A 55,596-nucleotide genomic window follows, 5' to 3' on the forward strand; every position below is an offset into this window, starting at 1 on the left:
TTTGGTTCCTTTTTGATCCTTCAAAAAGGGACCCGCCGTAAGGGCGGAAAGGTGAATAAGCGTCGACATCAAAAATGAATGCGCATACAACTTTCAAAACCAAAACCAAAACTACAACCCCTGGATCAAAGCCCCCCACCGCCCCGCCAAAAACAAATAATCAACCCAGAACACCTGATGCACCAGAACAATCCCCCAACACACAACCTGATAGGAAACCTTCCGAGTCTTGTGCCGAAACACCTGCTGCGCCAGCAAAGCCCCCGGCCAGCCCCCCAGCAGCTCGCTGGCATGCAGCACCTTTTCCGGCGTACGCCAAGCCTGAGTCCGCGCCTGCTGCTTGTCCTGCCAGTACAACAACAGGCTAACCAGACTCACCACCGGATACATCGCCAACGGCAACCAACTCCCGCCACTCAACCCCATCCGCAAGCCGCCGAGTACCGGCAACAGGCACAGCACCACAAGTACCAGCCCCTTCAGACGCGCATTGCGTACACCTTCCTCGCGTCGGGGCGCACGCTGCGTACGAGCCCTCTCAACCATGCGCCGTCGACCAATCGACCCAGCCAAACTCCCAGGTCGCCAGGATCAGCAGGCCAAAGGCGATGCGATACCAGGCAAACACCGCATAGCTGTGGTTGGCGATGAACTTGAGCAGCCCGCGCACGGCAATCATGGCAAAGATGAACGACACCACGAAACCGATGGCGAACACCGGCAAATCGCCCGGCTGGAACAGATCACGGTACTTGTACCCCGAGTACACCGCCGCACCGACCATGGTGGGCATGGCCAGGAAGAACGAAAACTCGGTCGCCGCCTTGCGCGAGAGGCCGAACAGCAAGCCACCGATAATGGTCGAGCCCGAGCGCGAAGTGCCCGGAATCATCGCCAGGCACTGCACCAGGCCAATCTTCAGCGCATGAGTCCAGCGCATGTCGTCGACATGGTCGACCTCCACCCGGTGCTGACGACGCTCGGCCCACAGCATGATCACCCCACCCACCACCAGCGCGGCGGCAACGGTAATGGGGTTGAACAGGTACTCATGGATCAGGTCGGCGAACAGCACGCCCAGGATCACCGCGGGAATGAAGGCGATCAGCAGGTTGGCGGTAAAGTGCCGTGCCGGCACTTGCGTGGGCAAGCCCAATACCACGTCGAAGATCTTGCGCCGGAACTCCCACACCACCGCAAGGATGGCACCCAGCTGGATGATGATGTTGAACGCCATGGCGCGTTCGCCGCCGAAGTTGATCAGGTCGGCGACGATGATCTGGTGCCCGGTGCTCGAAATGGGCAGGAACTCCGTCAGCCCCTCGATCACGCCCAGAATGATCGCCTGCAAGGCACTCCACAAATCCATCTTTCCCCCAAGTGCGACGCTGCGCGTGGCAGGCCGCTTGTTTTGATTGACACAATTGATACCGCACGCGGCGCGTGCTTTTTACAGCGACAAGGGCCCCCAAAGCCAGCTGAAAAGGCCAGCCGCCTAAAGGTTTCATCTGGCGCGGCCGAAATCCTAGCAGAGCCTATGTTTCAAGGCTTGCGTTACCTGCAACTGAGGATGTCAAGAACGACGCATTAGCCGTTGGTCGAGTGGGGGCCCGCGACAAAGCATGCTTGGATGCCCTGGATAAAAAGAACAAGACTGGAGTAACGCATCATGAAGACCCTGAGGTCGATGTCGATCAGCCGCCGCCTGTGGCTGATCCTGCTGGTGGCCGTGGCCATGCTGCTGGTGCTGGGCCTGCTGATGCTGCGCCAGATCCATGACGGCCTGTACCAGGCCAAGGCCGAGAAAACCCGCCACGTGGTGCAGACCGCCGCCGGCGTGCTGGCCCATTACCAAGGCCTGGAGGCCGCCGGCACGCTGACCCGCGAGGCCGCACAGCAGCAAGCCCTGCAAGTGGTGCGCGGGCTGCGCTACGACCAGAACGACTATTTCTGGATCAACGACCTGCAACCGAAGATGGTCATGCACCCGGCCAACCCCAAGCTCGATGGCCAGGACCTCTCCACCATCCGAGACCCCGACGGCTTCGCCGTGTTCAACGAGATGGTCGCCCTGGCCCGCAGCCAGGGCGCGGGGCCCGTCGACTATCGCTGGCCCAAGCCCGGCGCCAGCGAGCCGGTGGCGAAAACCTCGTACATCCAGCTGTTCAAGCCCTGGGGCTGGATCATCGGCTCGGGCGTCTACATCGACGACGTGCAGGCCGAGTTCGCCAGACAGTTGCGCGATGCCTCGCTGCTGGGCCTAGGCATTGCCCTGCTGATGGCCCTGCTGGTGATGCTGATCGCCCGCAGCATCGCCCGGCCACTGCAGGAGGCCGTGCAGGCCATGGGTAACATCGCCAGTGGCGAAAGCGACCTGACCCGGCGCCTGGACACCCACGGCCGCGACGAGATCACCCAGCTCGGTGAACACTTCAACCGCTTCAACGGCAAGTTGCAGGGCGTGATCGGCCAATTGCAGGGGGCAGCCCATGCCCTGGCCGAGTCGGCCGGCCATGTGGGTGACAACGCCGGCTCCGCCCAGGCCCGCAGCGCCCAGCAATCGCTGCAGATGGATCAGGTGGCCACCGCCATCAACGAGGTTTCCTACGCGGTGCACGACGTGGCCAAGCACGCCGAGCAGGCCTCCAGCGAAATGCGCAACGCCCAGACGCAGGTTGGCCACGGCCAACAGGCGATCCACGGCAGCCTGCAACAGATCGACCGGCTCTCGGCGACCATCGACCAGGCAGTACAGGTGATCCGCGAACTGGCCAGCCACAGTACGAAGATCGGCGGCGTGCTCGAGGTGATCCGTTCAATTGCCGAGCAGACCAACCTGCTTGCCCTCAATGCCGCCATCGAGGCCGCCCGCGCCGGTGAGCAGGGGCGCGGCTTCGCCGTGGTCGCCGACGAAGTGCGCCTGCTGGCACAGCGCTCGGCGCAGTCGACCGCCGAGATCCAGACCATGATCGAGCACCTGCAGGGGCAGTCCGAAGCCGCGGTGCGGGCCATCGACACCAGCAGCGAAGCCTCGCGCCAGACCGTCGAACAGGCCCGCGAGGCCGGTAGCAGCCTGGACGCCATCAACCAGGCACTGGGCAACCTGGGTGCGCTGAATGCCTCGATCGCCAGCGCCACCTTGCAGCAGTCGCATGTGGTCGAGGAAATCAACCGCAACGTCACCGAAACCGCCGACTTGTCGCAACAGACCGCCGAAGCCGCGCGGCAGTCCAGCGACGCTGGGGTGGCGCTTGCCCGCTTGAGCGATGAACTGGAGCAGCTGTTACGCCAGTTCCGCGTGTAGGCACCGCACTGGCATTTCTGCCAGTAGACCGGCAGACCAGCTGCTCGCATGGTGACGACTTCTTTCAAGCAAGGAACTCACCATGCGACAACCCTATCTGGCGCTCGCGCTACTGCTGGGCCTGCCGGCAGCCCAGGCCGCGCCAACTATCAAGGCAGCCTACGATCCTCAGCAGACCGCCGCGCGCCTGAACCGCAATTACAACGATACCACCCACGCCTGCAAGGAACCCGATACCGGGGCGCCGCGCGGCCACTACTATTGCAGCGGCGTGACCGTCCGCATGGTCGATGACGGACCGTTCAACCCGTGGGACTACAGCCCCTATGCGGTCGATACCGGCGCCACTTCGTTCAGCTGGATTCGCAGCGACCTGAGCACCAACCGGCTGATCCGTCCGGCCGGGTTCGTGCTGCGCACGCCCATGGATGCCAGGGCGCTGGGTGCACCGGTGATGGAGACCGGCTTCACCTGCATCTACAGCTTCGACGGTTTTACCGGCCCGGAGCGCAAATGGTATGGCTGCGGCGTGTTCGGCAAAGAAAACCTGCCGGCCAATCACCAGGCCAACTCTGCCACCGTGCCAGCTAACCGCAACGCTGCCCTGGCCTGGGGTTCGTGCGATAGCCTGGACGTGAATGATGCCAAGGGGTGGCGCAAGAACTGGTCGGGCGTCAGGCCCACCCTGCTCAATCAGATGAACCGTATCCAGGTCCGTCAGTGCTCATGGAACGCCGAACAGCCAGGCGACTGGCAGGCGATGATCGACGTCCACCAGAACCCCGGCACCCAATTCAAGGACAACTTCGCCCGCAAGGAGCTGCTCAACGAGCTCCTGCTGCGCAATGCCACCGACACCAGCGACGGCAGCCCCCGCCTGCCCTACATCGATGCCTTCGTCTGGGACCCCAACAGCACCTATGTCGCCAACACCCGCGGTGATACCCGGCAGGCTCGCCCCACGGTAGGGCTCAAGCCTGCACAATCGTTCCAGGCCAAGCTCTACGCGCAAGGTTATGCCGTGCCGATTCTGCGCATGGACTTCAAGAAGCCCGCGGCCGAGCGTTTCAGCTACGTTGCCGAAGACCAGGTGATCCCGCTGCCGCAGGCCAAGCCTCAAACCAGCCCAGTGGCCCAGGATATCGACAGCATTGTCTCGGCCAGCTGGGAGAAGCGGCTCGACCCTGGCATGCAACGCGACGAGTTGACGCTCAGGGTGGAGCTCAGGCCAGGGCTCAAGGTCGACAACAGCAATGTGCAGGCGGTCTACCAGGCGCTGGAAAACCGTTATGGCGACGATGAGCGGTGGATTCGCAACGAGATCTACCCGGGCAGCATGCGCGCGCAGGTCCAATGCCTGGTGAGCAACTACCCGGGCAAGCACGAGTGGAACCTGGAGCCATTCCGGCCGACCGCTAACGCTGCCGGGATGAAAAACGCCAGATGCAACCCCTACAGCAGGCTGATCGACAAGACCGAGTGGTCGGCGCTAACCGACAGCAAGACCGGTAAAGCCTTCAACGGCCTGCAGGTCATCCCGACCGATGCCGGGCGAGCCGCCGCCCCGGAACTGCTCTATGCCGAACTCTACCGCCAGCAGGGCTATGATGAACGCTGGGAGGAAGGGGCGCCGGAAAGCATGCGTCGGCAGTTGGCCTGCCTGCATAAAAACTACAACCAGAAAAAGGACTGGAACCTCGAACCCTTCCGCAAGGCTGCCTCGCAAGCTCAGACAGAAGCGGCAAAGTGCAATCCTTGACGCCACTGTTGACCAGCAGAAATGAAAACGGCCCGCCTGTAACCGTAGGCCGATTTCATTGCGCGAGATGCTGCATGCCCCTCAATAGGGATTGCACTCCATTTTCTCGGCTGTCTCATGGTCGACATAAGGACGCGCCGGCTCCAGGTTCCACTCAGGTTTGTAGCGTACTGGCTTTTTATGGCCCTCCTTGTCCTTGACCACCAGAGTCAAGTGACAGACCATTTGTCGGCGCATGGAGCCGCCATTTTCGCTGTATTGGCGCCACTGCTCGTCATCTTTGTGCTTATTGTACAACTCGGCCCACATTCGATCAGTCTGGTCTTCTCGAATACCTCGGCCGCAGTCGGTAGGCACCACTTGCAGCGACCAGGTGTCCTTACCTAGTTTTGGGTCGTTGCGGTGGAACCACGTGCTGGACTCAATGTACGTGTCGCAATACTTGACAACGGGAGGTGTCGGGCTCATGCATGAAAACCTGGCCTTGGCGTTTGGGGTTTTGGGGAAGTCAATCTTGACGATATTGCGATCCTTCCCCGTCTTTGCCTTGTAGTCCGCAGCGTTTTTCTTCGCGTCTTCCAGGCCACGTGGCTCGCTGTAGAAAAAGGCCAGTATCGGCAACTTATCGGTTTCCGGATTGCCGAGCCGCAACTCGGTCTGTGTCTGAAACTCACGACTGTTGATGGCCTGCCGAGCCTTGATGAACTGCTTGAACGCATCGGTGCGCATCTTATTGTCCTTGTCCTTGTCCTTGGAGCTGACCCTCATGTTGAAGCCGCATTGCCGCTGGTCCTGTTTACGGTCGCCCTGATACTTTTTAAACAACGCCACCCAAGCTTCGGCGTTTTTCACGGGTGGCAGCATGTCTTGGCAGACCGGTTCGCTTGTCGATTTGGTCAGTTTGTTGTCGCCACAGCCTTTGTCATCACGAGTGTCGGTCCAGGCATCGTTGGGAAAAGCGCAATACACGTGGACGGGAGTCTCCGGCTTCTCGACCTTGCCGAACGGCGCAATCAGATAACCATTGTTGGTTTTCAGTCCAGGGCCCTCATAACTGATTCCGTCGGCGCGCATCCACGAGGCGGCGAAGGTGCCTTTTTCCACGGCTTTAGGGCTGGGATTCCAGACATCGTACTTGCCGTCTGGCGAGCGATGGGTGCCCCTGATCAGCAGTCCCGAACAGTTTGACGCCGGCCCCAAGCCGCAGCTGTCGACGGTGTTGTTATATAGCGACTCGACTGTTTTCAAGGTCTCAGCGCACGACTCGGCACTGGCGGCCACCGGTTGCAACAGCACTGGAAGCACCAGGCACGGTAGCAGTTTATCGAATGTTGTTTTCATCACCCCTCCATCGAATCCATGATTGAGCGTACGGCACGCATGCGCCACGGTACGGCTTAGCCATACCTACAGGGCGAGCCTGCCAGCTCTCATCGGCAGGCGAAACTGACAAGAATGCCAGGTCGAAGGTAGGCACAAGTTGAGTGGCACACCACGTGCTAAGCGGTACAATCCCCACCTTTCCCCTACCCGTCCAAGGATCGCCGATGTCCGGCCTCGAACTCTTCGCCGCCGCGCTCGGCGTCATCGCCGTCTGGCTCACCGTCAAGCAGAACCCCTGGTGCTGGCCGATCGGGCTGGTGATGGTGGTGCTGTACAGCTGGATCTTCTACGAGGTGAAGCTGTACTCGGACATGCTCCTGCAACTGGTCTATGCCGTGCTGCAACTGTACGGCTGGTGGCAATGGACCCGCCCGGACCGGGTCGAGGACGCCCGCCAGGTGACCAGCCTGGCACCCGTGACGATGCTCAAGGGCCTGGCGATCGGCCTGCTGGCCAGCCTGCTGCTGGGCGCCGCCATGGCCCACTGGACCGACGCCGCCCAGCCCTGGCTCGACGCCGCGCTTACCGGCTTCAGCCTGGTGGCCCAGCTATGGATGGCCCAGAAGCGCCTGCAGTGCTGGGCGCTGTGGGTGGTGGTGGATGTGGTCTTCGTCGGGCTGTTCCTCTACAAAGGCCTCTACCTCACCGCCGCGTTGTATGCCCTGTTCACCCTGATCGCCGTGCGCGGCTGGCTGGAGTGGCGCCGCGACCCGGCGCTGGCCAGCGCATGAAGGTCCTGGTGCTGTGCGGCCCGGAATCCAGTGGCAAGAGCTGGCTGAGCGGCGAGATCCAGGCGCATTTCGGTGGCGTGCTGGTCGGTGAGTACGTCCGCCACTTCATGGAGCGCGAGCAGCGCGATACCTGCTACGCCGATATCCCTACCATTGCCCGTGGCCAACTCGCCTGGGAAGACCAGGGCCGGGCGCAGGCACCGGAATTGCTGATCCTCGACACCCACCTGCTGAGCAATATCCTGTGGAGCCGGGCACTGTTCGGCGATTGCCCCGAGTGGCTGGAACAGGCCATCCAGGCGCGCCATTACGACCTGCACCTGCTGCTGCGCCCCGAGGGCGTCGAATGGGTCGGGGACGGGCTGCGCTGCCAGCCACGGCTGGAAGAGCGCCAGGTGTTCTTCGACGACAGCCTGGCCTGGTTGCAACGCCACCGACAGAACGTGCAGGTGATCGATGGCGACTGGTCGCAACGCAGCGCCAAGGTGTTGAGCGTTGTACAGCGCCTGCTGGACGGCAAATCCCCCACCTGCCCCACCGAATGTTAAGCCGCTGATACACCCTGTGGGGCCATGGCCCCCGGATTTGCGCGTATTGCGCCAGATCCGGGGGTAGTGTCACACCCGTGAAACACCCTCGACGAAAACCTGACAGCGCCCGCCGTCATGGGGTCCAGCAGCCGTTGCCCCGGCACTCTGTCTCAGCGCTGATACAACGATCCTTTGACGCGCCGGCACTAGCCCCACAACTACCTGATTCGAAAGCAATAACAAAAACCGGCACAGCTTCTGCTCTCCTTCTGGCAACGCGGCCCAGGCCCAACACGCCGAAGAAGGAATTGCCATCGTGGGGAAACTTGATAAAGGCAACGTCTGTCGTCTCCTGCTGATCGGATGCGCACTGGGTTCCAGCTTCAGCCTGCCCACCTGGGCTGACAACGGCATCGTCGTCATCACCCGCGACGTGCAGACCCGCAGCGCCATACGAGCGCCGATCATCCCTGATCCTAGTCCGGTCACCGTCAATACCAACCCGTCCGCCCACATCCTCAGGCAGACCAGTGAGCTTAGCGATGGTGACTTCGCCAACATCACCAGCGGCGCCGGCATCAACTCGCTGATTACCCAGCAGACCAACACCATCGGCAGCAACATCGGCAACCAGACACAGTTGCCCAATATCGCAGGTGGCCGTGGCTCGGGTTCGGGCGGCAATGGCATAGCCAACATGGTCAACTCGAACGTCCAGCAAGGCCTGGGCGCGCTGAAGATCCTCAGTGGAGGCCAGTGACATGAGGCATACGCTGCTGCTCCTGGCCACGTTGTGCAGTGCGCCGACCTTTGCCCAATCCCCCGTGATCAACAACGCCACCATTGACAGCTCGGGGGCGCAATACCAGGGCAACCTGGGCGTCAACCAGGCGGCCGGCGATCAACAGCAACAGGTCAATGCCCGCGCCATCGCCATCGGCCATGACGCCAACGCCAGCACCCAGATCCACCAGCGGCTGCGCACCGGGTCCGACCCGGCGATCGATGCCCAGGCCAATATCCAGGGCACAGCCTTCAGCCACGGCAACGGCATCCTGGGGGTCAACCAGAGCGCCGGCGCGAGCAACCAGCAAGCCAACGCACTGCGCATCAGTGTCAGTGCACAACCGCAAAGCATCGACGACAGCGTCCTTCTGCAACAGAACGTGGCGCTGGTCAACAACTCGGATTCAACTGCCCAGACACCCGGCCATCGCCAGGTCAGCACCAGCGACCAGGCATTCACCGGTAGCCGTGGCGTGGTTCAGTTGAATCAGAGTGCAGGGGTGGGAAACCGCACGGCCAACACCCTGAGCATCCGGGTCGCGAACTGACCCAAACAGGTAACAACACTTAACCTAAAACAAAGTACGGAGAACCACCATGAAACCCTCGATGGCACTCAAGCCTCTGGTTTTCGCAATTGCTGCGATCATGGCTGTGGCTGTACAAGCTGGGCAGAATGATCCACGTGGCGGCCACAACAATGGCCATAACAACGGCCACAACAACGGTCATCACACCCCTCCTCCTACCAAGATCCCGGTATATGCAACCGCCAATGCCTGGGACAAGCAAAGCAGCACCAACAACCGTATCAGCAATGAAGGCACCGTGAACGAAGCCGAAATGAGCAGCTCGGCCTCTGGCACCAGCGGCAACGTCGGTGTCAACGTCGCGGCAGGCGCCGGCAACCAGCAGGACAACGCCGCCGCCATCGCCAACGCCGGCGCCGATTCGAGCCTGGACAACAGCTTCGTGTTCGGCTCCGCCTCGGCCACCGCCGACGTACGTCAGTACAGCAACAACAACAAGGTCAACAACTACGGCACCACCAACTCCGGCATCATGAGCGGCTCGGGCAACAACGGCAGCGGCAACATGGGCATCAACATTGCCGGTGGCGACCTGAACCAGCAGAAAAACACCATGGCCATTGCCAACTCCAATGCACCACTGGGTAATGCCACCGCCACCGCCTCTGCCGACCAGAATGGCCCTGGCCTGGTAGTGAACAACAGCGCCGACCGCACCTATCGGGTCGATACGCTGACCTTCACCACCACGAAAAGTGGCAGTGCTTCGTACGACAAGGACTCCAGCTATAGCAAAGACAGCAGCGCCTCGTCGAGCTGGGACGCCGCCGGCTCCAACAGCTGGAACGCCAGTGGCTCCAACAGCTCCAGCGCCAGTGGTTCGCGTAGCCATGATTCGAGCTCCTCGGCAAGCGGTTCTCTGAACGCTTCGCTGGATGCCTCGGCAAGCGGCAGTGTGACCCAGACCCAGGACTTCGGCCGCCACGAGCGCAGCCGCACCGACTCGTTCGATGCATCGCTGACCGCCTCGATCGACGCGTCGTATGACAAATCGCATGAGAAGTCTTCCAGCTCCTCGTACGAGAAAGCACGCGACTCTGCGTTCGAGAAAGCCTACGACTCCTCCTATGAGAAGTCGGGCAGCGCCTCCAACGAATCGTCGAAGTCCGGCTCGAAGAGCTACAGCGAGTCCAGCTCGTACGACCTGAGCAACACCGTGTCGTTCCAGGTGCTGACCCCTACCGGTTGGGCCAACCCTGTGACCAACACCGCAACCCTGAGTGGCTCGGTGAACGGTGGCAGCGGCAACCTCGGCGTCAACGTCGCCGCCGGTGTGGGCAACCAGCAGAGCAACTCGCTGGCCATCTCCAACACCTCGTTCTGAGCGCTGTAACCGTAAGGCCCCCTTCGGGGGGCCTTTCTTCAACAGGACCAGGGGGCAAGACCATGCGGATGATCGCCTTGGCGTTTTTGCTGTGCATGGCCAGTTACAGCGAAGCGGCGCAGATGCCGCTTTCGGTTTTGCCGGGGGGCGCGGTGATCTACAAGCCCATCCAGAGCATCCGTGAGCGCAAGTTCGCCGACCTGGTGCAACAGAAGACCGATTTCAGTTGCGGCGCCGCAGCGCTGGCAACCATCCTGCGCCAGGCCTACTGGCTGGACGTGGACGAACAACACATCATCGAAGGCATGCTCGCCCACGCCGACCAGGACCTGGTGCGAGTGCAGGGCTTCTCCATGCTCGACATGAAACGCTACGTGGAAAGCCTGGGCATGCGCGCCCGCGGCTACCGAGTCGCGGCCGACACCCTCACCAGCGTGCGCATTCCCGTGGTGGTACTGATGGACATCCGTGGCTACAAGCACTTCGTGGTCATGCAGCGCGTCGACAAGGGCTGGGTGTACATCGGCGATCCAGTGCTCGGCCACAAACGCTACAAGGTCGAAGATTTTCTCAAAGGCTGGAACGGCATCATCTTCGCCGTGATCGGCCAGGGTTACGACAAGAACAATGCCTTGCTCGACCCACCTCTGCCGCTGAGCGCCAAGGGCCGCATCAACAATTTCACCCCGGTCAAAGACGCCGAACTGATGGACTTCGGTTTCATCCGCAGCGACTTCTTCTAATGACAATTGAGCAAGACGCTCCGGGAGCATCCCATGAAGACCCCAGCATGGCTCACCCTGATCTGCCTCGCCGCCGCACTGCCGGCCCAGGCAGAGACGTTCAAACCCATTGAACTGAAGGACCAGGAGTTGGCGAACTTGCGCGGCCGCTATGTGCTGCCGGGGCGGATCATCAGTTTCGGCGTGGTCATGACCAGCACCTGGCAAAACGCCAACGGCGATGTGATCGGGGCCAAGACGTCGATGCAGGTACAGCAGTCGACCATCAAGCCGCAGTTCTATGTCTCCATGATCGACGAGAAAGGCACGGGCTCGAGCGGCGCCAAAGGTGGGACGGGCACCGTCACCGGTGGTGGTGGCCTGGACAGCACTGTCGGCGTAACTCAGGTCGTGCGTGCCGCTGGCGACAACAACACGGCCTACAACAACGTCGACATCAACGTCACCAAGGCCAACCAGGCGCCCGACGTACCGCAGCAGGGCCAGGCACTCGCCACAGGCTCGACACTGGTCGGCAGCAACGCCGCGGGGTCCATGAGCGTTTCCGCGAATGGTACGGGCGTACAACTCAATGTCATGGCCAACAACAACCAGGGCAGTACCCTGCAGCAGATCGCCCAGGGCGGGCTGATGCAGAACGCCACCTTGCTGGGCAACGGCAACCAGGTCAGCAACCTGACCTCCCTCAACGTCGTGCTGCGCGACAACGTGCCTGCTGCGGCGCTTAACGGCAATCTTGACCAGCTCAAAGGTCTTCGCGCGCTCGGATACTGATCTACGCTGACTCTCATCGTATGTAGTCTGAAGGGACGGCTAACTCATGCAACGATCGTTGACGCTCAAAGCTGTAGTCTGTCTGAGTACCTTGACCCCGGCCACACTGCTGTATGCGGCTCCGGACCCTCAGGTCGAGGCGCTGAAGCAGGAGCTGCGGGAACTGAAACAGCGCTATGAAGCCCAGCAGAACGCCTTGATGGTGCTTGAGCAGCGTGTGCGTCAAGTCGAGGAAACCCCTGCCGCACCGCCCCCAAAGCGGCTGACCAAGTCACCTTCGACACCGGCCAAGGGCGCCCAGACCGTGGCCTCCGGCGCCCCGGGCAGCAGCGGCAGCTCCTATGGCCAGTCGCTCAAGGACGATTCGGAGCCGGCGCAAAGCGTTTCCAACCTGTATGACGAAGCCAGCGGCTTCTTCGGTGGCGGCAAGTTCAGTGTTGAAACCGGCCTAACGTATACGCACTACGATACCCGTGCGCTGACCCTCAACGGCTTCCTCGCGCTCGATTCGATCTTCCTCGGCAATATCAACCTGGACCGTATCAAGGCGGACAACTGGACCCTGGACCTGACCGCCCGTTACAACATGGACCAACGTTGGCAGTTCGATATAAACGTGCCAATCGTTTATCGCGAATCGACCTATTCTTCCGGTGGTGTGGGCGGTGCCGGGCCGGTCACCTCCGACGCCACCGTCACCCGTGACCCTGCCATCGGCGATGTCAACGTCGGGATCGCCTACAAATTCCTCGACGAATCGGAAAACCTTCCCGACGCCGTGCTCACCCTGCGGGTGAAAGCACCCACCGGCAAGGATCCGTACGGCATCAAGCTGGTCGAGGACCCGACGAACAACAACCTTTCGGTACCCGAGAGCCTCCCCACCGGCAACGGTGTCTGGGCGATCACGCCGGGCATCTCGCTGGTCAAGACGTTCGACCCTGCCGTGCTGTTCGCCAGCCTGTCCTACACCTACAACATGCAAGACTCGTTCAGCGACATCAGCCCACAGGTCAACTCCAAGGTCAAAGGGGACGTCAAGCTGGGCGACTCCTGGCAGATCGGCGGCGGCATCGCCTTCGCCCTGAACGAGCGGATGAGCATGTCGTTCTCGGTCACCGACCAGTTCGCCAGCAAAAGCAAGATCAAGCCCGACGGCGGCGACTGGCAGTCGATCACCAACAGCGACTACAACGCCGCCAACTTCAACGTCGGCCTGACCTTCGCTGCCACCGACAACCTGACCATCGTGCCCAACCTGTCCATCGGTCTCACCGAAGACGCGCCAGACTTCTCGTTCAGCCTGAAATTCCCCTACTACTTCTGACCGCACCGGGCCCGCGCAAGGGCCCGGCATTTGGTTACCGGTTTTGTAGCGCCCGACTTTCCCGACACCAGCCTGTTATCATCCGGCACACTTTTGTGACGATTTAATGGCATTAAGGAAAGTTTCGTGAACAACCTGCTCGGTCACCCTCGCGCCCGCCTTGCCAGCCTGGCAATCCTGCTGCTGGTGATACCCCTGACCGCGCGCACCCTGCTGGGCTGGTCCAACCCCTTCGGCTACCTGTCCGACCTCGCCATCGGCAGCCTTTTGGTTCTGCTCCTGCAGCGGCGCCCCTGGTGGCTGGCCCTGCCGCTGCTGTTGGCCTGGGGCGGCCTGTGGGTGGCGTCCGCCGAGCTGGTCAGCGCCGTCGGCAGGCTGCCCACGGTCGACGACCTGACCTACCTGATCGACCCGCAGTTCATGGAGAACTCCACCGGCGGCGGGCTGGCCCATGCCTGGCTCCCCGCCCTGCTGGTCGCCGGCCTTGGCGCCTGGCTGGCGAGTGTATGGCGATCGCCTGCCGGCGCGTCATTGCCACGGCGACTCTGGGCCGTGCCCCTGGCGCTGTTCGGCCTGCACTGGGGCGGCCAGCAGCTGGCGCCTTCGGACGCTGACCAATGGCGCCAATACGGCCTCACCCATCAGGCGCTGTCGACGGCGGTGGCCAAGGTCCAGCATCAGGCCTTGAGCCGTATGGGTCGGATACCGGCGGTCACGGCGCTGTCCAGCGCAGGCCTGACCCAGTCCGATCTCAATGGCGTCAAGCTGCTCGACGCCCCAGGCAAGGCGCGCAACCTGCTGATCATCACCGTCGAGGGCATCCCCGGCGCTTACCTGCGCCCCAACCGCGAGGCACTGGGCAGCCACTACCAGCAGGACCTGATGCCCCGTCTCAGCCAGTGGGCCGAGCGCGGCATGAACACCCCCGACTATGTATTGCACGCACACCAGACCATTCGCGGCCTGTACGCGATGCTCTGCGGCGACTACGACAAGCTGGCCAACGGCACGCCCAAGGGGGTCGAGTTGCTGACCCAGCAGCAACGCAACCAGGCCTGCCTGCCGGCCCAGCTGCGCGAGGCCGGCTTCGCCACCCATTTCCTGCAAGGCGCCGGGCTGCGCTTCATGGCCAAGGACCGGATCATGCCGCACATCGGCTTCGACACGGTGCATGGCCTGGAGTGGTTCGCCAACGACAACTACCTGGAATTCCCCTGGGGCAAGGACGACCGCGCCTTCTTCGAAGGTGCGCTCGACTACGTCGGCGAGCTGCGCAAGCAGCCGCAGCCCTGGATGCTCACCCTGCTCACGGTCGGCACCCACCAGCCCTACTCGGCGCCGGAGGCCTATCTGCAACGCTTCGACACACCCAAACAGGCTGCGGTGGCTTACCTCGACGATGCCCTGGGCAGCTTCCTCGACGGTCTTGAGCGCCAGGGCGTGCTGGAAGACACCCTGGTGATCGTCACCTCCGACGAATCCCACGGCATCGATGGCGTGCGCCTGGCCTCGGCCTGGGGCTTCAACCTCACGCTCGCACCGGAGCAGGCCCAACTGCCCAGGCTCAAGCAGGGCACCTACGGCCACGTCGACCTGAGCACCTCCCTGCTCGATTATTTCGCCCTGCCGATCCCGGCGGCCTTGGCCGGTCGCTCGCTATACCGCGACTACGACAGTGGTCGGGAGATGATTTCCTTCACCAATGGCATGCTGCGCTACCACGACGGCCAGGGCACCCTCAGCGAGTGCGATTTCCAGCAACGCTGCCGGCGCTATGCAAGCCCCGGTTTCATTGCCGACCAGGCCAAATTCGTCGGCCGCGGGGACGACAGTCTGGGGCCGCAGATCGGCCTGCTGGCCGCCAACCTCGACCAGTCGTTGCTGCAGACTCCGCTCAACCTGCGCTACCAGTTCGGCGGTCCCTCACCTATCGCCCTGGCCGAACGCATCAACAATGATTGGACGGACAACCTGATCGGCGCGCAATACCTGGAGATGCCCGAAGGCACCCGCACCCGGGTACGTCTCAAGGTACGAGCGCTGGACCCTCGCCACGTCGCGTACATCCAGCTCAAGACCAAGGAGATGGAACAGGAGGTGCAGCTTGGCTTCCACGAGGAAATGCGGGTAACAGCTGACGAGCCACTGGAAATGCAGTTCGACTTCGACAACCCCACGGTGCGCAAGGCATTTTCCTTCCACTTGCTGGGGTATGGCGACGGCGAGGTGGAGATCAGTGACTTCAGCGTGATCACCACCCTGCCCGACGAGCCGGAGACGGTGGAGGAACTGGCGGACGGTCATCTTGCCCAGTCGAGCTGAGGCCCCTCGATCGGGAGCGTGATCGATCAACGAATCTGGTGCTTGTGCAACAACCTGTAGAACGTCGGCCGCGACACACCCAGCACCTTGGCCGCGATACTCAGGTTGTCGCTATGTCGGTTCAGCACATCGCACAACGCCTGCCGCTCGGCGCGATGCTTGTAGTCCTCGAGCGTGCCCAGCGGCTGGTCCTGCTCCTGCAGGTCCTGCAGTCCCAGGTCCTGGGCCTCGATCTGCCGTCCCTCGGCCAGCACCAGGCCACGCCGCACTCGGTTGGCCAACTCGCGTACATTGCCAGGCCACTCGTGCCGGCCCATGGCCGCCAGCGCACCGTCGCTGAACGAGCGTGGCCGCCTGCCCGTCTCGGCGCTGTAGAACTGCGAGAAATGGCTGGCCAGCATCGACAGGTCGCCATGCCGGTCACGCAGCGGCGCGGTCACCACTTGCAGGACATTCAGGCGGTAGTACAAGTCTTCACGAAATCGCGCCAAGGCAATGGCTTTTTCCAGGTCCACATGGGTGGCCGCCAGAACCCTGACGTCGACCGCGATGGGCTGATTACCGCCCACCCGTTCGATGTGCTTTTCCTGAAGAAAGCGCAGCAGATTGGCTTGTAACTCCAAGGGCAGGTCACCGATCTCGTCGAGGAACAAGGTACCGCCATTGGCCGCTTCGATGCGCCCCACCTTGCGCTGGTGGGCCCCGGTGAAGGCGCCCTTTTCATGGCCGAACAGCTCGGACTGGATCAGGTGTTCCGGGATGGCCCCGCAATTGATGGCAATGAAAGGTTTGTCCCGGCGCTGTGATTGCCGGTGCAGGGTGCGCGCCACCAGTTCCTTGCCGGTTCCGCTTTCACCACGGATCAGCACTGGCGACTCGGTCGGCGCCAGCTTGCCGAGCAACTTGCGCAACTCGCGGATTGGCCGGCTTTCGCCCAGCAGCTCGTGTTCAGGCTCATCGACCCGCACCGTGCCCTTGCCGCGCAGGCGTGCCATGCCAAAGGCACGGCCCAGGGTGACCTGCACCCGGGAGACATCGAACGGCAGCGTATGGAAGTCAAAAAACCACTCGCAGACGAAATCACCGACATTCTGCAGGCGCAGTTCCTCGGCGCTGAGCACGGCGATCCATTCGGTATTGCTGCGTTTAATCAGGTCCTTGACCGCTTCGGGGTGCAGCAGGTGCGAGGCTTGCAAGCGCACCAGGCCAACATCGCAGGGTTGCTCCAGCGCCGCCTCGAGCGTGCAACTTCGAACATCCCAGCCGACACTGCGCAAGCCCGGCAACAGGCGGTGGCAATCGTCGCAGGGGTCGACGATCAGCAGGCGGCGGTGGGATGCAGGTTCAAGCATGACCTTTCCTTGGCGCCAGTTATTGGTTTTTTACCTATAAACAGACAGTTGCGACGCCCGAATTAACAGTAGCAATGAACTTGACGCTCCCCACTACCGTTGGTCAGCCCGAGCGTCGTGCACCCGGCGCGCTCGGGAATTATCTCAACCATTGCGCGTCTGAGGCGGGAGCGACAAGCACAGGCGAATGAATCGTCAATAAAAAATTTCAAAACCTTGTGACTTGAACCCTGACCTGGAGCATCAGTACAAATAACCCCGCGCTGTAGAGTGTTCAGGAATAACACCGCGGAACAATATTTCGCTGTTTGGGACCATGAGAGAGACCGAACCATGAATGCCCCGCTCCGTGTCAACGAAGCACTGCTGATCGCCGACCACGCCTTCGAACCCTTCCAGTGCGTAGCCTGGGATGCACCCAACGGTACCGGTGAGCTGAGCCTGGCAGTGATCGACCGGACCAGCACCCGTATCGGCAGCAAACAAGTGTCCTCGCGCGTCTATTCCGACCCTGCGCAATGGGCCAGTTTGATCGAGGAAGTGCGCGCCGAACTGTCCGGCAAAGGTTACGACCTGCAACCCTGGTCGATGCCAAAGTAACAAGGCTGCCTGTTACAAAGTGCGTGGCTGCCACGCACTTTGGCAACTTTCCCCAAATACGGGGATAACTTTTTCAATTGCGACATCCTGTCGCAGCCACCTGCTTAATTGATCACGCTGAACTGCTCGATATGCCGATACTCGGCATGCAGTTGTTCGGCAAGTTGTCGTGCGCGACCCACACGCACCGCCGCCATTTCCATATCCACCAGCAACGTGCTGCACGGTAACGGCTGCAATTGTGCTTCCTGTTGCAGGCGACCATCGGTCAGCACCAGGCAACGCTGGGTCTCCAGGGGCAGGCGCTTGCCCCGCGCCAACAACCAACGGCGCGCCTCTTCCAGCGCCGCCGGCAACGGCGTGCCGCCGCCAGCCCCCAGCGCCTGCAACCAGGGCTGCAAGGCAACCGAGGCCTTCAGGCCATGCCGTTGCCATTGCGGCTTGTCGCCACTGGCTGTGAGCAAGGCCAGGCGTGCACGCTGCCGATAGGCCTCATCGAACAATCCGGCCAGCAGGCCTTTGGCCTGGGTCAGTGCCTGGTTGCGGCGGGTGGAAGCCGATGCATCGACGATCACCAGCCAGAGCTCCGGCGCCTGGGCCTGGCGCTGTTGCCAGCACAGGTCGCGACGCAGGCGCGGTCGCCCCTTGAGCAAGGTCGCCAGCCAGGCGATGCGACCAGTCTCGGCCGCACGCGGGCGGCCCCGGGCGCTACCTGTCGTCAAATTGCCGACACGGGGCTTGGCATCCGTCGCCTGGGCAGGGCGCGAGCGGATGCTCAGGGCTTTTTTGCCCAGTTCGGTACCTCGCGGCGTGCGCCCGTCGCCACCGGCTGGGGCGGCAAGGCGCCCCAGTCACCCTGCCCACCTTGCGCTTGCGGCGGCCGAGGTGGCTCGTCCGCCGTGGCGGCCTGCGCTTGCGGTGCGTGGGCGCGACGGCGATGGCGCAAGGCAAACTCGGCAACCGCCTCCACATCCGCTTCCTCGATCACTGTATTGCCACGCCAGGCGGCGTGGGCCCGCGCCGCACGCAGCCAGACCAGGTCGGCGCGCATGCCGTCCACCCCGGCGGCAAAGCAGCGCTCGGTGATCCAGGCCAGGGCCTGGTCGTCCAGTGCGATCGACGCCAATTGCTCGCGCGCGGCCTGGCAACGCTGGCGCAGCGCGGTCTGCTGGGGCGCCCACTGGGCACAGAACGCCTGCGGGTCGCTGTCAAAAGCCAGTCGACGGCGAATGATCTGCTGCCGTGCTTCGGGCGCGGGCAGGCCCTCCAGGGCCACGTTCAGGCCAAACCGATCGAGCAGTTGCGGCCGCAGTTCGCCCTCCTCCGGGTTCATGGTGCCGATCAGCACGAACCGGGCGGCGTGCCGATGGGAGATGCCATCGCGCTCGATGCGGTTGGTACCGCTGGCTGCTACGTCCAGCAGCAGGTCCACCAAGGGGTCGGGCAGCAGGTTGACTTCGTCGACGTACAGTACGCCACCGTCCGCATGTGCCAGCACACCCGGCGAGAACCGCGCCTGGCCCTGGCTCAAAGCGGCATCGAGGTCGAGGGTGCCGACCAACCTCTCTTCGGTCGCCCCCAGCGGCAGGGTCACGAACGGACCGTCGCCCAGCAAATCGGCCAGCCCCCTTGCCAGGGTGCTCTTGGCCATGCCCCGGGGGCCTTCGATCAGCACGCCACCGATCTTCGGGTCGATCGCCGTCAGGCACAGGGCCAGCTTGAGGTCGTCGGCGCCGACCACGGCAGCCAGGGGAAATTGTACGGGTTCGCTCATGTTCAGCTGTCTTCCTCGCCGGCGAGCAACTGCTGCTCGAGGCTCTCGCGATAGTCGCCCGGTTCCTGCCACAACCCGCGCTGCTGGGCTTCCAGCAAACGCTCGGTGAGGTCGCGCAGGGCTTCGGGGTTGTGCTCGCGCATGAAATCTCGGGTGGCCGGGTCGAGCACATAGGCGTCGGCCAGGCCCTGGTAATGATGGTCGTCGATCAGGTGGGTGGTGGCGTCAAAGGCAAACAGATTGTCGACCGTCGCCGCCAGCTCGAATGCACCCTTATAGCCATGACGCTTGGCGCCGTCGATCCACTTCGGATTGAGCGCGCGAGCACGGATCACTCGGTTGAGTTCTTCCTTCAGGGTCCGCACCCGCGGCCGATCGGCCTGGCTGTGATCGCCGTGGTAGCTGGCCCGCGAGGTGCCGGCCAGGGTTTCGGCAGCCGCCAGCATGCCGCCCTGGAACTGATAGTAGTCGTTGGAGTCGAGCAGGTCGTGCTCGTGGTTGTCCTGGTTCTGCAGCACGGCCTGCACCTGCGCCAGGCGCTGGACGAACGCGGCGCGGGCCGGCGTGCCCTCGTCGCTGGCACCGTAGGCGTAGCCACCATGGTTGAGGTAGACCTCGGCCAGGTCGTCGCGGCTGTGCCACAGGCGCCCGTCGATAGCGTTCTGCACGCCGGCGCCATACGCGCCCGGCTTGGCCCCGAACACCCGCCAGCCCGCCTGCCGCGCCGCCTGCTCCAGCTCCATGCCGGTGCCGAGCAACGCTTCACGTTCGGCGCGCACCCGAGCGGCCAGGGGGTTCAGGTCATCCGGCTCGTCCAGCGCGGCCACCGCCTGCACGGCGGCGTCGAACAGGCGGATCAGGTTGCCGAAGGCGTCACGGAAGAAACCCGACACGCGCAGCGTCACATCCACCCGCGGCCGGTCGAGCAGGCTCAATGGTAGGATCTCGAAGTCGTCGACCCGCTGGCTGCCGGTGGCCCACACCGGGCGCACGCCCATCAGCGCCAGGGCCTGGGCGATATCGTCGCCGCCGGTGCGCATGGTCGCCGTGCCCCACACCGACAGGCCCAGCTGACGCAAGTGGTCGCCGTGATCCTGCAGGTGGCGCTCGAGGATCAGGTTGGCCGAGGCAAACCCCAGGCGCCAGGCCGTGGTGGTCGGCAGGTTACGCACATCGACGGTGTAGAAGTTGCGCCCGGTGGGCAGCACATCCAGGCGTCCACGGCTGGGCGCGCCACTGGGCCCGGCCGGGACGAACCGCCCGGCCAGCGCGGCCAGCAGGCCGTCGATCTCGGCGGCGCCACAGGCGTCCAGGTCCGGCGCGACCTGCTCGACCAGCGCCTGCAAGACCTCCCGCACAGGTGCCCAGCCGTCTTCATCCGGCAACGCCGCAGCCGCTTGCAATGCCTGCTCGATCAATGTCAGCGCGAGGCACTCCAGACGCTCACGGGTATCACCACAGGTGCGCCATGCGCTGTTGTCGAGTTGCAGCAGCAGGCCCGGGCGCGGCCCGTCCCAGGCCTGCCCCAAGTCGCAATCCAACGGATCGAAGCCCAACGCCAAGGCCTTGGCCAGCACGCGAATCAGGCTGGCATTGCCGCCCTTGCCATCTCCCCGCGCCACCCGCACCAGGGCCAGCAGCGTGTCGCTGCGCAGGCGCCCCTGGGGCGACTGACCGAATACATGCAGGCCATCGCGGATCTGCGACTCCTTGAGGTCACACAGGTAGGTATCCAGGCGCGGCAACCACACCGCGGCATCCTCCAACTGACCTTCAAGCTGCAGTTCGCGGTCGATGTGGTTGGCCTTGACCAGTGCGAGGATGTCGCGCTGCAACTCGTTGGCGCGACGTGGATCGAGCAACTGCGCTTCGTAGTACTCGTCGGCCAGTTGCTCCAGGTGGCGCAGCGGGCCGTAGGTCTCGGCGCGGGTCAAGGGCGGCATCAGGTGGTCGATGATCACCGCCTGGGTGCGTCGCTTGGCCTGGGCGCCCTCGCCCGGATCGTTGACGATAAATGGATAGATGTTGGGCAGCGGCCCGAGCAACGCATCCGGCCAGCATTCGGCGGACAGCCCCACGCCCTTGCCCGGCAGCCATTCCAGGTTGCCGTGCTTGCCGACATGGATCAACGCATCGGCGGCGTAGCCGTTGCGCAACCAGAAGTGAAACGCCAGGTAGCCGTGCGGCGGCACCAGGTCCGGGTCGTGGTACACGGCGCTGTGGTCCACCTGGTAGCCCCGCGCCGGCTGGATGCCGACGAAGGTCAGGCCGTAGCGCAGGCCAGCGACCATCATGCGCCCGCTGCGGAACATCGGGTCCTGCTCGGGCGGCCCCCAGCGCTCCAGCACGGCGCGCTGGTTGGCCTCGGGCAACGCGGCGAAGGCGCTGTGGTAGTCGGCCAGGGCCAGGCTCTGGGCGCAAGGGCGCTGGTCAAGGTGATCGAGGTCGTTGGTGACACCGCCCAACAACTGGTGGATCAACTCGGTGCCGCTGTCAGGCAGGCCGGCTACCGGGTAACCCTGCGCCTGCAGCGCCTTGAGGATATTCAACGCCGCGCCTGGGGTGTCGAGGCCGACACCATTGCCGATGCGCCCGTCGCGGGTCGGGTAGTTGGCCAGCACCAGGGCCACGCGCTTCTCCTGGTTGTCCAGGCGCGCCAGTGTCACCCAACGCCGCGCCAGTTCAGCGACGAAATCCATGCGTTCGGGGTGAGCGCGGTAGCAGACCACGTCGGACTGGCTGCGCTCGCTGCGCCAGGCCAGGTCCTTGAAGCTCACCGGCCGGGTGATGATGCGCCCGTCCAGCTCGGGCAAGGCGATGTGCATCGCCAGGTCGCGGGCGCCGAGGCCCTGCTCGCTCTGCTCCCAGCCGGGCTGGTTGTCCTGGGCGCAGATCGCCTGCAACACCGGCACGTCGCGACGCAGCGGGCGCAGATTGGGCTGTTCGGGGCTGGACAGGGCAAAACCTGTGGTGTTGATCACCACCTCGGCCTGCACTTCGTCGAGCCAGGCCTCGACCTGGTCCAGGCAGGCGCGCTCCTTGAGGCTGGCCACGGCGATCGGTAACGGATTCAAGCCGCAAGCCTGCAGGCGCTGGCAGAACACATCGATGAACGCGGTGTTGGCTGCCTGCAGGTGGGAGCGGTAGAACAGCAGCGGCGCCACCGGGTGCTCCGGGTGCCACTCGGCGTACCAGTCCTCGAGCCGTGCGCTGGCCTTGGCCGGGTGGTAGACCACCGTGCGCGGCAAAGGCTGCGGTTCGTCCCAGGGGTAGGCGCGCCCCAGCCACTGGCTGGCCAGGCAGTTGAACAGGTTCAGTGCATTGGCCTTGCCGCCCTGGCGCAGGTAATGCCAGAGGCGCTCGGCCTGTTCGCCGCGTACCGTGCCCAGCCCGGTCAGCTCCGGATCGGGGCGGTCGTCGCCGGGTACCAGGATCAGTTGCACGCCCCGTGCCGCCAGCTCGACCAGTTGTTCGACACCGTAGCGCCAATAACCGACGCCGCCGTGCAGCGACACCAGGATCACCTTGGCATGGCGCAGCACCTGGTCGACATACAGGTCGACCGAGGCGTGGTTCTGCACCTGCATCGGATTGGCCAGGCGCACGCTGGGGAAATCCGCCGGCAACTGCTCGGCGGTTTCGGCAAGCAGCGCCAGGTGTGAGTCACCGCTGCAGAGGATGACCAGTTCGGCGGGGGTCTGGCCGAGGTCGGCGATGCTGTCGTCCGGCACAAAGCCGCCGGGCTGGGTCCGCAGCAGGTGCATGGGTCAGGCGCCCAGGGCCTGGCGCAGGCGCGCTTCCAGCTGGGTCGCGTCCAGGTCCTGGCCGATCAGCACCAGGCGGGTGATCCGTGGCTCCTCGCTGCGCCATGCACGGTCGAAGTGCTTGTCGAAGCGGGTACCCACACCCTGGATCAGCAGACGCATCGGCTTGCCGGGAATGGCGGCGAAGCCCTTGGCACGCAGGATGCCGAACTCGGTGACCAGTTGCGTCAAGGCATCGAGCAGCAGGCTTTCGTCGGCCTCGGGCAGGTCGATGGAGATCGAGTCGAAGGCGTCGTGGTCATGGTCGTCATGGTCATCGCCGTCGTGATGGCTGTCGTGGTGGGTGCGGCGGCCATCGATATGCGCCTCGGACTCGGCGCCCACGCCCAGCAGCACCTCCAGCGGCAGGCGACCACTGCTTGCCTCGATCACCTTGACCGCCGGCGGCAGCTCCTCGGCCACTTCGGCACGGACCTTGGCCAGGCCCTCGGCATCGATCAGGTCGGCCTTGTTCAGTACCACCAGGTCGGCGCTGGCCAGCTGGTCGGCGAACAGTTCGTGCAGCGGCGACTCGTGATCGAGGTTGGGGTCAAGCTTGCGCTGGGCGTCGACCTGGTCCGGGTAGGCGGCAAAGGTGCCGGCGGCCACGGCCGGGCTGTCGACCACGGTGATCACCGCATCGACGGTGCAGGCGTTGCGGATCTCCGGCCACTGGAAGGCCTGCACCAGGGGTTTTGGCAGGGCCAGGCCGCTGGTTTCGATGAGGATATGGTCGAGATCGCCGCGGCGCGCCACCAGCTCGCGCATCACCGGGAAGAATTCTTCCTGCACGGTGCAGCACAGGCAGCCGTTGGCCAGCTCGTAGACGCGGCCGTTGGCCTCTTCCTCGGAGCAGCCGATGCTGCACTGCTTGAGGATCTCGCCATCGATGCCCAGCTCGCCGAATTCGTTGACGATTACCGCGATGCGGCGGCCCTGGGCGTTGTCGAGCATATGGCGCAGCAAGGTGGTCTTGCCCGAGCCGAGGAAGCCGGTAACGATGGTGACGGGGAGCTTGGCCAGTGTTTTCATGTCGCGATGCCCTTGGCAGCAATGGCGCGGGCATGCAGGACGACAGCCACGGCCCGTGTCGGCCTGGCTGTTTCGCCACCGGATCACCCCGCCCGGTTGAAAGTCGAAAACGTTGCGAGGCAGGTCTCCTGGCTTGCACCGCCGGCCATCAAAGCCGGTGGGATGGCGCCTTCCCGCGCGTGCGCAGTGGCTGTGCCGAACCCTTCAGTGCCTACAGTTGCGGGGGCAGCCGCGGCTTGTACCGCGTTCCCGTCTTAGCCCGGGACAACGCCCGGGAACCTCGAACCGGCAAGGCTACGCAGTGCCTGCCTGGCGGTCAACCGCCGCGGCGATTGACGCAGGCCCGGCCCCGTGATTTGCTAGCGCATTGCGTTCAGGTGCCCCCAACGGGGGTGAAACGGGAAACCGGTGCGTCGCGCCTCCTTTAGAAGAGGGCCGACAAAGCCGGTGCTGCCCCCGCAACGGTAAGCGAGAGAAGCGTCAGACCACTGTGCCCATCGTGCGGCATGGGAAGGTGACGTAGTCGATGGAGCCCCGCTCCACCTCGCCAGCCCGGAGACCGGCCTGACATGCTTGCAGAACACCCCGCGGTGGGCGGGCGCTGTCGTATCACCCGGGCCAGCCGTGCCCGGGGGCGTCGCGCCTGCCCGTTGCCACAACAAAAGCAGCAGAGGAACGCGTCATGCCCATCACCCACGCCAAACCCAGTATCGCCACCCCCGTCAGTCTCAGCCAGCGCCTGATCGTCGCGGTCGGCGCCAGCCTGCTGGGCCTGTGCCTGGTGTACTTCGCCGGTTTCTCGCACATCGAGGCGGTGCACAACGCCGCCCACGACACCCGCCACAGCGCCGCCTTCCCTTGCCACTGAGTACGCCCGCATGATCACGCGCATCGCCCGTACCGCGGGTTTCAGCGGCCTGCTCGCCGCCCTGCTGCTGACCCTGCTGCAAAGCTTCTGGGTCGCCCCGCTGATTCTCCAGGCGGAAACCTATGAAACCGCCGCCCCCGTCGCCGAACAGCATGAGCATGGCGAAGCCGCCGCGCCCCATGAGCACAGCGCCGAGGCCTGGGCACCCGAAGATGGCTGGCAGCGTATCCTGTCCACCACGGGCGGCAACCTGGTGGTCGCCGTCGGCTTCGCCCTGATCCTCGCCGCCCTGTACAGCCTGCGTGCCCCGGGCCGCGTGGCCACCGGCGCGCTGTGGGGCCTGGCGGGCTTCGCCGTGTTCTGCCTGGCGCCGACCCTGGGCCTGCCACCGGAACTGCCTGGTACCGCCGCCGCCGACCTTGGCCAGCGCCAGACCTGGTGGATCGGCACCGCCGCCGCCACTGCCGCCGGTCTGGCACTGTTGGTGTTCGCCCAGCACTGGCTGTTCAAGGTGCTCGGAGTCGCCCTGCTGGTGATCCCGCACCTGATCGGCGCACCACAGCCACCGGTTCATGAAAGCCTGGCCCCCGAGGCGCTGGAGACCCAGTTCAAGATCGCTTCGTGGCTGACCAACGCCGCGTTCTGGGTGGCCTTGGGCCTGCTCAGCGCCTGGTTGTTCCGCCGCTCCAGCCAGCACTGATGCGCGACATTGTTCCCCAGCCGGCGTTGTATGCCGGCTTTGGTTGCCGCCGTGGCTGCCCGGTCGAAACGCTCGCGGTGCTGCTGCGCCAGACCCTGACCAACCACGCCCTGCCCCTGTCGGCGCTGAAGGCAATCGCCAGCATCGAACCCAAGGCACGCGAGCCCGGCCTGCTGGCACTGGCCGAGCGGCTCGGGTTGCCGTTCATCTGCTTCGACAGCAACCACTTGTCGACCTTCGAAGCGCTGCTCAGTCAGCGCTCGACAACGGTGTACGCCCAGACTGGCTGCTGGGGTGTCGCCGAAAGCGCAGCCCTGGCCCTGGCCGGGCGCACTGGCGCCGCGCCGCGCCTGCATGTGCCAAGGCAAGGGCTCGGCGGCGCTACCCTGGCCCTGGCCATCGGCGGATAATCCGCTCCTTTTACCTGCAAGGAACCCCCATGACGGTCTATTTCATCGGCGCCGGCCCCGGCGATCCCGAGCTGATCACGGTCAAGGGCCAGCGCCTGATCCGCCAATGCCCGGTGATCATCTACGCAGGCTCCCTGGTACCGGCTGCAGTGCTCGAGGGGCATCAGGCACACACCGTGCTCAACAGCGCCGAACTGCACCTGGAGCAGATCATCGAGGCCATGCGCCAGGCCCATGCCAACGGTCAGGATGTAGCCCGCGTGCATAGCGGCGACCCCAGCCTGTATGGCGCCATCGGCGAACAGATCCGTCACCTGCGTGAGCTGGGCATCGACTACCAGATCGTCCCTGGCGTCACCGCCACCGCCGCCAGCGCCGCGTTGCTGGGCTGCGAGCTGACACTACCCGACGTGGCGCAGACGGTGATCCTCACCCGCTACGGCGATAGCTCGCCAATGCCGGCCGGTGAACAGCTGGCCGACCTGGCCCGCCATGGCAGCACCCTGGCCATCCACCTGGGTGTGCGCCACCTGGAACGTATCGTCGAGCAGTTGCTGCCACACTATGGCGCCGACTGCCCCATCGCCGTGGTCCATCGCGCCACCTGGCCAGACCAGGACTGTGTCAAGGGCACCCTGGCGGACATCACCGAGCGCGTGGCCGCCAAGGGGTTCCGGCGTACCGCGCTGATCCTCGTCGGGCATGTCCTGGGCGATGCCCCCTTCGCCGACTCGGCCCTGTATCGCGCCGGCCATGCCCACCTCTATCGCCCCGGCTCGTGAAGCGATTGCCGAGCGGGCGACGGCGGAGCACACTGGGCTTTCCAACTGGATGGAAGCCCCGACCATGCTCGACCTGCGCCCCAACTGCGAATGCTGCGACACCGACCTGCCCGCCGAAAGCCCGGATGCGCTGATCTGCTCGTTCGAGTGCACCTTCTGCCGCACCTGCAACGAGCGGCACTTCCACGACCGCTGCCCGAACTGCGGCGGCCAACTGGTGGCGCGCCCCACGCGCGTCGGCAAGGTGCTGGCCAACAACCCCGCCTCCACACACCGTGTACTAAAGCCCCAGGTTCCCTGCGCCTGACCCCTTGTGCTGAACCTTGCTTGTAGGACTTTTCTACAGGTTGGTGCGGGATTTTCAACACACCTATACTCGCCTATTACCAAGGGTCCTGAATGCCCGTAAGGTGCGCGCTGCCCAGCAAGTCCGCAGCCCGCGCCTGAAATTCAACGCAGGAAGCGGTCTGCACTTTGACAGGAGTGACCTGAATGACATCCGTGCTGTTGGTCGATGACCACCACATTGTGCGACTCGCCGTACGCATGCTGCTTGAACGCGAACGCTTCACCGTCGTGGGTGAAACCGGCAAAGGCAAAGAGGCCGCCCGCATGGCCGAGCAGACCAAGGCCGACGTGGTCATCCTCGACATCGGCCTGCCGGACCTCGACGGCATGGAAGTGATCAAGCGCCTCAAGCTGATCGACCCGCCCCCACGGATCATGGCCCTGACCGGCCAGCCCGCCGATCTCTACGTACGCCGCTGCATGGACGCCGGCATTTCGGCCTTCGTCAACAAGGACGAAGACCTCGATGCCCTGGTCTTCGCCCTCAAGGCCCTGGTCAAAGGCTACTCGACCTTTCCGCAGATGGCGGTCAACAGCAACACCCTGGAAAGCGAGACCGAGCGCCTGGCACTGCTGTCCAACCGCGAAATGGAAGTGCTGCGCCGGCTCAGCGCCGGCCAGAGCAACAAACTGATTGGCGAGCAGATGAACCTCAGCGCCAAGACTATCAGTACCTACCGCGGCCGGATCATGGAGAAGCTCAAGGTCGAGTCGCTGGTGGAAATGGTCGACCTGGCCAAACGCAACAACGTGGCCTGAATCATGATCAAGGGCACCCTGCTGTGCCTGCTGCTGGCCATGCTGCCGGTATCGCCCGCTCACAGCGAAGCGCACAGCGAATCCCGCCATCTCCTGGCCCGCGCCCTGAGCGCGGCGCCGCCCCTGACGCTGGCCGCATCCGACCGTCAGTGGCTAGCCAGTCGCGGGCGCCTGGTGCTGGGCAGCTCGCGCCCCGACTATCCCCCCTTCGACATCAACAACAGCCAGTCCGACTACGAAGGCCTGAGCGCAGACTACGCCGGCCTGATCGGCGAGCAGTTGGGTGTTCCGGTCGAGGTGCGCCGCTATCCGAGCCGCGAGCTGGCTCTGGAAGCGCTGCGCGCTGGCGAGATCGATCTGCTGGGCAGCTCCAACGCCTTCGAGGCCAATGACGCGCAACTGGCCCTCAGCCTGCCCTATGCCGACGACCTGCCGGTCATCGTATCGCGCAAGGGCAAGCCGTTGCGCGACGGTGACGATCTGGCCGGCCTGCGCCTGGCGATGGTGGATCACTACCTGCCCCTGCCGGCGGTGCAACGCCTTTATCCCCGCGCCCAGCTGGAGCTCTATCGCTCGACACTCGCCGGAGTCGCTGCGGTGGCGCTGGGGCAGGCCGACGCCTATCTGGGTGACGCCATCAGCACCGACTATGCGATCGCCAAGGGTTTCCAGGAAACGGTCAAGGTCGATCACTTCGTCAAGGTCCCGGCCAGCAGCTTCGCCTTTGCCCTGACCCGGGAAAACCAGCGCCTGCTGCAACTGGTCGACCTTTCCTTGGGTCGCATCGCCGACAGCGAACGGCTGAACATCCTGCGTCGCTGGGCCGGCGGCGGTACCAGCCTGCTGCTTGACCGCCGCCTCGATGCCCTGACCCAGGAGGAGCGCGACTGGATCGCGCAACACCGGCAGGTCAGCGTGATGATCAACACCACGCTCGCGCCCCTGAGCTTCACCGACGCCCAGCAGCAACCACGGGGCATTGCCCTGAATCTGCTGGAGCGTATCGGCCTGAGCACCGGCTTGCGCTTCAAGGTGGTCGAGTCGGAGTCGTTCGAGGACATGGTCGAGCAGGTCGCTCAGGGCAAGGCAGACATGATCGGCGCCATCGGTTACGGCGAGCACCGTGCCCAACGCCTGCGTTACACCCGCCCCTACATGATCAGCCCGCGGGTGCTGGTTACTCCCCGAGATACAGCCGCCCTCGACCCAAAGCAGCCACTGAAAGGACTGCGCGTGGCGTTGCTGCGGGGCTCGCCCCTGCACGAAGGCCTCGAACGGCAGTACCCCGACCTGCACACCGTCGATGTGGAAAACCCCCTGCAACTGATGGAGGCCGTGGCAAACGGTGATGCCGATGTGGCCCTCGGCTCGCACATCAATGCCACCTATTTCATCAACCAGGTGTTCAAGGACCGCCTGCGCATTGCCGGCCTGCACGGTGACGAGCCGGCCCTGGCAACCTTCGCCGTAGGCCCCGCGCAGCCGCAGTTGCAGGCGATCCTCGACAAGGCCCTGCTGAGCATTCCACCCGACGAACTGGAACAGCTGGTCAACCAGTGGCGGACCAACACCGCGGTCAGCGACAGCCCCTGGCGCAACTACCGCACCCTGGCGCTGCAAGTACTGGTGCTGGCCGCCCTGCTGCTGGCGGGCGTGGTGTTCTGGAACACCTACCTGCGCAAGCTGATCCACCAGCGCAGCGAAGCTCAGCGCGCGCTGCAGGAACAGCTGGCGCTCAGCCGCGGACTGCTCGAACAGCTGCGCCAGGCCAAGGACGATGCCGAACAGGCCAGTCGGGCGAAAAGCACCTTCCTGGCGGTCATGAGCCACGAGATCCGCACACCGATGAACGCCGTCATTGGTCTGCTCGAGATGGCCCTGGAGGAGAGCCACCACGGCCATAGCGACAGCCAGGCGCTGGAGGCGGCCCACGGCTCGGCGATCGGCCTGCTCGACCTGATTGGCGATGTACTCGATATATCGCGCATCGAGTCCGGCCACATGACGCTGCAACCGGTGGCTTGCGAGCTGGTCGAGCTGATCCGTGCGACCCTGCGGGTTTTCGAAGGCAGCGCACACCTCAAAGGGCTTGCGCTGAGTGCGCAGCTGCCCGCATCACCCGCGTGGCTGCTGGTCGATCCGCTGCGTTTCAAACAGGTGTTGTCGAACCTGCTGAGCAACGCGATCAAGTTCACCGATCAGGGCCAGATCGACGTGTCGCTGGTGATCGCTCCAAGCGATGCCGGCGTGCATCAGGTCACGCTGCGAATCAAGGACAGCGGCATGGGGATCAGCAGCATGGACCAGGCACGCCTGTTCACCAGTTTTTCCCAGGTCGATGGTCGGCAGGCACGCCAGGGTGCGGGCCTGGGCCTGGTGATCAGTCGCGAGCTGTGCGAACTGATGGGGGGCGAGCTGAATCTGAACAGCATCGAGGGCCTGGGCACCCAGGTCGAAGTGCATCTGCGCCTGCCGGGCGCCGAGGCTCCTGCCAGCGAGCCTACCGGTAAAGCCTTGATCGAAGCCGATGCAGGCCCGCTGCAAGTCCTGGTCGTCGATGACTACCCCGCCAACCTGTTGCTGCTCGACAAGCAACTGCGCTCGCTGGGTCATCACGTGACCCTCGCCGACCAGGGCAAGGCCGCGCTGTCGCTCTGGCTGGACGGCCATTTCGATGTGGTCATCACCGACTGCAGCATGCCGGTCATGGACGGCCATGAGTTGGCCCGCCAGATTCGTGCACGGGAGCACGATGAAAACCTGCCCGCAGTTCGAATCATCGGCGTCACTGCCAACGCTCAGGCCGAGGAACGCCAGCGCTGCCTGGACAGCGGCATGGATGAATGCCTGTTCAAGCCGATCGGCCTGCAGGCGCTCAAGGCCTGCCTGCCGCTGGCCGCCGAGGCGCCCCGAGCCAGCGGCTTCGACCTGGCGCAGTTGCGCCACCTCACCCAGGACGATGACAGGCTGGTCAGGCGCCTGCTGGAGCAATTGGCGCAAAGCAGCGCCGAAGACCTGCAGGCACTGCACGCGCTCGGTGCCAATCCGGCAGCCGAAGCCCTCGCCCCGCTGGTCCATCGGGTCAAGGGCGGCGCGCGGATGCTCAAGGTCAGGGGCGTGAGGCAGGATTGCGAAGCGCTGGAGCAGGCCATAGCCCTGGGGCAGCCGGTTGAACAACGGCTCGCCCAGCTACGGTCGAGCCTGCACACCCTGGAGCACGAGCTGCGCCAGAGCCTCAGTGCAATTGAAGGGTCGAATTGATCTGGCTGATGGCGTCCACCACGTGCCGCGAACCCTGCTGGATCTCCATGATCACCGTACCGGCCTCGTTGGCCAGTTCCACGCCCAGGCCGGTGCGGGTCAGGCTCGACTGCATGCTGGCCACCGCGGTCAACGACAGGTCATGGTTCTGTCGCACCACTTCGACGATCTCCAGGGTCGCCTTGCTGGTCCGCGCCGCCAGGTTGCGCACCTCGTCGGCGACCACGGCGAAGCCACGGCCATGCTCGCCGGCCCGGGCCGCCTCGATGGCGGCATTGAGCGCCAGCAGGTTGGTCTGGTCGGCGATGCCGCGGATGGTCAGGACAATCTGGCCGATCACCTCGGACTGCTTGCTCACCGCGTCGATGGTGCGGGCGGCGTCGTTGAGCTCGCATGAGATCTGCTCGATCACCTCGACCGCCTGCTGTACCACCTGGGTGCCCTTGCGCGCGCAGGCATCGGTCTGCATCGAGCTGGCATGGGCGGCATCGGCGGCGGTCTGCTGGGTGCTGACCTGGCGGGTGATGTCACTGGCAAACTTCACCACTTTGTACAACCGGCCCTTGTTGTCGAAGATCGGGTTATAGGACGCCTCGAGGTAAACAGTCTGGCCCTGTTTGTTGACCCGCTCGAAGCGATGTGAATGGTACTCGCCGCGGTTGAGCGAGGCCCAGAAATCACGGTACTGGGCCGACTCGCGCTCGTGCGGCAGGCAGAACAGCCCATGGTGGCGCCCCACCACCTCCTCGAGGCGATAGCCCATGGTGTCGAGGAAATTCTGGTTGGCCTTGATCACCCGCCCGGCCGGGGTGAACTCGATCACCGCCATCGAACGGCCGATTGCCTTGAGCAGGCTTTCGCTCTCGTGCTCCTCGATCACGTGGCGGGTGATGTCGGAGGCCACCTTGATCACGCTGGTCACCTGCTGGCGCTCATCGATCACCGGCATGTAGCTGGCCTCCAGCCACACCTCGCGGCCCGCCTTGTCCAGGCGCTCGAACGTACCGCTGATGGCCTTGCCCTCGCCCAGTTCGCGCCAGAGTTGCTGGTACTCGGCGCTCTTGGCGTAGGCCGGGTCGCAGAACAGCCGGTGGTGCTTGCCGCGGATCTCGTCAGCGCTGTAGCCCATGGTCTTGCAGAAATTCTCGTTCGCCTCGAGGATCGTGCCATCCGGCGCGAACTCGATCATCGCCATGGAACGGCTGATCGCTGCCAGCTTCGCCTCCATGCCCGCCAAGGCCTGCCGGCTGCGCTGTATCTCGATCAAGTCGGACTTGCGATGGTACTCGAACATGGACCGGGCCTCCTGTGCTCACGGAATGTCCTGAGCATAGATCGGCGCCGAAGGCATGCAAGCGATCTGATATCACTTTCGCATTAGGCATTTGTGCCGTCTGTCCGGTCATGGCCGTGGCTCGCTTCGATACCGGGTGCGAGTGCAGTCAAAACTGCACACCGCGGGTCAGGCCACCGTCGACCAGCAGGTTGGTGCCAGTGATGAAGCTGGCTGCGGGACTGGCCAGAAACACCGTGGCCCGCGCCACCTCGTCCGGCCGGGCCATGCGCCCCAGCGGATTGGCCGCCAGGCTGCGGGCGAACGCCTGGGGCTGCTCCTGTTCGATACGGCCCCAGACACCGTCGGCGAAGTAGACATTGCCGGGGGACACGCAGTTGACCCGGATGCCCTCTGCCGCATGACGCGCCGAGAGCGTCTTGCCATAGTGGTTGAGGGCAGCCTTGAGCACCCCGTAGGGTTCGTCGAAACTGCTCAGCTCGCGCCCGGACACACTGGAAATCAACACCACCGCCGCTTGCGCGGAACTCCTGAGCCAGGGCAGCGCCGCCGTTACCAGCCCGACGCTGCCCAGCAGGTCGGTCTCGAAGGCCTGCCGCCACACGGCCGCCTCGCTGCCATGGGCCAGGGCACTGACATTGGGCACGACGATGTCGATCCCGCCCATGCGTTCGGCGGCGGCGGCGATCCACCCCTCGACCTGGTCGGCGTCGGTAATGTCCACCGCCCTGCCGCAGGCCTGGCCCCCCAGCTCAGCCTCGACCCGGCCTACTCCGGCCTCGTCCCGGGCGCAGAAGGCCACCTGGGCGCCTTCGTCGAGAAAGCACTCGACGATGGCCCGGCCAATCCCCCGAGTACCGCCGCTGACGACGACCCGGGCACCTTGCAGTTGCAGATCCATGTACTGATTCCTCTGGCTGGTTGAAGTGCCGGCGAGTCTATGCCGCGACACCAGCCAAAAGCTGGATTGCCCCCATAAAAGCCCCGCAGTTCGACATTGCCGAACCGCAGACTCCCGGTGCGCCTGCACACCCCGACGATTGCAGGCACAATGAACGGCCATCGAACACCGGGATCGCCCATGACCACCAGCCCCCGCCAGATCCAGTCCCTGGAGCGCGCCATGCTCTTGCTCGAACTCCTTCGCGCCGAAGGCGGTCGGGCACGCCTTAACGACCTCGCAGCGCGCAGTGGCCTGGGCAAGAGCACGGTCCATGGCCTGCTGGACACGCTGATCTCGCTCGGCTATGTCACCCGCGAGCAGCGCTGCTACGCCCTCGGCCTGCGCCTGCGGCAGCTGGCGCAGCCGCTTAACGAGACCGAGCAACGCCTGCGCCAGGCCTTCACGCCAGCATTGCGCGCCTTCGCCGAACTGTGTGGGGAGAACTGCTTCCTCGCCGTGCCCGGGGGCACTCGTGCCTACCTCACGCTGGCGGCGCTGGATGGCCGCGGCCTGTCCCTGCAGCAGCCACTAGACAGCCGTCGCGATGGCCTGGCCACTTCAGCGATCGGCAAAGTGCTGCTGGCCCATGATCGTCAGTTGGCCAGGCAGTTGCTCCGTACCCGAGCGGTCCCGGAAACCCTTGCCCAGGAACTGCACCAGGTAGCCAACCAAGGCTTCGCCCTTGACCTTGCCGCCTCGCGCCCGGACCTGCACTGCTTCGCCCTGCCCCTGCGCCTGCGCGGCCAGGTGGTGGCCGCGCTGGGTGCCGGTGGCCCCGCGCAACGCCTGCAGGCGCCGGTGATGCGTCGCATGGCGACACGGGCGATGCGCTCGCTGTTCGATCTGGTGAAATGCTGACAGCGCACCAAGGGCCACGAGTGCCATCCACCGCGTCGCCTGCACTGGGGGCAGGCCGCCACCAACGTTCACGCAGCAGCCCGCCCCCATGAATCAGGCCCCTCTTCTATACTCCCCCAGTATCAGGTGCACGATGCCCCGCAAGAGGGATACCCATGAAGATCGTAGTCACCAGCATCCTCGTCGACGACCAGGCCAAGGCCCATGCCTTCTACCACCATGTCCTGGGCTTCGAGCCCAGGCACGACATCCCCATGGGCAAGTACCGCTGGCTCACCCTCACCTCCCCCAATGATCCCAATGGCGTCGAGTTGCTACTCGAGCCCGATGTCCATCCAGCGGCGAAGACCTACAAGGCCGCCCTCAAGCAGGACGGCATCCCCGCCACTTCGTTCGGCGTGCGCGACATCCAGGCTGAATATGAAAGGCTGTGCAAGGCGGGTGTGCACTTCACTCAGCCACCTACTGCCATGGGCCCGGTCACCGTGGCGGTGTTCGACGACACCTGCGGCAACCTGATCCAGATCGCCCAGCGCCACTGATCAGCTCTGCGCCGCCGGCAACCGCAGGGTGGCGCACAGTCCCCGCGGTGAGGCGTTGCGCAATTGCACGCTACCGTCCAGGCGCTGGATGACAGTGCTCACGATCGACAAGCCCAGGCCGGCACCATTGGGCGCGTCCTTGCTGTAGAAACGCTCGAATACCCGCTCCAGGTCCGCCTGCTCGATACCTGGGCCCTCGTCCTGCACTTCCAGCACCAACACCTGCTCCTCGCGGCGCAGGCCCACACGCACCCGTCCTCCCGAGGGCGAATGATCCACCGCGTTGGTCACCAGGTTCTGCAGGGCGATCCCCAGGGCCCCGGCATCGCTGAACAAGCGATAGTCAACGCCTTCGGCGATCTCCAGAGAAGGCTCCTGACCGCGTTCGAGGATCCACGGGGTCAGCTCCGCCAGGGTCTCGGTAACCAGCGCGCCAAGGTCGACTTTGGCCCAGTTGCGCTGCGCCAGGCGAGGTTCAAGGCGGGCCAGGGTCAGCAGTTGGTTGACCACCCGGGTCAGGCGGTCGACGCCTCCGATCAGATACCCCAGGGCCTTGTCGCGCTCAGCCTCACCGGTGGCCGCCTGGGCGTTCTGCGCGTGCAGGCGCAGGATCGCCAGCGGCGTGCGCATCTCGTGGGCGGCATCGGCAATGAAACGGTGTTCTCGGCGCAGCAATTGCTTGATCTGCGCCAGCAGCCGGTTGATCGCCGCCTGCATCGGCTCCAGTTCCTTGGGCAACGGCACCAGCTGCAGAGGTTCCAGGGACTCGGCGTGCCGGCCACGGATCACCCGGGCCATGTTCTGTAACGGCTGCAGCCCCCAGCCGATAGCCGCCCAGACCAGCAGCGCCAATGCCAGGCTGCCGAGCAGAAACGGCATCAAGGTGTGGCGCACGATCCTGTCGATCAGGTCGTAGCGCACATCGTTGCGCTCCCCCACCCAGATCAGCCAGTGCTTCTCTGGCACCGGCAGCACGAAACCACGCCAACGCTGGCCCTGCACCAGCATGTCGGAAAACCCAGGTTTGCTCGGCGGCGTCGCGAAAGCGGGTGCGCTGGGGGTATGCACCAGCAAGGTGGCGCGGTCGTCCCACACCTGGAAGGCCAGTTTGCTTTCGTAGGGATGGCCGACCCGGTGCCGCCCCGCCTTGCTCAGCGCCTCGTCGAATGCCTGGTACAGCGCCTGACGGTTCTGCTCGTGCACCGGCAGGCTCATCACCCCCTGCAACAGTCGAGCATTCTGCGCCAGGTGGGCATCGTAGACTTCGGTGATCTCATGGCGGCTGTCGTGATAGTTGTACAGCGCCAACAGACCGCTACCGACCAGCAGCAACAGCATAACCCGCCACAGTGTGCGCTGGCGCAGCGAACTCATGCGCACCCCTCCACCAGGTAGCCGATACCGCGCACTGTGCGGATCAAACCGTTGAACAGCTTCTTGCGCAACTGGTAGATGTTGACTTCAAGGGTATTGCTCTCAGGCTCCTCGTCCCAACCGTAGAGCAACTGGTTCAGGCGCTCGCGGGTGAAGACTTTGCCTGGCTGGGCAAGCAGCTCGTGCAACAGCAGGTACTCCTTGGGCGTGAGTACTACCGGCTGACCGTTGTAGCGCACCTGCTGGGTCGCCGGATCGAGGCTCACGCCAGCATGCTCGATCAACACCCGGGCGCGGCCCGCGCTGCGCCGCAGCAGGGCGCGCAGACGGGCCTTGAGTTCGTTGAGGTCGAAGGGTTTCACCAGGTAATCGTCGGCACCGGCATCCAGCCCGGCGATGCGATCCTCCAGCCCGTCGCGCGCGGTAAGGATCAGCACCGGCATGGCGTTTTCCGCGGCGCGCAGCCGCCGCAACAGTTCCAGGCCATCCAGACGCGGCAACCCCAGGTCCAGTACCAGCACGTCGAAGCTCTCGACGCTCAGCGCATGCAACGCACTCTGGCCATCCTGCAACCAGTCGAGGGTGTAGCCCTCCAGACGCAGGCCATCGCAGATTCCCTCGCCCAAGGCGGCGTCATCCTCAACCAGTAGCAGGCGCATGCTCAGTCCTGTTTGTCCTTGATGACCTTGAGTAAAGCATCGATTTCCCCGCGCCGGCCCTGGTCGGCCAGCGCGCGTCCTGGCCGCGGCGCGGCGTGCAGGGCCTTGTCCAAGGCAGCGCGGGCCTCACCGTAGCGGCTCTGCCGGTACAAGTGGTCAGCCCAGAAGTAGTTGCTGTCGATACCGTCAGGGTTGATCGCCAGGGCCTGGCGCAGCATCGCTTCGGCCTTGTCCTGGTCACCGAACCCCAAGGGCCAGCCCGGCACCCGGTCGTACAACGCCCCCAGGCTGGTGTAGGCCGACCCTTGCAAGGACTTTGGGTCCAGCGCCAACGCCTTCTCCAGGCTGGCACGGGCGGCCTTGACTTTGCCCAGCGCGCCGAGCCCGCCAGTGGCACCGGCCCAGCTGCTGTTGACGATACCCTCCCAGATCAATGGTTCCGCCGAGCCCGGGTACTGACGGACGAACCCCGCCGCGTCCTCGGCCAGCGCCTCGAAGGCCTCGGCGCGCTGCGCTTCGGGCAGTTGGTACTGGATCTGCGCCCAGCGCTGCTGCACCTCGCTCAGGCGTTGGTTGCCGGCCTGGTCGAGGGCCCAGACAAAGGGCGAAAAGGCCAGCACACTGGCCAATAGCAGATGTTTCATTTGCCTGACTCCTTGCCCGGGTGGGCACTAAAGCGGCGAATCAGCGGCAGTTGCTTGCGCAGGGCGCGATCGACCAGCCCAGGCAGCATGCCGTTCAAACGCACGAAGAGTTTTTCCGGCCAGCCCAGGTACACCTCGCTGCGCTCGGCCTGGACCGCGTCGAGCACCGCGCGGGCAACGTCCCGCGGCTGGTCCACGCCCACCTTCAGCGCTTGGTTGAGCGCCGTGGCGGCGCTGCTGTTCATCGCCGTGCGCGTTGCCCGGGGCGCGGCGTACAACACATTCACCGGGGTGTCGGCCAGTTCACGGCGCAGCGCTTCGGAAAAGCCGCGCAGGGCGAACTTGCTGGCGCAGTAGGCGGCATAGCCGGGGTAGCCGATCGAGCCGTAGGTGGAGCCGACGTTGACCACCAGAGCTCGAGGCTGCCCGCGCAGCAGCGGCAGGCAGGCCCGGGTCAGTTGCAGCGCGGCCTTGAGGTTGATGTCCAGCAACTCGTCGAGCGCCGCCTCGTCAAGCTGGTCGAGCAAGGCAAAGCGATTGACCCCGGCGGCGTTGATCAACACGTTGACGCCGCCCATGGACCGCGCGGCCGCCAGCACGTCCTCGCGGTTCTGGGCACAGCGCAGGTCGGCCACTTGCCAGCGCAATTGCTGCGGATATCGGTTCAACAACTGCGCCAGCTGGCCAAGGTGCCGGCTCACCGCCAGCACCCGTGCGCCGGCGGCACACAGCTGCTCGGCCAGCTCCAGGCCGATTCCGCCACTGGCCCCGGTCAACACCACCACGCAATCAGGCAAGCGCATGCCGCACCTCACTCTGGCCCGCCCGTGGCAGGTGCTGGAACATTTCGGTGTAAAGGCGGTAGACCACCTTGGCGGCATGGATAACCGCCTGCTGATCGCCACTGTCCTCCAGGCGATCCATCAAGCCGCGGTAGGTCACCATATGGTCCTGGTCGAGGGCGCCGTGGGAACTGAGGTAGCTGAACGCCTGGTCCGGGAGCCCCAGGCTGCCCTGTATCCTGCCGGCGGCCTGGGTGGCAAGGGCGATACTGGTACCCTCGAGCACATTGACCATGCCGAACAGCCCCACTGGGTTGCCCCGGGCAATCAGGTCGTAGAGGAAGGCGACCATCAGCTCGATCGACAGCGCAGGACGACCGTCGCGTACTTTGTCCGGATCGCCGCCGCAGGCGGCGATGTCGTCGAGGATCCAGCGTTCGTGACCGTATTCCTCCTCGATGTATTCGCACACAGCGCCACGCAGCCACTCCAGACGCGGCGGCAGACGAGCGCCACAGGCCATCATCAACGGTACGGTATGGCGCACATGGTGATATGCCTGGGTCAGGAAGGCCACATAACCTTCCAGGCTGACTACCCCGCCAAGAGCATCGCGGATCACCGGGACACCGAACAGCGCTTCGCGCTCACTGGCGGTCTGTGCTTGCAGGTTTTCGAAAAAAGACATGGCGAACCTCATGCTTGTTGGAGAATGGACAACAGGGACTGGTAATGCAGCAGGATCGCCTCGCGGCGTGGGCGACCATTGGGGGTGAGGGTCCCCGCCTCGGCATTCAACGGCTCGAACAAGCGTCGCCAGGCATGGACCCGGGCATAGTCCGGCAGGCCTTCATTGCACTGGCAAACCGCACGTTCGATCTGCTCATCGCTGGCCTGCGGGTCGAGCGGCCAGAGCAGTGCCAGGTTGCCCGGCAGGCCCTCGCCATGCACAAAGGCCTGGGCGATGACGCCACCCTGAGTCAGCTCGGCCTCGACCCATTCAGGGTTGACGTTGCGCCCGAAGCTGGTGATGAACTGGTGTTTCTTGCGCCCGGACAGGTGCAGGTAGCCGTCACGGTCAAGCTGGCCAAGGTCTCCGGTCGGCCACCACTGGCCGTCGAACGCGGGCTCGCCGAGGTAACCGAGCAAGGCCGAGCCGGCCACCAGCACCTCGCCATCCTCGGCGATGCGCACCTGCACATGGGGCAACGGCCGGCCGACACTGCCCGGGCGTAGCGCCCCGGGACGGTTAAGGCACACCACCGATGCGCACTCGGACAAGCCGTAGCCTTCGTACACCGGTAGGCCCACCGCTGCTGCGCGCGACAGCAGGCTGGCGGCCACCCGGGCACCGCCCACGGCGACAAAACGCAACGGGCCGACACACATCGCCCCGCGCTCGATGGCCGTGACCAGCCCCAGCAACAGTTGCGGGACCAGGATCAGGCTCTCTGCGCCACTCAGGGCGATCGCCCCGAGCAGACGCGCGAAGTCCACCTGGCTGGCGCCGCGGATACCCAGTTGCGCCTGCGGATGGAGCATGACCACGGCGCCGGCCAGTAACGCCGCGTACACCCCCAGATTTTCCAGCAACACCGCCAGCGGCAGTACGGCAAGGTACTTGCCTGGCGCCGCCTCCCGACTGGCCACTTCAAGCTCGCGGGCGACGCGCAGCATCGACGCGGCTCCCAGGCAAACGCCCTTGGGCGCACCGGTAGTGCCGGAGGTGTAGGTGATCTTGGCGGTGCCGAGCGGCATTCGCGGTGACGCAAGCGGATCACGGCGCCAGAACCGCGTGCCGCGGATGAACCCACAGGCTTCCAACTCATCGGCAAGCGCGCTGTCGGCCACCACCAGTGAGACGCCCCCCTGCGTCAGGCAGTGACGTCGCTGGGCCGCGCTGAAAAAGCCCGGCAGCAGCAGGATCGGCCGCTCGGCCAGTAACGCGGCAAGGTCCCACAGCAGGGTTTGCGGGCCGTTATCCATTGCCAGGGCGAAGGTGCCGGCAGGTTGTTCGCGCAACCAGTCCGCTCGCTGACGAACCTCACCCAGCAACTGCGCGTAGCTGAAGCGTTCGTCACTGCCCAGCAGCGCCGGTTGCTCGCCACGGTGGCGGGCATGGACCTGCAGCGTTTCGAAAAACGCCAGGATGTCATGCGGCATGACCGCTCTCCTGATTCGCCACTGGCAGGCCCAGCCGTTCGAACACGCCCGCACGGGCCAGTGCCGCGTGGCCTTGGCCGATATTGCCGACGAACACCTGGGGTTGTTGTGCGTAGTAGCTGCCCCAGTTGCCGGACTCCTCGCCCAGGCGGTGGGCAGCAGCCTGGGCCACGACCGTGGGCTCCAGCCCTAGTCGGCGGAAGCTGTTGAGCAAGGTCGCCGCGCCAGTGAATGCCACCCACTGCAGACCGCGCGCCGCCAGCAGCCAGGTCACTATGACGATCATGATCCGCGCGCTGCCGGCGCTGAGCGCGGCCAGGTTGCCCACTTCCACCAGTTGCTCTCGGGTGACCGGCCCCGCCGCCACATTGGCCACGGCACTCTCAAGCGGCACGTCGAGGTAGCGCTCCAGGAACAACGGCTCACTGCCGGCCAGGCGTACGCCGGCGGCGGCGATCAGGCGGTCATGGCGATCACGCAGCCCCAGCAGCTCGGGCAGGTAATGATGCACATCGGCGTGATGCACGCAGGCGAATCGCGCGTGAATGAACTGCTCCAGTTCAAGTCGTCCTGGCGTATCCGGCCCATGCAGCAGTAGTCGGGCCTGGTGTTGCGCATGGCAGCCAATGCCCACGGGAAACAGGGTGTTCCAATTCAGCTCGGTCATGACGGGCCCCCGCTCATTTCAGTGGAGGCAGTATCGAGCGCAAATCTGAAGCCAGTCTGAAGTCTCGCCACCGCAGGTGCTGGCGCCCCTCGCTGAGGCTGCTACATTGCTGACTTCCTCGGCGCAGCCAGAACAAGGACACCCCATGCGCTACGAATTCAGCGAAGTGCTCAACGACCTGGTCGACTATTTCCTGCTGGGCGATATCCAGTTGCTCGAACAGTTCAAGGAAGACCAAGACCTGCCCGACGACCTGGCGCGCGCGTTCACCAGCAGCGACAGCGGCGACCTGGCGGTGCAACAAGGCGTGATCCTGCCGCTGGCCGGCGTCGACAACCTGCCCTACCGCATCCTATTCACCCTCGACGAACGCACCCCGGCACTGCTCGAGCCCGGCAGCCGCCTCAAGCACCGTCGTTCGGGCCATGTGCTGAGGGTCGAGCACGGCGCCGTGATGCTCTTCACCTGGCGCATCCTGCAGCACTTCACCAACAAGACTCTGGGTGATCTGCTGGCGCGCTACCAGGAGCCGGGCCGGCCGATCATCGAGTTGGACAACGGCTGGTACTCGGTGGAAGTGCTCGCGGGCGCCGTGGTGCGCGACGGCTTGTACGAACCAGCGTTCGAATTCGTCATGAAAAAGGCCTATGCGCGCCCACAGGCCTCGGAGGTGGATGTCGGCTACCGGTACACCTTGCGCGGTTACTTCGACTGACCGGGGCCGCTCCTGCAGTGATGGCGTGAACCAAGCCATTGCTGCAGCAGCGGACCTTCATCCTTCAGGTGTGATTGATATCTCGATCCTTGGTCTCAGGCAGGAAGAAGATACCCAGCACCGCGGTCATCACCGCAATGACGATCGGATACCACAGCCCGTAGTAGATATCCCCGGTCGCCGCCACCATGGCGAAGGCCACCGTCGGCAGGAAGCCACCGAACCAGCCGTTGCCGATGTGGTACGGCAGCGACATCGAGGTGTAGCGGATCCGCGCCGGGAACAGCTCCACCAGCCAGGCGGCGATCGGCCCGTAGACCATGGTCACGTAGATCACCAGGATGGTCAGCAGCAGCAACACCATCGGGTAGTGGATCTTCGCAGGGTCGGCCTTCTCGGGATAACCGGCCTCTTTCAAGGCGCCGGTCAGGGTGGCGGTGAAGGCGTCGGCCTGCGTCTTCAGTTCAGCCGCGGCCAGGCCTGTCCCCTCGAAACTCGGGATCACCCGCTCGCCGATACGGATCTGCGCCACGCTGCCGGGCTCGGCCTTTTCGTTCTCGTACGGGATCGCCCGCTTGGCCAGCAGGCTCTTGGCGATGTCGCAGGAACTGGTGAAGCGGGCCTTGCCCACCGGGTCGAACTGGAAGGCGCACTGCCCGGGGTCAGCCACCACCACGACCGGGTTCTGCTCCTGGGCAACGAACACATCCGGGTTGCCGTACTCGGTCAGCGCCTTGAAGATCGGGAAATAGGTCAACGCGGCAATGATGCAGCCGGCCATGATGATCTTCTTGCGCCCGATGCGGTCGGACAGGCTGCCGAAGACGATGAAGAACGGTGTGCCGATCAGCAGGGAACCGGCGATCAGCAGGTTGGCGGTCTGCGGGTCGATCTTCAGTGTCTGCAGCAGGAAGAACAGCGCGTAGAACTGCCCGGTGTACCACACCACCGCCTGGCCGGCGGTGCCGCCGAGCAGTGCCATGATCACCACCTTGAGGTTGTCCCAACGGGCGAACGATTCGGTCAGCGGCGCCTTCGACGCCTTGCCCTCGGCCTTCATCTTCATGAACACCGGCGACTCGTTGAGCTGCAGGCGGATGTACACCGAAATCGCCAGCAGCAGGATCGACAGCAGGAACGGTATCCGCCAGCCCCAATCCTCGAACGCCTCGGTGCCCATGGCCGTACGGCAGGCCAGGATCACCAGCAGCGACAGGAACAGCCCGAGGGTGGCGGTGGTCTGGATCCACGCGGTGAAGAAACCGCGCTTGCCCTTGGGCGCATGCTCGGCCACATAGGTGGCAGCGCCGCCGTACTCCCCGCCCAATGCCAGCCCCTGCAGCAACCGCAGGGTGATGAGGATCACCGGCGCGGCCACGCCGATCGTCGCATAGCTGGGCAGCAACCCGACCACTGCGGTGGACACGCCCATGATCACGATGGTGATGAGGAAGGTGTGCTTGCGCCCGATCATGTCGCCCAGGCGACCGAACACGATGGCCCCGAATGGCCGCACGGCAAAGCCGGCGGCGAAAGCCAGCAAGGCAAAGATGAACGAAGTGGTTTCGTTGACCCCGGCGAAAAAGTGCTTGGCAATGATTGCCGCCAGCGAGCCGTACAGGTAGAAATCGTACCATTCGAACACTGTGCCCAGCGAAGAGGCGAAGATGACCTTGCGCTCCTCCCGGGAAATGCCACGTTGGGGCGCGCTACTGCCCGTGGATGCGCTGTCAAGGACCGCCATGGGTCGCCTCCGTCTGGTTGTGGTAGACCGGAGTGCTCCATCAGATAGCCAAAGCACGCACCCAGGCCCAAAGGCATTGCAGGCTGCGCGAAGCACGACGAGGCACGGCCTCGAATCGCGGCAAGTCACTTCAAGCATAATCGGCCTTTGCACGATAGCCACTCGCCTGAGTGATCGAGCGCCGAAACGGATAGGGAACCCGCAATGAGCGAAGCACAGCACAGCGCCTGGCGAGGTCGGCTCTGGCTGGCCGATGATCACGGCCTGCTGCTCGGCACGGCGGGCCACACCGGTGTCCATGCCCACTATGCCCACCAGGTAGTGCTCGCCCTCGAGGGCCAAGCCTGCCTGCAGGTCAATGGCGAAGAGCACCGCGGCGACATGCTGGCCATCGCCTCGTTGCAGCCCCACGCCATTCTCGCGCCCGGCACCGCCTGCATCACCTTGTTCGCCGAGCCCCTGGCGATTTCCCTGGAGACCTTGCTCGACGTCTGCCGCCAAGCCCCCCGTGATATCTCAAGCCTCGCCCAGGCATTGCGCCAGGCACCACGCCGCCCGCTGGATCCGCGCCTGGCGCGGGCCCTGGCACGCATTCGCGCGCTAGACGAGCAGCGCCTGCCGGCGACGGAGCTGGCACAGGCAGCGGCACTGTCGGTCAGCCAGCTCGAACGCCTGTTCAGTGGCCGCCTTGGCCTGTCGGTGCGGCGCATGGTGCTGTGGCAACGCCTGCGCATGGCCCTGGGCGAGGCGCTGTCCGGTGCCAGCCTGACCGAGGCGGCCATGGCCGCCGGCTTCGCCGACTCGGCGCACCTGAGCCGCAGCCTGCGCCAGCAATTCGGCATCCGTGCCAGCGAAGCCCTGCGCCACCTGCGCTCAGACGTGCTCTAGCGCCTGACGCAGGCTTTTCGGCACGGCTGCCGGCGGCTGCGCCGTGGCCGCTGGGCGGAACGGCTCACGCAGTTGCGCAAGGTACGTTTTGGGATAGTCCGGACGGTCGCCGATGCCCATGTCGTCATCGGCCAACCCATAGCCCGGCAGGTGCAGTGCAGTACCGAGCAAGCGATCCCAGACCGGGAAGAACAGCGCGAAGTTGACGTCGCCCAAGGTGCCGTACTTCAGGTGGTGCAGCCGGTGCACGGGAGCCCAGGCGAAAAGATGGCGCAGAACGCCGATGCGCATGTCGACATTGCTGTGCTGCAACAGCAGCTGGACCGCGATGCAGAACGCCAGCAGCGCTGCCACATCCTGCGGCAAACCCAGCAGCAGCAAAGGCAGCACGCCGCCCAGCCCCTCGGCCATCTGGTGCAGCGGGTGCTTCATCAAGCCATTGAAGCCGTACAGCCGGGTCACGCTGTGATGCACCGCGTGCAGGCGCCAGAGCAGCGCGCTGCGATGGCTGGCGTAATGCACCAGGGTGATGCCCAGGTCGGCCAAGGGCAGCGCCAGCAACAGTTGCCCGAGCACGGGCCAGTGGCTGGGCCACAGGCTTGTGGCCGGCAGCCAGCCGGCGAACAGCGGGATGGCGGCGATGCTGGCGATATTGAGGGTTTCGTTGACCAGCGCGTGCAGACCATCGCGCCCGCCCTCGCCTGCCGCCTCGCTCCAGACCGGTTTGTAGGGGCACAGCGCTTCGCAGGTGAACGACAGCAGGATCGCCACGCCAAGCAGGGGCAGCAGCCAGAGGATATCGGCGTCAAGATCGATCAGCCACACCGCGGTGGCAATGAAACCGAAGAAGAAACACGGGGCATAGAGGATACGCATGGATGGCTCCAGTCATGGTTGGAGCCGCCAGTGTTGCCTGGTGCCTGACCTCAGCGATTGAACGAACGGCGCATCTGTCGCAGCGATGCTCTACAGGGTCGGTGTATCCGCGGCTCGAGCTGCCAGCTGTCTACGCATCTCGTCGTTGGCGCCCTGGGCCTGGGCGAGGATGGCGCGCAGCCCCTGCACTTGCGCGTCACGCTGCTGCAGTTGCTCGTCCACCAGCGTGCCCCGGGCCGTGGCCTGGCGATGTTCGGCGAGCAGGCGCTCATTGTCGCGGTGCAGGCGCGTCAGCTCGTCCTGACGCGCCAGGGCGCCCTGCTGCAAGGTCTGCAACTGGCCTTGCAGCTGGCGCACCTGGGTCTCGTTGCGGCGTTGGTCCTGTTGGCGCTGCTCGAGGCTGGCGCGCAGTTGCCCGTCCTTGTCGGCCAAGCGCGCCTGCAACTCACCCTGTGACTGGCTGAGGCTGGCGCTGCGCAACTGCTCGGCCTGCAGGCTGGCCTGGGCGGTCGTGAGCCGTTGAGTCTCGGCGTGCAGCGCAGCGGTCAGGGCCTCGACCTGGCGCAATGCGCCGGCCAGGTCGCGCTGGGTCAGTTGCAGCTCGGCCTGCATCGCCGCACAACGCGCCTGCGCCGCCTGCTCGGCGGCGGCGATCCGGGCCTGCCCTTCCTCCTGCAGCTGGGCGGCCAGTTGTTCGACCAATCGCGCCAACGGTTCGCTCAAGGCTCCCTGGCTACCCAGCAACTCCAGCGGCTGCCGGTCCAGTTCCTTGAGGTAGCGGTGGATAGTGGTCTTCGAGCCGGTGTTGCCCAACTCGATACGTACCGCATCGATACTGGGGTGTTCACCCCGGGCCATCAGCGCCTGCCGTGCCTGCTGCACGGAAGCCTTGTCTATGCCATTGCGGGCCATTGTTTATTCCACCTATTCGTACCATGGCATGTACCATGTAATTCGGCGCAATACTGCACGGCCCCGCCCCTCGATTCAAGCCTGCGGGTGAAATGTCATTCAGCGGCCTGTTCGAGGAAATCCACTGGCGGCACGAAGAACAACCCACCGGTAACGGCGCGGCTGTAGTCCAGCAGACGATCGTAGTTGCCCGGCGGCTTGCCGACGAACATGTTCTCGAGCATCTGCTCGATCGGCGCGGGCGACCGGGCGTAACCGATGAAATAGGTACCGAACTCCCCGGCGCCGGGGCGGCCGAAGGGCATGTTGTCGCGCAGGATCTTGATCTCTTGCCCGCCCTCTTCCAGGGTGGTCAGCGAACTGTGCGAACAACTGGGCTTGCTCGCGGCATCCAGCTCGATGTCGGCCAGCTTGGTGCGCCCGATGATGCGCTCCTGCTCCTGGGTCGACAGCGCCTCCCAGCCGGCCATGTCATGCAGGTACTTCTGCACCAGCACATAGCTGCCGCCGGCGAACGCCGGGTCCTCGTCGCCGACCAGGGTGAAGCGCGCCACGTCCCGCGGACCGGGGTTCTCGGTGCCATCGACAAAGCCGATAATGCTGCGCATGTCGAAATAGCGGAACCCCTGTACTTCATCGACCACCGTCACCGCCCCGGCCAGGCGCTTGACCAGCAATGCCGCCAGCTCGAAACACAGGTCCATGTGCTCGGCGCGGATATGCAGAAGAATGTCGCCCGGTGTGGCAAGCGCCTTGCGCGTACCGCTGCCGAACTCGCGGAAGGAATGCAGGCCGGCCGGTTGCGGCGCACCGAACAAACCCACCCAGGCCACCGCGCCGAAGCCGATGACGCAAGACAAGTTACCGGCCGGCACCCGCTTGCCCACCGAACGCACCAGGCCGCCAAGGTCGGCGCACAGCGCCCGCACAGCGGCCACGGATTGCTCGCCCGGATTGAGCGTGGCCACCAGAAACATCGCACTACGGGTGATCGGGCTGTCGACAGCCTGCGGCTCGATCTCGACTGTATTCACCAAGGCTTCCTCTCACGCAGGGTTTGATCGCTTGTGGTATAGCACAGCGCGGCTGAACAACTGCACCTCATAGATGCGCTCTATCAACTCATCCAGCCTATCGATTTGACCGCGTCAAATTGCCTCAGATAACGTGCCGCCCGCTTCGAAGTTGCCTGTTCCCTCCACCACGAGCCGAACCGCGCTGGCCTCGTCCCATCGTTACCAGATCCGCCCAATGGTACCGCCGTTATCCTTGCGTTCGAGTTGTTGAAATGTCTGTGAATACCCCCACCCGGATCACCGAGCTGGTCATAGAAGCCGGTACCCGCAAAGCCCACCTGCCCACCCGCGCCACCTTGATCCTCGGCTTCCTGGCCGGCGCGTTCATTTCCCTGGGCTTTCTGCTGGCGATCCACGTCAGCACCATGATTCCCCCGCAGTGGGCCTCGTTCGGCACGCTGCTCGGCGCCGCGGTGTTTCCCATCGGCCTGATCCTGGTGATCCTGGCCGGTGGCGAGCTGCTTACCGGCAACATGATGAGCCTGCCCCTGGCGATGTTCGCCGGGCGTATCCGCCTGCGGGCAGTGGCGCGCAACTGGACCCTGGTGACCCTCGCCAACCTGCTGGGCGCGCTGTTCGTCGCGTACTGCTTCGGCCATCTGCTGGGGCTGACCGAGGGCGCGTACCTGGGCAAGACCCTGGCTGGCGCTACCAGCAAGGTCAGCGCCGACTTCCTGCACGCGTTCGTCTCCGGCATCGGCTGCAACTGGCTGGTATGCCTGGCGGTGTGGCTGTCCTACGCCAGCCGCGAGATGAGCGGCAAGATCCTCGGCATCTGGTTCCCGATCATGGCCTTCGTCGCCATCGGCTTCCAGCACGTCGTGGCCAACATGTTCCTGATCCCGGCGGCGATCTTCGCCGGCTACCTGAGCTGGGGGCAACTGGCGGAGAACCTAGTGGCGGTGTTCCTGGGCAACGCCGTGGGTGGGGCGATCTTTGTCGGCCTGGCCTACTACGTGTCGTTCGGCGTGCCTGCGCAGGAACAAGGCACATTGCACTGACGCCACCCCACCGAAGCGGTGGGGCGTTTATTCGTCGATGTCCTGGTTGCGTGCGAACTCAGCTGTCCTTGCCCAGCACATAGCGGTCGAAGTGCTGGATATGCTCGTCAAGGTTGTCTTCGAGCATCATCCGGTACTGCTCGCTGAAGTACTTCAACAACTCCTCACGCGCCGCGGCCATCTCCGCCGCGGACTTGAAACTGCGCGCCGCCATCCAGGCATTGAAGCGGCTGGCGGCGAAGGTCATCGAAGCGCTGACCTTGCCGAGGTCCTCGAGCTTTTCGATCTGCTGGTTGGCCAGCTCCACATGCGCATCGGCGCGGTCGTAGAAGGCCTGGTCGGTGGCTTGTGCCATGGGAATCTACCTATCGGAAACGTTGGATTCAGGCGGTCTTGGCCTGAACGGTGAACAGGCTGGCCCCCAGCGTCATGAACGACACGCCGAACAGGCGATTCATCAGGCGAGCGCGGCTTGGTGCCGCCAGCTTGCGCTTCAATGCCTGGGCCAGGAGGACATAGAAAGCATGGGCCAGGATCGAGCACAGGGCGAAGGTGCCGACCAGCAGCCCGAGCTGACTATCGGCGCCGTTGCCCGAGCCCATGAACTGCGGCAGGAAGGCGGCGAAGAACAGGATGGCTTTCGGGTTGGTCAACGCCACCGTCACGCCGTTGAGCATCAGCCGGCGGTTGCTGACCAGGGCCTTGACCGGTTGCTCTAGCTGGTCAAAGGCGCTGCTGCGGCTTTTCCACTGCTTGACGCCGAGGTAGATCAGGTAGCTCGCGCCCACCACCTTGAGCAGCAGGAAAGCGCTGGCCGAAGTCTGCAGCAATACCCCGAGGCCCGCACTGGTGGCGGTGGACACCACCAGCAGCCCGAGCGCGTTGCCCAGCGAGCCGAGCATCGCCCGCTTCGGCCCGTGCGACAGCGAGTTGGACAACGCCATGATGACACCCGGGCCTGGCGACAAGGTCACCACCATCGAGACAACGACAAATCCGAACCAATCGTGCAGCGACATCCTTGTACATCCTCGGGCCGATTACATGAGGCGGCGACTGTAACAGAATGCCGCCCCGCTCCGGAATTGGCGCTGCGCCTGATATCCCCGTGCTATATCAGGTCTGAGAATCCGCCAGTACCGTCCCCACCGGCGGTTCTTGCGTCGGTGCACGGTTGCAGGCCACGAAATCCTCCTGGCGCAGCACCACCAGCGCCACCAGCGACGCCACGCCGGTGCCCACGTAGAAGTACCACGGCGCGGTGATATCACCGGTCACCTTGATCAGCCAGGTGGAGATCAGCGGCGCGCTGCCGCCGAACACCGCCACCGGAATGTTGTAGGCCATGGCGATGCCGGTGGAGCGGATGCGCGTCGGCAGCAGCTCGCTCATCAGCGCGTAGGTCGACGACGCATACAGCCCGAACAGGATCGCCACCGCCATCAGCGGCCAGAACAGGGTCGCCGGTGTGGCGCCCGGCGCGGTCTTGAAGAACCAGTACATGGCCAGGGTCGCCAACGTGCCGATCACCATCAGGAACGGCTTGCGCCCGTAGCGATCGGTGAAGGCGCCGCCAAACGGCATCACCAGCGCCGCCGACAGGCTGGCGACGAACACATAGAGCAAGGTGGTGCCGCTGTCGAACTTCAGCGTGTTGGACATGTAGGTCGAGGCGAAAGTCAGCACCAGGTAGAAGATCGAGCTGTGCAAGGTGATGATGAAGAACACCAGGGCAATCGAGCGCTTCCACTGCCACACCTCGCGCAGCGGTGCCTTGGAGGTCTGCCCGGCCTCCACCAGGGCGAGGAACTCCGGGCTGTCCTCGAGCTTGAGGCGAATATACAGCGAGATGAAGCCCAGAGGGCCGGCAATCAGGAACGGAATCCGCCAGCCCCAGTCCTGCATCAGCTCGGCGCCCAGGGCCCAGGTCATGCCATTGGCCACCGCGCCGCCCAACAGCAACCCGAGCACCGCCGTGACCATCAGCCAGCAGGTGGCGAAGCCCCGACGGCCGGGGCCGGCGTATTCGGAGATGAAGCTGGTGATGGTGCCGATCTCGCCGCCGGCGGAGAAGCCCTGCACACAGCGGATCAGCACCAGCAGCACCGGCGCTGCGATGCCGATGCTGGCGTAGGTCGGCAGCAGGCCGAGCAGGAAGGTCGAGCCGGCCATCATCACCAGCACCGTGATCAGCGTGCGACGGCGGCCGATCTTGTCCGCCAGCGGGCCGAAGAACAGCCCGCCCAGCGGGCGGATGAAGAAGCTCAGGGCGAAGGCCGCGAAGCTCGCCAGCAGGCTGCTGGTAGGGTCGTCAGAGACAAAGAAGGCCTTGCCGATATACAAGGCCAGGAAGCCGTAGACGCCGTAGTCGTACCACTCGATCAGGTGGCCGGTGGTGGCGCCGATGAAAGCCCGGCGCCGCTGGCGCTGGGTGTTGGCGGGTGACATGCCCATGCGGGTAACTCCTGTCGTGTCGCTTTCCATGAAATGTCGCGGCTCAAGCGCTGCCGAGCGACCCGTCCGGGTCCTGCAGCCATTGGCGCAACTGGGTCTTGAGAATCTTGCCATAGCTGTTTTTTGGCAGCTCGGCGCAGAACAGGTACTTCTTCGGTTTCTTGAACGAGGCCATGCGCGCCAGGAACCACTGATTGAGTGCCTGGGAGTCGAGGCTGCCTGCCGTGCGCGGCACGACGAAGGCCACCACCGACTCGCCCCACTCGGGGTCGGCTTCGCCCACCACGCAGGCCTCGAACACTTCGGGGTGCTGGATCAGCACTTCCTCGACCTCGCGGGGGTAGATGTTGCTGCCCCCGGAAATGATCACGTCCTTGCTGCGGTCGGTCAGCGACAGGTAGCCCTGGCCGTCGAGAAAGCCGATATCGCCGGTGTGCAGCCAGCCATCCACCAGGGCCGCCACGGTGGCCTGGGGATTGTCCCAGTAACCCTGCATCACCACCGGGCCGCGCACGACAATCTCCCCTGCCTCGCCAGCCGCCGTCTCCCGGCCCGCGCCATCGACCACGCGCACCTCCACGCAGGCCTGGGCCCGACCAACGGAAGCGGCGATGGCCGGCCAGCCCGGGTTGCCACGGTCGGCGATGGCCTCGCGGGACAACGCGCTGATGGTCATCGGGCATTCGCCCTGGCCGTAGATCTGCACCAGGCGCGGGCCGAAGGTATCCAGGGCATCCACCAGGTCCGCCAGGTACATCGGGCCGCCGCCGTAGACGATGGTCTTGATGCCTTCGCCGGCATAGCCTTGCTGGCGCGCCTGCTCGACCATGCGCTTGACCATGGTCGGCGCGGCGAACAGGCTGACCTGCCCCAGCGATCGCGCCAGGGTGAACAGCTCCGGCGCCTGGAAGCCCCGGGACAGGGGCACCACGTGCCGGGCGCCGCAACGCACGTGGATGAAGTTGTAAAGCCCCGCGCCGTGGGACATCGGCGCGGCATAGACCACGGCGTCATCGGCGGCTACCGGGTCGACGTCCAGTGGATAGCACAGCGACATGGCGATCAGGTTGCCATGGGACAGCATCACCCCCTTGGAACGCCCGGTGGTGCCGGAGGTGTAGAACAGCCAGGCCAGGTCGCTGTCCAGGCGTGGGTGCGGCGCCTGCAGCTCATCGCTGGCCGGCAACCCCGGCATGCGCTGGACAGGCGTGGCCAGCTCGCGACAACTGTTCGGCAATGCCAGGTCGGCGAACAGCTGGCCCTCGTCGGTGAAGATCAGCCGCGCCCCGGCATTGCCGGCGATCCACGCGGCCTCCAGGGCGTGTAGTTTGTGGTTGATCGGCACCGCCACCGCCCCGCACCACCAGATCGCATAGAGCAGTTGCAGGTAGTCGCAGCTGTTCTTCATCAACAGCGCCACCCGCTCGCCCGGCTCGATGCCGTGCACGTGACGCAGCTCCAGCGCCCGTGCCCGCACCTGGGTGGCAAACATCCGGTAGTCGGCGATCTGCCGCATCCCCTCGAACAACGCCGGCCGCCCAGGCCAACGCTGGGCCGCATCCTGCAACCAATGGGCAATATTCATGGCTCAGACCCTGACGGCTTGCAGCACGCTGGCGTAGTTGGCCACCGCCATCCCGCCCATGTTGAACAGCAGGCCGAACTCGGCATTGGGCACGCCCAGGCCGATGGGCTTGCCGGTCAGCTGGGCGAAGCCCAGGGCATGCATCGACACCCCGGTGGCCCCCACCGGATGCCCCTTGGCCTTGAGCCCGCCGGACAGATTCACCGGCAAGCGCCCACCCTGGCGCACGATGCCGTCGTCCAAGGCGCGGTGCCCCTCGCCACGCGGCGCCAGGCCCATGGCTTCGTAGATCAGCAGTTCGGCGATGGTGAAGCAGTCGTGCACCTCGGCGAAACTCAGGTCGTTGAGGGTCACCCCCGCCTCGCGCAGCGCCCCGTGGATGGCCCGCTGCGGCCCCTCGAAGGCCAGCATGTCGCGGCGCGACAACGGCAGGAAGTCATTGACCTGGACCATCGAGCGGATCGCCACCTGGCGCCGCATCGAGCGGGCGCGGGCAGGCGAAGCCAGGATGATCGCCGCAGCACCATCGCTGATCAGCGAGCAGTCGGTCAGGCGCAGGGGCGCCGCGATCAGCGGGTTGCTCGGCGACACCTGGTTGCAATGCCCGAAGTCCATCACCCGGTGCATCTGCGCCAGCGGGTTGGCCATGGCATTGGCGTGGTTCTTCACCGCGATCGCCGCCATCGATGCCAGTGGGCTGTGGTAGCGCTCGGTGTATTGCTGGGCAACCTGGCCGAATAGCTGGGCAAAACTCAGGCCGGCCTCCTGCAAGGCGTTCTGGTAACCGGCACCGGCCAGCGCCCGGGTGACCTCGACCGTGCTGTTGCCAGTCATCTTCTCCGCGCCGACTACCAGCACCAGCTCGGCGGCGCCGCTGCGGATCGCGTTGATCCCGGCCTGGATCGCCGCCGAGCCCGAGGCGCAGGCGTTCTCGCAGCGGGTAGCGGGTTTGAAGCGCAGTTGCGGGTCGGCCTGCAGCATCAGCGAGGCGGGGAAGCCGTCGGCCACCAGGCCCGAGTTGAAATGGCCGAGAAACAGCGCGTCGATCTCGGCGGCGTCGATGCCTGCATCCTGCAAGGCATCACGGGTAACCTGGACGATCAGGTCTTCGAGGTTCAGGCCATCCAAACGACCGAAAGGGCTGTGCGCGGCGGCGACGATGGCGACGGAATCGTGGAACATGGTGTTTTCTTCTGTCCTTGAAGCGGGTATTGCATACAATGTGTCAGCACCCGAATCCCACGCTAGTTGGGGCAACTACGTACACGAGTAAGTAGTGAGCCTTACGGGGCATGACCATAAGCACCGAGGCAGGAAGCCTGATGACCGTACCCACCCACGCCTCCCCGGACCTCGAGCGCCTGGCGTTCCAGGTGTCACCCGCGCCGCAACTGATCACCGGCCACCGGCGCATGCTCGACTGCAACGAGGCCTTCGCCCGGCTGTTCGGCTACACCCGCGAGGAGCTGCGCGGGCACCTGACCCTGCTGCTCTACCCTTCCCAGGCCGACTACCAGAGCATTGGCGAGCGCAGCGAGCACTGGCTGCGCAACGGTCTGGGCGCTTTCTATTCGGACGAGCGTTTCATGCAGCACCGCAGCGGCGAGGTGTTCTGGGCCCGGGCCCAGGGTTTCACGCTGACGGCGGAGGATCCGTTCAAGCTGATGATCTGGCATTTCGAACGGCTCGACCGGCAGCCGGCGCCAGCGGTGCAACTGACGCCTCGGGAGCGGCAGATTTCGTCGCATATCGTGAACGGGCTGACCTGCAAGGAAGTGGCGCGGCAGTTGGGGATATCCCATCGGACGGTGGAGGTGCATCGGGCGCGGCTGATGAAAAAGTTGCAGGCCAAGAACAGTGCGGAGTTGGTGTCGAGGATAATTTTCATCAGTTGAGCTGGGTGCGACAGGCCCAGCCGGACCTTGCAATCCCCCCGCCACCCCGAGACAATGCGAGCAATTACCATTTACATCGTGGATTTCGCTCTATGTCGACGCTCGACCGCTCGGCGCTTCACCAGCTGTACTGCGAAAACAACGGCTGGCTGAAAAGCTGGCTGCGCGCACGCCTGGGCAATGCCGCCGATGCGTCCGACCTGGCCCACGATACCTTCCTGCGGGTGATGACTGCCCGCAACCAGGGCCCCATTCGCGAGGCGCGCAGCTACCTCAGCGCCATTGCCCGCGCGCTGCTGATCGACAAAGTCAGGCGCCGCGCCATCGAGCAGGCCTACCTGCAGGCCCTGGCCCTGCGCCCGGAGCCGGTCGAAGTGTCGCCGGAGACGCGCCTGTCGATCATCGAAATGCTGGTGGCGGTCGATGCACTGCTCGACGAGCTCGGCCCCAGGACCCGTGACATATTCCTCGCGGTGCAACTGGAAGGGCTGACCTACGCAGCAGTTGCCGAACGCTTCGATGTATCGATCACCACAGTCAAGAACCACCTGATCCGGGCCATGACCCGCTGCCTGCTGGTGGTCGACAATTGAGGGCCGGCCAGTGGACCTGAAAACCCTCGAGGCGGCCGCGACCTGGTACGTGCAACTCAATGACGGTGATGCCGACACAGCACGAACCCAGGCCTGGCGCGATTGGCTGGCCGCAAGCCCCGCGCATGCCGAAGCCTGGTCGCGGGTGGAGAAACTCCAACACCAGTGGTCAACGGTTCCACGCCAGGCTGCGCTGTCAGGCCTGGGCGCGGCCCAGGCGCAGCGCCGCGAGGTGCTCAAGGTGCTGGGCCTGCTACTGGCGGTCGGTGGCGGTACCTGGTTGGCCAGCGAACAGGTGCCCTATCGCGCCCTGCTCGCCCAGCAGCGCACCGGCAGCGGTGAACGGCGCTCGCTGCGCCTGGACGACGGCTCGCAGCTAGAGCTGAACGTCGACACCGCCCTCGACGTGCGCTTCGACGCCCAGGTGCGGGCGATCCAGTTGTATCGCGGCGAGATCCTGATCAGCACCGCCAGCGACGCCGCCCGCCGCCCGTTCATCGTGCACACCGACAACGGCAGCGTGCGTGCGCTGGGCACGCAGTTCAGCGTGCGCCAAACAGCGCAGCAGACACAGGTCGGCGTGTTGCAGTCCGCCGTCGAGATACGCCCGCAACGCCACCTCGACCAGGTGTTGCGCCTGGACGCCGGCCAGCAGGCCGGCTTTGACCG

At 64.8% G+C, this 55,596-nt stretch carries 53 protein-coding genes, 2 pseudogenes and 2 riboswitches (1 of these 57 only partly in view); of the genes and pseudogenes, 28 read left to right on the forward strand and 27 right to left on the reverse strand.

Annotation, left to right across the window (positions count from 1 at the left end):
* Nucleotides 1-111 precede the first annotated feature (111 nt).
* Both ACODS9_RS08490 and ACODS9_RS08495 read right to left on the reverse strand, forming a co-directional pair.
* Entirely contained in the window at nt 112-546 is a 435-nt protein-coding gene (locus ACODS9_RS08490; RefSeq protein ID WP_489093696.1) for a DUF1294 domain-containing protein, read from the reverse strand.
* Nucleotides 539-1,369: an undecaprenyl-diphosphate phosphatase gene (locus tag ACODS9_RS08495; RefSeq protein WP_489093697.1), complete on the reverse strand. Its 831-nt coding sequence runs from the start codon at nt 1,367-1,369 to the stop codon at nt 539-541. The genes ACODS9_RS08490 and ACODS9_RS08495 overlap by 8 nt, the downstream gene beginning before the upstream one ends.
* Nucleotides 1,370-1,759: 390 nt before the next feature.
* On the opposite strand from ACODS9_RS08495, the pseudogene ACODS9_RS08500 reads away from it, so the two are divergent.
* The 3 genes and pseudogenes from ACODS9_RS08500 to ACODS9_RS08510 form a co-directional block, all read left to right on the forward strand.
* Nucleotides 1,760-2,431 (forward strand): annotated as a pseudogene (locus tag ACODS9_RS08500) (cache domain-containing protein); the annotation flags it as partial.
* Between the two features lie 138 nt (nt 2,432-2,569).
* Nucleotides 2,570-3,304, forward strand: a complete 735-nt coding sequence (locus tag ACODS9_RS08505) for a methyl-accepting chemotaxis protein (protein WP_411829637.1) — start codon at nt 2,570-2,572, stop codon at nt 3,302-3,304.
* Between the two features lie 82 nt (nt 3,305-3,386).
* Complete coding sequence (locus ACODS9_RS08510; protein ID WP_489093698.1) at nt 3,387-5,063, forward strand: DUF2599 domain-containing protein; 1,677 nt, start codon at nt 3,387-3,389, stop codon at nt 5,061-5,063.
* Nucleotides 5,064-5,144: 81 nt separating this feature from the next.
* Here the strand turns inward: ACODS9_RS08510 and ACODS9_RS08515 are convergent, their stop codons facing one another.
* Nucleotides 5,145-6,404, reverse strand: a complete 1,260-nt coding sequence (locus ACODS9_RS08515; RefSeq protein WP_489093699.1) for a DUF2599 domain-containing protein — start codon at nt 6,402-6,404, stop codon at nt 5,145-5,147.
* Between the two features lie 206 nt (nt 6,405-6,610).
* Here ACODS9_RS08515 and pnuC point away from each other — a divergent pair, with 206 nt between their 5' ends.
* From pnuC to ACODS9_RS08560, 9 genes are all read left to right on the forward strand, one after another.
* Nucleotides 6,611-7,177: a nicotinamide riboside transporter PnuC gene (gene pnuC / locus ACODS9_RS08520; RefSeq protein WP_263160259.1), complete on the forward strand. Its 567-nt coding sequence runs from the start codon at nt 6,611-6,613 to the stop codon at nt 7,175-7,177.
* Nucleotides 7,174-7,725 (forward strand): AAA family ATPase, encoded by a 552-nt coding sequence (locus ACODS9_RS08525; protein WP_367858651.1) that lies wholly within the window; start codon nt 7,174-7,176, stop codon nt 7,723-7,725. Before pnuC ends, ACODS9_RS08525 begins: the two co-directional genes overlap by 4 nt.
* Nucleotides 7,726-8,023: 298 nt before the next feature.
* Entirely contained in the window at nt 8,024-8,467 is a 444-nt protein-coding gene (fapA, locus tag ACODS9_RS08530) for a hypothetical protein (protein ID WP_023630131.1), read from the forward strand.
* Nucleotide 8,468: 1 nt separating this feature from the next.
* Nucleotides 8,469-9,041 (forward strand): fibril amyloid subunit FapB, encoded by a 573-nt coding sequence (gene fapB, locus ACODS9_RS08535; RefSeq protein WP_102682455.1) that lies wholly within the window; start codon nt 8,469-8,471, stop codon nt 9,039-9,041.
* Nucleotides 9,042-9,090: 49 nt separating this feature from the next.
* Nucleotides 9,091-10,407 carry a heme utilization protein gene (locus ACODS9_RS08540; RefSeq protein ID WP_401110484.1) on the forward strand — a complete coding sequence of 439 codons (1,317 nt, stop codon included), beginning with the start codon at nt 9,091-9,093 and terminating at the stop codon, nt 10,405-10,407.
* A gap of 62 nt (nt 10,408-10,469) precedes the next feature.
* Entirely contained in the window at nt 10,470-11,150 is a 681-nt protein-coding gene (locus tag ACODS9_RS08545; RefSeq protein ID WP_023630128.1) for a C39 family peptidase, read from the forward strand.
* Between the two features lie 33 nt (nt 11,151-11,183).
* A complete protein-coding gene (gene fapE, locus ACODS9_RS08550) occupies nt 11,184-11,924 on the forward strand; it encodes a fibril amyloid subunit FapE (RefSeq protein WP_023630127.1) in 741 nt (246 codons plus the stop codon).
* Nucleotides 11,925-11,970: 46 nt separating this feature from the next.
* A complete protein-coding gene (gene fapF / locus ACODS9_RS08555) occupies nt 11,971-13,251 on the forward strand; it encodes a fibril amyloid transporter FapF (RefSeq protein ID WP_489093700.1) in 1,281 nt (426 codons plus the stop codon).
* Nucleotides 13,252-13,377: 126 nt separating this feature from the next.
* Nucleotides 13,378-15,573, forward strand: coding sequence for an LTA synthase family protein (locus ACODS9_RS08560; RefSeq protein ID WP_489093701.1), 2,196 nt, complete (start codon nt 13,378-13,380; stop codon nt 15,571-15,573).
* A gap of 26 nt (nt 15,574-15,599) precedes the next feature.
* Here the strand turns inward: ACODS9_RS08560 and ACODS9_RS08565 are convergent, their stop codons facing one another.
* Nucleotides 15,600-16,925: a sigma-54 dependent transcriptional regulator gene (locus ACODS9_RS08565; RefSeq protein ID WP_401110474.1), complete on the reverse strand. Its 1,326-nt coding sequence runs from the start codon at nt 16,923-16,925 to the stop codon at nt 15,600-15,602.
* Nucleotides 16,926-17,258: 333 nt separating this feature from the next.
* Here ACODS9_RS08565 and ACODS9_RS08570 point away from each other — a divergent pair, with 333 nt between their 5' ends.
* Entirely contained in the window at nt 17,259-17,525 is a 267-nt protein-coding gene (locus tag ACODS9_RS08570) for a hypothetical protein (RefSeq protein ID WP_028690802.1), read from the forward strand.
* A gap of 104 nt (nt 17,526-17,629) precedes the next feature.
* On the opposite strand, the gene ACODS9_RS08575 is transcribed toward ACODS9_RS08570, so the two are convergent.
* Genes ACODS9_RS08575 through cobW form a run of 4 tightly spaced genes read right to left on the reverse strand, consistent with a single transcriptional unit; the run spans nt 17,630 to nt 24,134 of the window.
* Nucleotides 17,630-18,247: a vWA domain-containing protein gene (locus ACODS9_RS08575; RefSeq protein ID WP_401110471.1), complete on the reverse strand. Its 618-nt coding sequence runs from the start codon at nt 18,245-18,247 to the stop codon at nt 17,630-17,632.
* A gap of 53 nt (nt 18,248-18,300) precedes the next feature.
* Nucleotides 18,301-19,299 carry a magnesium chelatase ATPase subunit I gene (locus tag ACODS9_RS08580; RefSeq protein ID WP_489093702.1) on the reverse strand — a complete coding sequence of 333 codons (999 nt, stop codon included), beginning with the start codon at nt 19,297-19,299 and terminating at the stop codon, nt 18,301-18,303.
* A gap of 2 nt (nt 19,300-19,301) precedes the next feature.
* On the reverse strand, nt 19,302-23,063 hold the full coding sequence (cobN, locus tag ACODS9_RS08585) for a cobaltochelatase subunit CobN (RefSeq protein WP_489093703.1): 3,762 nt from the start codon (nt 23,061-23,063) through the stop codon (nt 19,302-19,304).
* A gap of 3 nt (nt 23,064-23,066) precedes the next feature.
* Nucleotides 23,067-24,134: a cobalamin biosynthesis protein CobW gene (gene cobW, locus ACODS9_RS08590; protein WP_046855331.1), complete on the reverse strand. Its 1,068-nt coding sequence runs from the start codon at nt 24,132-24,134 to the stop codon at nt 23,067-23,069.
* A 101-nt stretch (nt 24,135-24,235) separates the two neighbouring features.
* Nucleotides 24,236-24,432, reverse strand: a riboswitch (cobalamin riboswitch).
* Between the two features lie 61 nt (nt 24,433-24,493).
* A riboswitch (cobalamin riboswitch) is annotated at nt 24,494-24,716 on the forward strand.
* Between the two features lie 100 nt (nt 24,717-24,816).
* Between cobW and ACODS9_RS08595 the strand changes: the two genes are divergently transcribed.
* From ACODS9_RS08595 to ACODS9_RS08625, 7 genes are all read left to right on the forward strand, one after another.
* Nucleotides 24,817-25,002: a CbtB domain-containing protein gene (locus ACODS9_RS08595; RefSeq protein WP_046855330.1), complete on the forward strand. Its 186-nt coding sequence runs from the start codon at nt 24,817-24,819 to the stop codon at nt 25,000-25,002.
* 10 nt (nt 25,003-25,012) lie between these two features.
* Nucleotides 25,013-25,702 (forward strand): CbtA family protein, encoded by a 690-nt coding sequence (locus ACODS9_RS08600; protein ID WP_489093704.1) that lies wholly within the window; start codon nt 25,013-25,015, stop codon nt 25,700-25,702.
* Nucleotides 25,702-26,112 (forward strand): cobalamin biosynthesis protein, encoded by a 411-nt coding sequence (locus ACODS9_RS08605; RefSeq protein ID WP_401110459.1) that lies wholly within the window; start codon nt 25,702-25,704, stop codon nt 26,110-26,112. Before ACODS9_RS08600 ends, ACODS9_RS08605 begins: the two co-directional genes overlap by 1 nt.
* Nucleotides 26,113-26,141: 29 nt before the next feature.
* Complete coding sequence (gene cobM / locus ACODS9_RS08610; RefSeq protein WP_489093705.1) at nt 26,142-26,894, forward strand: precorrin-4 C(11)-methyltransferase; 753 nt, start codon at nt 26,142-26,144, stop codon at nt 26,892-26,894.
* 64 nt (nt 26,895-26,958) lie between these two features.
* Nucleotides 26,959-27,201 (forward strand): DUF1272 domain-containing protein, encoded by a 243-nt coding sequence (locus ACODS9_RS08615; RefSeq protein ID WP_401110506.1) that lies wholly within the window; start codon nt 26,959-26,961, stop codon nt 27,199-27,201.
* A 185-nt stretch (nt 27,202-27,386) separates the two neighbouring features.
* A complete protein-coding gene (locus ACODS9_RS08620; protein WP_262974484.1) occupies nt 27,387-28,001 on the forward strand; it encodes a response regulator transcription factor in 615 nt (204 codons plus the stop codon).
* A gap of 6 nt (nt 28,002-28,007) precedes the next feature.
* Nucleotides 28,008-31,262 (forward strand): transporter substrate-binding domain-containing protein, encoded by a 3,255-nt coding sequence (locus tag ACODS9_RS08625; RefSeq protein WP_489093770.1) that lies wholly within the window; start codon nt 28,008-28,010, stop codon nt 31,260-31,262.
* Here ACODS9_RS08625 and ACODS9_RS08630 read toward each other — a convergent pair.
* From ACODS9_RS08630 to ACODS9_RS08640, 3 genes and pseudogenes are all read right to left on the reverse strand, one after another.
* Nucleotides 31,237-31,731: a methyl-accepting chemotaxis protein gene (locus ACODS9_RS08630; RefSeq protein WP_231867507.1), complete on the reverse strand. Its 495-nt coding sequence runs from the start codon at nt 31,729-31,731 to the stop codon at nt 31,237-31,239. The two genes, ACODS9_RS08625 and ACODS9_RS08630, sit on opposite strands and share 26 nt — an antisense overlap.
* 42 nt (nt 31,732-31,773) lie before the next feature.
* Nucleotides 31,774-32,556 (reverse strand): annotated as a pseudogene (locus ACODS9_RS08635) (PAS domain-containing protein); the annotation flags it as partial.
* Between the two features lie 148 nt (nt 32,557-32,704).
* Nucleotides 32,705-33,457 (reverse strand): SDR family NAD(P)-dependent oxidoreductase, encoded by a 753-nt coding sequence (locus tag ACODS9_RS08640; RefSeq protein WP_489093706.1) that lies wholly within the window; start codon nt 33,455-33,457, stop codon nt 32,705-32,707.
* Nucleotides 33,458-33,637: 180 nt separating this feature from the next.
* Here ACODS9_RS08640 and ACODS9_RS08645 point away from each other — a divergent pair, with 180 nt between their 5' ends.
* Entirely contained in the window at nt 33,638-34,357 is a 720-nt protein-coding gene (locus ACODS9_RS08645; RefSeq protein ID WP_489093707.1) for an IclR family transcriptional regulator, read from the forward strand.
* A gap of 155 nt (nt 34,358-34,512) precedes the next feature.
* Nucleotides 34,513-34,899, forward strand: a complete 387-nt coding sequence (locus ACODS9_RS08650; RefSeq protein ID WP_489093708.1) for a VOC family protein — start codon at nt 34,513-34,515, stop codon at nt 34,897-34,899.
* On the opposite strand, the gene ACODS9_RS08655 is transcribed toward ACODS9_RS08650, so the two are convergent.
* The 7 genes from ACODS9_RS08655 to ACODS9_RS08685 are packed head-to-tail and all read right to left on the reverse strand — an operon-like array spanning nt 34,900 to nt 41,188.
* Complete coding sequence (locus ACODS9_RS08655; protein ID WP_489093709.1) at nt 34,900-36,273, reverse strand: sensor histidine kinase; 1,374 nt, start codon at nt 36,271-36,273, stop codon at nt 34,900-34,902. It abuts the gene before it with no gap.
* A complete protein-coding gene (locus tag ACODS9_RS08660; RefSeq protein ID WP_489093710.1) occupies nt 36,270-36,932 on the reverse strand; it encodes a response regulator in 663 nt (220 codons plus the stop codon). The genes ACODS9_RS08655 and ACODS9_RS08660 overlap by 4 nt, the downstream gene beginning before the upstream one ends.
* A 2-nt stretch (nt 36,933-36,934) precedes the next feature.
* Nucleotides 36,935-37,576 (reverse strand): tetratricopeptide repeat protein, encoded by a 642-nt coding sequence (locus ACODS9_RS08665; RefSeq protein WP_489093711.1) that lies wholly within the window; start codon nt 37,574-37,576, stop codon nt 36,935-36,937.
* On the reverse strand, nt 37,573-38,379 hold the full coding sequence (locus ACODS9_RS08670) for an SDR family oxidoreductase (RefSeq protein ID WP_489093712.1): 807 nt from the start codon (nt 38,377-38,379) through the stop codon (nt 37,573-37,575). The genes ACODS9_RS08665 and ACODS9_RS08670 overlap by 4 nt, the downstream gene beginning before the upstream one ends.
* Entirely contained in the window at nt 38,366-39,046 is a 681-nt protein-coding gene (locus tag ACODS9_RS08675; RefSeq protein WP_489093713.1) for an iron-containing redox enzyme family protein, read from the reverse strand. The genes ACODS9_RS08670 and ACODS9_RS08675 overlap by 14 nt, the downstream gene beginning before the upstream one ends.
* 8 nt (nt 39,047-39,054) lie before the next feature.
* Nucleotides 39,055-40,521 (reverse strand): AMP-binding protein, encoded by a 1,467-nt coding sequence (locus ACODS9_RS08680; RefSeq protein WP_489093714.1) that lies wholly within the window; start codon nt 40,519-40,521, stop codon nt 39,055-39,057.
* Nucleotides 40,511-41,188, reverse strand: coding sequence for a thermostable hemolysin (locus ACODS9_RS08685; protein WP_489093715.1), 678 nt, complete (start codon nt 41,186-41,188; stop codon nt 40,511-40,513). Before ACODS9_RS08685 ends, ACODS9_RS08680 begins: the two co-directional genes overlap by 11 nt.
* Nucleotides 41,189-41,333: 145 nt before the next feature.
* Here ACODS9_RS08685 and ACODS9_RS08690 point away from each other — a divergent pair, with 145 nt between their 5' ends.
* Nucleotides 41,334-41,903 (forward strand): hypothetical protein, encoded by a 570-nt coding sequence (locus ACODS9_RS08690; RefSeq protein WP_401110453.1) that lies wholly within the window; start codon nt 41,334-41,336, stop codon nt 41,901-41,903.
* A 64-nt stretch (nt 41,904-41,967) separates the two neighbouring features.
* On the opposite strand, the gene ACODS9_RS08695 is transcribed toward ACODS9_RS08690, so the two are convergent.
* Entirely contained in the window at nt 41,968-43,647 is a 1,680-nt protein-coding gene (locus ACODS9_RS08695) for an MFS transporter (RefSeq protein WP_367858665.1), read from the reverse strand.
* Nucleotides 43,648-43,851: 204 nt separating this feature from the next.
* Between ACODS9_RS08695 and ACODS9_RS08700 the strand changes: the two genes are divergently transcribed.
* Nucleotides 43,852-44,535: a helix-turn-helix domain-containing protein gene (locus ACODS9_RS08700; protein ID WP_401110451.1), complete on the forward strand. Its 684-nt coding sequence runs from the start codon at nt 43,852-43,854 to the stop codon at nt 44,533-44,535.
* On the opposite strand, the gene ACODS9_RS08705 is transcribed toward ACODS9_RS08700, so the two are convergent.
* The 3 genes from ACODS9_RS08705 to ACODS9_RS08715 form a co-directional block, all read right to left on the reverse strand.
* Complete coding sequence (locus tag ACODS9_RS08705; protein ID WP_489093716.1) at nt 44,521-45,411, reverse strand: sterol desaturase family protein; 891 nt, start codon at nt 45,409-45,411, stop codon at nt 44,521-44,523. The genes ACODS9_RS08700 and ACODS9_RS08705 overlap by 15 nt on opposite strands.
* 90 nt (nt 45,412-45,501) lie before the next feature.
* Nucleotides 45,502-46,323, reverse strand: coding sequence for a DNA-binding protein (locus ACODS9_RS08710; RefSeq protein ID WP_401110445.1), 822 nt, complete (start codon nt 46,321-46,323; stop codon nt 45,502-45,504).
* A gap of 95 nt (nt 46,324-46,418) precedes the next feature.
* A complete protein-coding gene (locus ACODS9_RS08715) occupies nt 46,419-47,357 on the reverse strand; it encodes a Dyp-type peroxidase (RefSeq protein WP_401110443.1) in 939 nt (312 codons plus the stop codon).
* Between the two features lie 254 nt (nt 47,358-47,611).
* Between ACODS9_RS08715 and ACODS9_RS08720 the strand changes: the two genes are divergently transcribed.
* Nucleotides 47,612-48,400 (forward strand): formate/nitrite transporter family protein, encoded by a 789-nt coding sequence (locus ACODS9_RS08720; RefSeq protein WP_489093717.1) that lies wholly within the window; start codon nt 47,612-47,614, stop codon nt 48,398-48,400.
* Between the two features lie 58 nt (nt 48,401-48,458).
* On the opposite strand, the gene ACODS9_RS08725 is transcribed toward ACODS9_RS08720, so the two are convergent.
* The 5 genes from ACODS9_RS08725 to ACODS9_RS08745 form a co-directional block, all read right to left on the reverse strand.
* Complete coding sequence (locus ACODS9_RS08725; RefSeq protein ID WP_102682437.1) at nt 48,459-48,755, reverse strand: DUF3144 domain-containing protein; 297 nt, start codon at nt 48,753-48,755, stop codon at nt 48,459-48,461.
* 28 nt (nt 48,756-48,783) lie between these two features.
* Nucleotides 48,784-49,419, reverse strand: a complete 636-nt coding sequence (locus tag ACODS9_RS08730; RefSeq protein ID WP_046855316.1) for a LysE family translocator — start codon at nt 49,417-49,419, stop codon at nt 48,784-48,786.
* A 97-nt stretch (nt 49,420-49,516) separates the two neighbouring features.
* Nucleotides 49,517-50,854: an MFS transporter gene (locus tag ACODS9_RS08735; RefSeq protein WP_401110437.1), complete on the reverse strand. Its 1,338-nt coding sequence runs from the start codon at nt 50,852-50,854 to the stop codon at nt 49,517-49,519.
* A 43-nt stretch (nt 50,855-50,897) separates the two neighbouring features.
* Nucleotides 50,898-52,439, reverse strand: coding sequence for a class I adenylate-forming enzyme family protein (locus ACODS9_RS08740; RefSeq protein ID WP_401110435.1), 1,542 nt, complete (start codon nt 52,437-52,439; stop codon nt 50,898-50,900).
* Between the two features lie 3 nt (nt 52,440-52,442).
* A complete protein-coding gene (locus ACODS9_RS08745; protein ID WP_401110432.1) occupies nt 52,443-53,621 on the reverse strand; it encodes an acetyl-CoA acetyltransferase in 1,179 nt (392 codons plus the stop codon).
* A 140-nt stretch (nt 53,622-53,761) separates the two neighbouring features.
* On the opposite strand from ACODS9_RS08745, the gene ACODS9_RS08750 reads away from it, so the two are divergent.
* The 3 genes from ACODS9_RS08750 to ACODS9_RS08760 form a co-directional block, all read left to right on the forward strand.
* Nucleotides 53,762-54,334 (forward strand): LuxR C-terminal-related transcriptional regulator, encoded by a 573-nt coding sequence (locus ACODS9_RS08750; protein ID WP_110605276.1) that lies wholly within the window; start codon nt 53,762-53,764, stop codon nt 54,332-54,334.
* A gap of 92 nt (nt 54,335-54,426) precedes the next feature.
* Entirely contained in the window at nt 54,427-54,927 is a 501-nt protein-coding gene (locus tag ACODS9_RS08755; RefSeq protein ID WP_046855312.1) for a sigma-70 family RNA polymerase sigma factor, read from the forward strand.
* 10 nt (nt 54,928-54,937) lie between these two features.
* Nucleotides 54,938-55,596, forward strand: the 5' portion of a protein-coding gene (locus ACODS9_RS08760) for a FecR domain-containing protein (RefSeq protein ID WP_401110430.1). It continues 277 nt past the right edge of the window; the window shows 659 of its 936 coding nt (coding positions 1-659); it begins with the start codon at nt 54,938-54,940; its stop codon lies beyond the right edge, outside the window.

This window comes from Pseudomonas sp. FG36 (genome assembly GCF_057809275.1).

Excerpts from the sequence above, each read along its gene's own strand:
- ACODS9_RS08505 (WP_411829637.1), top strand. The coding sequence starts at position 2,570 with ATGGATCAGGTGGCCACCGCCATCAACGAGGTTTCCTACGCGGTGCAC.
- ACODS9_RS08750 (WP_110605276.1), top strand. The coding sequence starts at position 53,762 with ATGACCGTACCCACCCACGCCTCCCCGGACCTCGAGCGCCTGGCGTTC.
- ACODS9_RS08640 (WP_489093706.1), bottom strand. The coding sequence starts at position 33,457 with ATGGATCTGCAACTGCAAGGTGCCCGGGTCGTCGTCAGCGGCGGTACT.
- ACODS9_RS08725 (WP_102682437.1), bottom strand. The coding sequence starts at position 48,755 with ATGGCACAAGCCACCGACCAGGCCTTCTACGACCGCGCCGATGCGCAT.
- ACODS9_RS08650 (WP_489093708.1), top strand. The coding sequence starts at position 34,513 with ATGAAGATCGTAGTCACCAGCATCCTCGTCGACGACCAGGCCAAGGCC.
- pnuC (WP_263160259.1), top strand. The coding sequence starts at position 6,611 with ATGTCCGGCCTCGAACTCTTCGCCGCCGCGCTCGGCGTCATCGCCGTC.
- ACODS9_RS08745 (WP_401110432.1), bottom strand. The coding sequence starts at position 53,621 with ATGTTCCACGATTCCGTCGCCATCGTCGCCGCCGCGCACAGCCCTTTC.
- ACODS9_RS08605 (WP_401110459.1), top strand. The coding sequence starts at position 25,702 with ATGCGCGACATTGTTCCCCAGCCGGCGTTGTATGCCGGCTTTGGTTGC.
- ACODS9_RS08655 (WP_489093709.1), bottom strand. The coding sequence starts at position 36,273 with ATGAGTTCGCTGCGCCAGCGCACACTGTGGCGGGTTATGCTGTTGCTG.
- ACODS9_RS08620 (WP_262974484.1), top strand. The coding sequence starts at position 27,387 with ATGACATCCGTGCTGTTGGTCGATGACCACCACATTGTGCGACTCGCC.
- ACODS9_RS08690 (WP_401110453.1), top strand. The coding sequence starts at position 41,334 with ATGCGCTACGAATTCAGCGAAGTGCTCAACGACCTGGTCGACTATTTC.
- ACODS9_RS08545 (WP_023630128.1), top strand. The coding sequence starts at position 10,470 with ATGCGGATGATCGCCTTGGCGTTTTTGCTGTGCATGGCCAGTTACAGC.
- ACODS9_RS08565 (WP_401110474.1), bottom strand. The coding sequence starts at position 16,925 with ATGCTTGAACCTGCATCCCACCGCCGCCTGCTGATCGTCGACCCCTGC.
- cobW (WP_046855331.1), bottom strand. The coding sequence starts at position 24,134 with ATGAAAACACTGGCCAAGCTCCCCGTCACCATCGTTACCGGCTTCCTC.
- ACODS9_RS08735 (WP_401110437.1), bottom strand. The coding sequence starts at position 50,854 with ATGGGCATGTCACCCGCCAACACCCAGCGCCAGCGGCGCCGGGCTTTC.
- ACODS9_RS08595 (WP_046855330.1), top strand. The coding sequence starts at position 24,817 with ATGCCCATCACCCACGCCAAACCCAGTATCGCCACCCCCGTCAGTCTC.
- fapF (WP_489093700.1), top strand. The coding sequence starts at position 11,971 with ATGCAACGATCGTTGACGCTCAAAGCTGTAGTCTGTCTGAGTACCTTG.
- ACODS9_RS08660 (WP_489093710.1), bottom strand. The coding sequence starts at position 36,932 with ATGCGCCTGCTACTGGTTGAGGATGACGCCGCCTTGGGCGAGGGAATC.
- ACODS9_RS08730 (WP_046855316.1), bottom strand. The coding sequence starts at position 49,419 with ATGTCGCTGCACGATTGGTTCGGATTTGTCGTTGTCTCGATGGTGGTG.
- ACODS9_RS08675 (WP_489093713.1), bottom strand. The coding sequence starts at position 39,046 with ATGTCTTTTTTCGAAAACCTGCAAGCACAGACCGCCAGTGAGCGCGAA.
- ACODS9_RS08720 (WP_489093717.1), top strand. The coding sequence starts at position 47,612 with ATGTCTGTGAATACCCCCACCCGGATCACCGAGCTGGTCATAGAAGCC.
- cobN (WP_489093703.1), bottom strand. The coding sequence starts at position 23,063 with ATGCACCTGCTGCGGACCCAGCCCGGCGGCTTTGTGCCGGACGACAGC.
- cobM (WP_489093705.1), top strand. The coding sequence starts at position 26,142 with ATGACGGTCTATTTCATCGGCGCCGGCCCCGGCGATCCCGAGCTGATC.
- ACODS9_RS08540 (WP_401110484.1), top strand. The coding sequence starts at position 9,091 with ATGAAACCCTCGATGGCACTCAAGCCTCTGGTTTTCGCAATTGCTGCG.
- ACODS9_RS08710 (WP_401110445.1), bottom strand. The coding sequence starts at position 46,323 with ATGGCCCGCAATGGCATAGACAAGGCTTCCGTGCAGCAGGCACGGCAG.
- ACODS9_RS08700 (WP_401110451.1), top strand. The coding sequence starts at position 43,852 with ATGAGCGAAGCACAGCACAGCGCCTGGCGAGGTCGGCTCTGGCTGGCC.
- ACODS9_RS08705 (WP_489093716.1), bottom strand. The coding sequence starts at position 45,411 with ATGCGTATCCTCTATGCCCCGTGTTTCTTCTTCGGTTTCATTGCCACC.
- fapB (WP_102682455.1), top strand. The coding sequence starts at position 8,469 with ATGAGGCATACGCTGCTGCTCCTGGCCACGTTGTGCAGTGCGCCGACC.
- ACODS9_RS08510 (WP_489093698.1), top strand. The coding sequence starts at position 3,387 with ATGCGACAACCCTATCTGGCGCTCGCGCTACTGCTGGGCCTGCCGGCA.
- ACODS9_RS08755 (WP_046855312.1), top strand. The coding sequence starts at position 54,427 with ATGTCGACGCTCGACCGCTCGGCGCTTCACCAGCTGTACTGCGAAAAC.
- ACODS9_RS08670 (WP_489093712.1), bottom strand. The coding sequence starts at position 38,379 with ATGCGCTTGCCTGATTGCGTGGTGGTGTTGACCGGGGCCAGTGGCGGA.
- ACODS9_RS08685 (WP_489093715.1), bottom strand. The coding sequence starts at position 41,188 with ATGACCGAGCTGAATTGGAACACCCTGTTTCCCGTGGGCATTGGCTGC.
- ACODS9_RS08645 (WP_489093707.1), top strand. The coding sequence starts at position 33,638 with ATGACCACCAGCCCCCGCCAGATCCAGTCCCTGGAGCGCGCCATGCTC.
- ACODS9_RS08680 (WP_489093714.1), bottom strand. The coding sequence starts at position 40,521 with ATGCCGCATGACATCCTGGCGTTTTTCGAAACGCTGCAGGTCCATGCC.
- ACODS9_RS08515 (WP_489093699.1), bottom strand. The coding sequence starts at position 6,404 with ATGAAAACAACATTCGATAAACTGCTACCGTGCCTGGTGCTTCCAGTG.
- ACODS9_RS08490 (WP_489093696.1), bottom strand. The coding sequence starts at position 546 with ATGGTTGAGAGGGCTCGTACGCAGCGTGCGCCCCGACGCGAGGAAGGT.
- fapE (WP_023630127.1), top strand. The coding sequence starts at position 11,184 with ATGAAGACCCCAGCATGGCTCACCCTGATCTGCCTCGCCGCCGCACTG.
- ACODS9_RS08615 (WP_401110506.1), top strand. The coding sequence starts at position 26,959 with ATGCTCGACCTGCGCCCCAACTGCGAATGCTGCGACACCGACCTGCCC.
- ACODS9_RS08695 (WP_367858665.1), bottom strand. The coding sequence starts at position 43,647 with ATGGCGGTCCTTGACAGCGCATCCACGGGCAGTAGCGCGCCCCAACGT.
- ACODS9_RS08570 (WP_028690802.1), top strand. The coding sequence starts at position 17,259 with ATGAATGCCCCGCTCCGTGTCAACGAAGCACTGCTGATCGCCGACCAC.
- ACODS9_RS08495 (WP_489093697.1), bottom strand. The coding sequence starts at position 1,369 with ATGGATTTGTGGAGTGCCTTGCAGGCGATCATTCTGGGCGTGATCGAG.
- ACODS9_RS08580 (WP_489093702.1), bottom strand. The coding sequence starts at position 19,299 with ATGAGCGAACCCGTACAATTTCCCCTGGCTGCCGTGGTCGGCGCCGAC.
- ACODS9_RS08665 (WP_489093711.1), bottom strand. The coding sequence starts at position 37,576 with ATGAAACATCTGCTATTGGCCAGTGTGCTGGCCTTTTCGCCCTTTGTC.
- ACODS9_RS08525 (WP_367858651.1), top strand. The coding sequence starts at position 7,174 with ATGAAGGTCCTGGTGCTGTGCGGCCCGGAATCCAGTGGCAAGAGCTGG.
- ACODS9_RS08630 (WP_231867507.1), bottom strand. The coding sequence starts at position 31,731 with ATGCAGACCGATGCCTGCGCGCGCAAGGGCACCCAGGTGGTACAGCAG.
- ACODS9_RS08740 (WP_401110435.1), bottom strand. The coding sequence starts at position 52,439 with ATGAATATTGCCCATTGGTTGCAGGATGCGGCCCAGCGTTGGCCTGGG.
- ACODS9_RS08600 (WP_489093704.1), top strand. The coding sequence starts at position 25,013 with ATGATCACGCGCATCGCCCGTACCGCGGGTTTCAGCGGCCTGCTCGCC.